39 protein-coding genes and 2 pseudogenes are annotated in these 40,703 nt (G+C 68.7%); 16 read left to right on the forward strand and 25 right to left on the reverse strand.

Translation table 11 applies throughout. From position 1 onward, the window contains the following. Nucleotides 1-2 precede the first annotated feature (2 nt). The 3 genes from BQ8420_RS05350 to BQ8420_RS05360 are packed head-to-tail and all read right to left on the reverse strand — an operon-like array spanning nucleotide 3 to nucleotide 3,336. Nucleotides 3-842: a PmoA family protein gene (locus tag BQ8420_RS05350; protein ID WP_087096692.1), complete on the reverse strand. Its 840-nt coding sequence runs from the start codon at nucleotides 840-842 to the stop codon at nucleotides 3-5. After that, nucleotides 839-2,026: a Gfo/Idh/MocA family protein gene (locus tag BQ8420_RS05355; RefSeq protein ID WP_087096693.1), complete on the reverse strand. Its 1,188-nt coding sequence runs from the start codon at nucleotides 2,024-2,026 to the stop codon at nucleotides 839-841. Before BQ8420_RS05355 ends, BQ8420_RS05350 begins: the two co-directional genes overlap by 4 nt. Further along, nucleotides 2,023-3,336, reverse strand: coding sequence for a Gfo/Idh/MocA family protein (locus BQ8420_RS05360; protein WP_087096694.1), 1,314 nt, complete (start codon nucleotides 3,334-3,336; stop codon nucleotides 2,023-2,025). Before BQ8420_RS05360 ends, BQ8420_RS05355 begins: the two co-directional genes overlap by 4 nt. A 416-nt stretch (nucleotides 3,337-3,752) precedes the next feature. On the opposite strand from BQ8420_RS05360, the gene BQ8420_RS05365 reads away from it, so the two are divergent. The 6 genes and pseudogenes from BQ8420_RS05365 to BQ8420_RS05390 all read left to right on the forward strand — a co-directional run bounded on the left by BQ8420_RS05365 (nucleotide 3,753) and on the right by BQ8420_RS05390 (nucleotide 10,180). Beyond that, a complete protein-coding gene (locus tag BQ8420_RS05365; protein WP_087096695.1) occupies nucleotides 3,753-4,718 on the forward strand; it encodes a carbohydrate ABC transporter permease in 966 nt (321 codons plus the stop codon). After that, a complete protein-coding gene (locus BQ8420_RS05370) occupies nucleotides 4,708-5,583 on the forward strand; it encodes a carbohydrate ABC transporter permease (RefSeq protein ID WP_087096696.1) in 876 nt (291 codons plus the stop codon). Before BQ8420_RS05365 ends, BQ8420_RS05370 begins: the two co-directional genes overlap by 11 nt. A 73-nt stretch (nucleotides 5,584-5,656) precedes the next feature. Next, the gene (locus BQ8420_RS05375) at nucleotides 5,657-6,922 is read left to right on the forward strand and encodes an ABC transporter substrate-binding protein (RefSeq protein ID WP_087096697.1); all 1,266 of its coding nucleotides are present in this window, start codon (nucleotides 5,657-5,659) and stop codon (nucleotides 6,920-6,922) included. 74 nt (nucleotides 6,923-6,996) lie between these two features. Continuing rightward, entirely contained in the window at nucleotides 6,997-8,310 is a 1,314-nt protein-coding gene (locus tag BQ8420_RS05380) for an ABC transporter substrate-binding protein (RefSeq protein ID WP_087096698.1), read from the forward strand. Nucleotides 8,311-8,693: 383 nt separating this feature from the next. Beyond that, nucleotides 8,694-8,861 (forward strand): annotated as a pseudogene (locus BQ8420_RS05385) (transposase); the annotation flags it as partial. A gap of 62 nt (nucleotides 8,862-8,923) precedes the next feature. Continuing rightward, nucleotides 8,924-10,180 (forward strand): RNA-guided endonuclease TnpB family protein, encoded by a 1,257-nt coding sequence (locus BQ8420_RS05390; RefSeq protein ID WP_087096700.1) that lies wholly within the window; start codon nucleotides 8,924-8,926, stop codon nucleotides 10,178-10,180. On the opposite strand, the gene BQ8420_RS05395 is transcribed toward BQ8420_RS05390, so the two are convergent. From BQ8420_RS05395 to BQ8420_RS05410, 4 genes are all read right to left on the reverse strand, one after another. Further along, nucleotides 10,151-10,471 carry a hypothetical protein gene (locus BQ8420_RS05395; RefSeq protein WP_087096701.1) on the reverse strand — a complete coding sequence of 107 codons (321 nt, stop codon included), beginning with the start codon at nucleotides 10,469-10,471 and terminating at the stop codon, nucleotides 10,151-10,153. The genes BQ8420_RS05390 and BQ8420_RS05395 overlap by 30 nt on opposite strands. Then, nucleotides 10,468-11,394, reverse strand: a complete 927-nt coding sequence (locus BQ8420_RS05400) for an ABC transporter ATP-binding protein (RefSeq protein ID WP_087096702.1) — start codon at nucleotides 11,392-11,394, stop codon at nucleotides 10,468-10,470. Before BQ8420_RS05400 ends, BQ8420_RS05395 begins: the two co-directional genes overlap by 4 nt. A gap of 182 nt (nucleotides 11,395-11,576) precedes the next feature. Next, entirely contained in the window at nucleotides 11,577-12,707 is a 1,131-nt protein-coding gene (locus BQ8420_RS05405; RefSeq protein ID WP_087096727.1) for a hypothetical protein, read from the reverse strand. 161 nt (nucleotides 12,708-12,868) lie between these two features. Next, the gene (locus BQ8420_RS05410) at nucleotides 12,869-14,158 is read right to left on the reverse strand and encodes an MFS transporter (protein WP_087096703.1); all 1,290 of its coding nucleotides are present in this window, start codon (nucleotides 14,156-14,158) and stop codon (nucleotides 12,869-12,871) included. A gap of 187 nt (nucleotides 14,159-14,345) precedes the next feature. On the opposite strand from BQ8420_RS05410, the gene BQ8420_RS05415 reads away from it, so the two are divergent. Further along, nucleotides 14,346-15,218 carry a helix-turn-helix domain-containing protein gene (locus BQ8420_RS05415; RefSeq protein ID WP_087096704.1) on the forward strand — a complete coding sequence of 291 codons (873 nt, stop codon included), beginning with the start codon at nucleotides 14,346-14,348 and terminating at the stop codon, nucleotides 15,216-15,218. Between the two features lie 79 nt (nucleotides 15,219-15,297). On the opposite strand, the gene BQ8420_RS05420 is transcribed toward BQ8420_RS05415, so the two are convergent. The 4 genes from BQ8420_RS05420 to BQ8420_RS05435 form a co-directional block, all read right to left on the reverse strand. Continuing rightward, nucleotides 15,298-16,161 carry an alpha/beta fold hydrolase gene (locus BQ8420_RS05420; RefSeq protein ID WP_087096705.1) on the reverse strand — a complete coding sequence of 288 codons (864 nt, stop codon included), beginning with the start codon at nucleotides 16,159-16,161 and terminating at the stop codon, nucleotides 15,298-15,300. Nucleotides 16,162-16,429: 268 nt separating this feature from the next. After that, nucleotides 16,430-17,608, reverse strand: a complete 1,179-nt coding sequence (locus BQ8420_RS05425; protein WP_087096706.1) for an MFS transporter — start codon at nucleotides 17,606-17,608, stop codon at nucleotides 16,430-16,432. A gap of 190 nt (nucleotides 17,609-17,798) precedes the next feature. Further along, entirely contained in the window at nucleotides 17,799-18,437 is a 639-nt protein-coding gene (locus BQ8420_RS05430) for a TetR/AcrR family transcriptional regulator (protein ID WP_087096728.1), read from the reverse strand. Between the two features lie 15 nt (nucleotides 18,438-18,452). Continuing rightward, complete coding sequence (locus BQ8420_RS05435) at nucleotides 18,453-18,737, reverse strand: hypothetical protein (protein ID WP_087096707.1); 285 nt, start codon at nucleotides 18,735-18,737, stop codon at nucleotides 18,453-18,455. A 179-nt stretch (nucleotides 18,738-18,916) separates the two neighbouring features. On the opposite strand from BQ8420_RS05435, the gene BQ8420_RS05440 reads away from it, so the two are divergent. Further along, nucleotides 18,917-20,521, forward strand: a complete 1,605-nt coding sequence (locus BQ8420_RS05440; protein ID WP_087096708.1) for an alkaline phosphatase — start codon at nucleotides 18,917-18,919, stop codon at nucleotides 20,519-20,521. A 104-nt stretch (nucleotides 20,522-20,625) separates the two neighbouring features. On the opposite strand, the gene BQ8420_RS05445 is transcribed toward BQ8420_RS05440, so the two are convergent. From BQ8420_RS05445 to BQ8420_RS05460, 4 genes are all read right to left on the reverse strand, one after another. Further along, complete coding sequence (locus BQ8420_RS05445; RefSeq protein ID WP_087096709.1) at nucleotides 20,626-21,426, reverse strand: class I SAM-dependent methyltransferase; 801 nt, start codon at nucleotides 21,424-21,426, stop codon at nucleotides 20,626-20,628. Nucleotides 21,427-21,581: 155 nt separating this feature from the next. After that, the gene (locus tag BQ8420_RS05450; RefSeq protein WP_087096710.1) at nucleotides 21,582-22,277 is read right to left on the reverse strand and encodes a metal-dependent transcriptional regulator; all 696 of its coding nucleotides are present in this window, start codon (nucleotides 22,275-22,277) and stop codon (nucleotides 21,582-21,584) included. Between the two features lie 76 nt (nucleotides 22,278-22,353). Continuing rightward, entirely contained in the window at nucleotides 22,354-22,560 is a 207-nt protein-coding gene (locus BQ8420_RS05455) for a hypothetical protein (RefSeq protein WP_087096711.1), read from the reverse strand. 451 nt (nucleotides 22,561-23,011) lie between these two features. Further along, nucleotides 23,012-23,425, reverse strand: coding sequence for a DUF4440 domain-containing protein (locus BQ8420_RS05460; RefSeq protein WP_087096712.1), 414 nt, complete (start codon nucleotides 23,423-23,425; stop codon nucleotides 23,012-23,014). Between the two features lie 266 nt (nucleotides 23,426-23,691). Here BQ8420_RS05460 and BQ8420_RS05465 point away from each other — a divergent pair, with 266 nt between their 5' ends. Next, complete coding sequence (locus tag BQ8420_RS05465) at nucleotides 23,692-24,633, forward strand: bacteriocin fulvocin C-related protein (RefSeq protein ID WP_087096713.1); 942 nt, start codon at nucleotides 23,692-23,694, stop codon at nucleotides 24,631-24,633. 142 nt (nucleotides 24,634-24,775) lie between these two features. Here BQ8420_RS05465 and BQ8420_RS05470 read toward each other — a convergent pair whose 3' ends face one another. Further along, nucleotides 24,776-25,471, reverse strand: a complete 696-nt coding sequence (locus BQ8420_RS05470; protein WP_087096714.1) for a type 1 glutamine amidotransferase domain-containing protein — start codon at nucleotides 25,469-25,471, stop codon at nucleotides 24,776-24,778. A gap of 158 nt (nucleotides 25,472-25,629) precedes the next feature. On the opposite strand from BQ8420_RS05470, the gene BQ8420_RS05475 reads away from it, so the two are divergent. After that, the gene (locus tag BQ8420_RS05475; protein ID WP_087096715.1) at nucleotides 25,630-26,592 is read left to right on the forward strand and encodes an NADP-dependent oxidoreductase; all 963 of its coding nucleotides are present in this window, start codon (nucleotides 25,630-25,632) and stop codon (nucleotides 26,590-26,592) included. Between the two features lie 126 nt (nucleotides 26,593-26,718). Here the strand turns inward: BQ8420_RS05475 and pabB are convergent, their stop codons facing one another. Continuing rightward, entirely contained in the window at nucleotides 26,719-28,755 is a 2,037-nt protein-coding gene (gene pabB, locus BQ8420_RS05480) for an aminodeoxychorismate synthase component I (RefSeq protein ID WP_087096716.1), read from the reverse strand. Between the two features lie 186 nt (nucleotides 28,756-28,941). Here pabB and BQ8420_RS05485 point away from each other — a divergent pair, with 186 nt between their 5' ends. Both BQ8420_RS05485 and BQ8420_RS05490 read left to right on the forward strand, forming a co-directional pair. Beyond that, nucleotides 28,942-29,190: an SHOCT domain-containing protein gene (locus BQ8420_RS05485; RefSeq protein ID WP_087096717.1), complete on the forward strand. Its 249-nt coding sequence runs from the start codon at nucleotides 28,942-28,944 to the stop codon at nucleotides 29,188-29,190. Nucleotides 29,191-29,464: 274 nt separating this feature from the next. Further along, the gene (locus BQ8420_RS05490) at nucleotides 29,465-31,132 is read left to right on the forward strand and encodes an ABC-F family ATP-binding cassette domain-containing protein (RefSeq protein WP_087096718.1); all 1,668 of its coding nucleotides are present in this window, start codon (nucleotides 29,465-29,467) and stop codon (nucleotides 31,130-31,132) included. 195 nt (nucleotides 31,133-31,327) lie between these two features. Here BQ8420_RS05490 and BQ8420_RS05495 read toward each other — a convergent pair. Further along, nucleotides 31,328-32,067 (reverse strand): annotated as a pseudogene (locus tag BQ8420_RS05495) (nitroreductase). Nucleotides 32,068-32,168: 101 nt separating this feature from the next. Here BQ8420_RS05495 and BQ8420_RS05500 point away from each other — a divergent pair. Continuing rightward, nucleotides 32,169-32,528 (forward strand): MerR family transcriptional regulator, encoded by a 360-nt coding sequence (locus BQ8420_RS05500; protein WP_087096719.1) that lies wholly within the window; start codon nucleotides 32,169-32,171, stop codon nucleotides 32,526-32,528. Nucleotides 32,529-32,615: 87 nt separating this feature from the next. Here the strand turns inward: BQ8420_RS05500 and BQ8420_RS05505 are convergent, their stop codons facing one another. The 6 genes from BQ8420_RS05505 to BQ8420_RS05530 all read right to left on the reverse strand — a co-directional run bounded on the left by BQ8420_RS05505 (nucleotide 32,616) and on the right by BQ8420_RS05530 (nucleotide 37,733). Beyond that, on the reverse strand, nucleotides 32,616-33,014 hold the full coding sequence (locus BQ8420_RS05505) for a VOC family protein (RefSeq protein ID WP_087096720.1): 399 nt from the start codon (nucleotides 33,012-33,014) through the stop codon (nucleotides 32,616-32,618). 5 nt (nucleotides 33,015-33,019) lie between these two features. Beyond that, nucleotides 33,020-33,886, reverse strand: coding sequence for a helix-turn-helix domain-containing protein (locus BQ8420_RS05510; protein ID WP_235005945.1), 867 nt, complete (start codon nucleotides 33,884-33,886; stop codon nucleotides 33,020-33,022). A gap of 105 nt (nucleotides 33,887-33,991) precedes the next feature. After that, nucleotides 33,992-35,410 (reverse strand): sugar porter family MFS transporter, encoded by a 1,419-nt coding sequence (locus BQ8420_RS05515; RefSeq protein ID WP_087096721.1) that lies wholly within the window; start codon nucleotides 35,408-35,410, stop codon nucleotides 33,992-33,994. A 236-nt stretch (nucleotides 35,411-35,646) separates the two neighbouring features. Next, nucleotides 35,647-36,132, reverse strand: a complete 486-nt coding sequence (locus BQ8420_RS05520; RefSeq protein WP_087096722.1) for a hypothetical protein — start codon at nucleotides 36,130-36,132, stop codon at nucleotides 35,647-35,649. Between the two features lie 125 nt (nucleotides 36,133-36,257). Next, on the reverse strand, nucleotides 36,258-36,545 hold the full coding sequence (locus BQ8420_RS05525) for a YiaA/YiaB family inner membrane protein (RefSeq protein WP_087096723.1): 288 nt from the start codon (nucleotides 36,543-36,545) through the stop codon (nucleotides 36,258-36,260). Between the two features lie 69 nt (nucleotides 36,546-36,614). After that, entirely contained in the window at nucleotides 36,615-37,733 is a 1,119-nt protein-coding gene (locus BQ8420_RS05530) for an FAD-binding oxidoreductase (protein WP_087096730.1), read from the reverse strand. Between the two features lie 146 nt (nucleotides 37,734-37,879). Between BQ8420_RS05530 and ddaH the strand changes: the two genes are divergently transcribed. Continuing rightward, nucleotides 37,880-38,674, forward strand: coding sequence for a dimethylargininase (gene ddaH / locus BQ8420_RS05535; RefSeq protein WP_087096724.1), 795 nt, complete (start codon nucleotides 37,880-37,882; stop codon nucleotides 38,672-38,674). On the opposite strand, the gene BQ8420_RS05540 is transcribed toward ddaH, so the two are convergent. Continuing rightward, the gene (locus BQ8420_RS05540) at nucleotides 38,671-39,213 is read right to left on the reverse strand and encodes a CGNR zinc finger domain-containing protein (protein ID WP_200815812.1); all 543 of its coding nucleotides are present in this window, start codon (nucleotides 39,211-39,213) and stop codon (nucleotides 38,671-38,673) included. The genes ddaH and BQ8420_RS05540 overlap by 4 nt on opposite strands. A 59-nt stretch (nucleotides 39,214-39,272) precedes the next feature. On the opposite strand from BQ8420_RS05540, the gene BQ8420_RS05545 reads away from it, so the two are divergent. Further along, on the forward strand, nucleotides 39,273-39,992 hold the full coding sequence (locus tag BQ8420_RS05545; RefSeq protein ID WP_143847120.1) for a hypothetical protein: 720 nt from the start codon (nucleotides 39,273-39,275) through the stop codon (nucleotides 39,990-39,992). A gap of 47 nt (nucleotides 39,993-40,039) precedes the next feature. Continuing rightward, nucleotides 40,040-40,703: YafY family protein (locus BQ8420_RS05550; RefSeq protein ID WP_087096726.1), on the forward strand; the 664-nt coding region annotated here is incomplete at its 3' end.

The following is a 40,703-nucleotide window of genomic DNA, read 5'->3' on the forward strand; positions in this document are numbered from 1 at the left end:
GGTCAGGGCGGGTCGGCGACGGCCTCGGCCAGGGCGGGAAGGTCGTCTCGGTGGCCGTCGCCGACGGCCACCCGAAGGCCGCGTTCCAGGGTGTGGCCGGCCGGAAGGGGAAGGCGTTCCTCCCAGGCCAGGGCCGGTCCCGTTCCGGGATATTCGTCCGCGCGCAGGAACCACGGTTCCACGAGTGGGCCGTCCTGGTGCAGGAGCAGGGTCCATCGGTCGCCTTGGCCGGTGGTGCCGGCCAGGGCGAGCCAGGGCACGCGTGCCCCGTGCAGGTCCATTTGGCCGGCCAGGCCGTCGGGGCCGGTGACGGCCGGTGGGCGCGGGCCCAGGGGCGCACGCCAGAACAGGCCGCCGTAGCCGGCGCCGGGGCGGCCGTTGGTGGCGGGGCTGCCGATGCTCAGGTCCCGCCCGGAGGTGTTGCGCAGTACCGTGCGCACTCGCAGTACCCAGGTGTGTTCGTCCAGGGGTAGTGCGCGCAGGGTGCGTTCCTCGCAGATCAGCTCCCGCCCCCCGGGGTCGGTCCAGGAGAGCAGCGCGGTGTGGTGGTCGGATGCCAGGTCCAGGGTGCGCACGTGCCGTTGGCGCCCGTGGTTGTCCAGTAGTACCGAACCGCGGTCGGGGGTGAAGGTGCGTCCACCCCAGAAGCTGGTACCGGACACGTCGGGTACGGCCGAGCCGAATCCCAGGTGGTGGCGGTGGTCCTCGGGCTCCATTTCGGTGACGGTGGTGCCGGCCAGGGTGGTCACCGGGTGCAGGAACGGGCGTGGCGAGAGCACCGGGTCCACGTCGGAGCCGTCGCGGTGCACGGCCACGGTGGTGCCGTTCAAGGACAGGTTCACGGTCGAACCTCCAACGGGTGCGCGGTGGGCTCGGGTGCGGCCCAGTCGGCACCGAGTTCGGTGAAGCCGCTCATGTGGCGGGCGCTTCGGTGGATCAGGGCGTCGATGCCGTGGATGGTGCGGTGGGTGGCGCCCGCCTCACGCCACACGTCCTGGTACCGGGTGGAGATGGGGCGGGGGTCGGGCGCGGTGCGCACCGCCTCCAGCACGTGGGTGAACCCCAGGGTGGCGGTGGGGGGAACCAGGAGCGGCGTCCCCTCGCGCAGATGGGCGATGAGGTTCTCCAACAGGCCGGTGCGCGGGTGGGTGCTGGTGTGCGGGTCCTGCCCGGGGCGGTGCACCGTGACCCGGTCCAGGGTGTACTCGAAGGTGATGCGACCGTGCTCGCCGTGCAGGTGGAGCGTGGGCGGCAGGCTGCGTGGCGAGCACAGGGTCACGGCCAGGCACACCGGTGTGCCCTGAGGGGTGCGAAGGCGCAGGCAGGAGGTGTCGTCGGCCTCGATGGGGTGGGCGTGGAAGAGCTCCGGGACGATCTCGTGGGGGGCGTGAGCGCCGCCGTCGGCCAGTGCCAGGGCGGTGGCCACCATGTGCGCGAAGGGGTTGGTCAGCGCCCCGTCGACCACGTCGCGCCCGGCCATGCGGCGACGTCCGGCCCAGGGGGCTCGATCGTAGTAGGCCGAGGTGCGTTTCCAGGTGCCCGCGCCGCCGATGCCGCGCAGTGCGCCCACGGCGCCTTGGTCCAGCAGCCCTCGGACGTGGTCGATGGCGGTCGATCCCAGACTCTGGAAACCCACCTGGCAGACCAGGCCCGAACCCGTGACGGCGTCGGTGAGTTCGTGGAGTTCGGCCAGGGTCGCGGTGGTGGGTTTTTCCAGCAGCAGGTGAGAACCGTGGGCGAGCACGGTGCGGGCCAGCGTCAGGTGGGTGTGGATGGGGGTGACCAGGACGGTGATCCGGGCACCGGTCTCCTCCAAGGCTCGGGTCAGGTCCTCGAAGTGGGGTAGGGGGCCGTGCCCCTCCAGGTCGTCGTCGGGGTCCGGGGGGCGAGGATCGCACACCCCGACCAGGCGCACCAGCCCTTGTTCGACCAGGGGCCTCAGGGCGCGCAGGTGGGAGCGCCCGTGCCCGTGCAGGCCCACCAAGAGCACGGGCACGGGCCCCTCGGGTAGAGGGCGGGCGCTCACCGGCCTTCCTCCCCCAGCAGGTCGGCCACCCGTACCGGGCGTCCGGAGGCGATGGAGGCGTTGGCGCACAGTCCGGTGATCAGGGCGTTGCCGCCGTCGGCGTGGTCGGGGCGCACACCGTCGTCGAGCCGGCCGAACAGGGCGGTGAGCATGGCGACGTCGCCGCCGCCGTGTCCGCCGCCGCCCACGTTCACGGGGATCTCCTCGGGCTCTTGCCAGTGGCGGCGCAGCCACAGTCGGGCGGCGGTGTTCTCCTTGGGGGCGGGCATGCCGCGTACGGGGTGCTGTTCGTCCTGGTCCGGTGAGGTGTGCGCGAACTCGGTCATGTCCAGCTCCAATCGGCCCTTGCTGCCGGTGATGGAGATCCGGTAGCCCTCCCAGGGCGCGTAGGCCACCAGGTGGTAACTGAGCCGTACCCCGCTGTCGTAGCGCACCAGCACCGACATGTCGTCCTCGATGGTGATGCCCTCACCGAAGACGTTGAGGTCGCGCCGGTAGCCGTCCTCGTGTTCGGCCTCCAGGTACAGGGCGGTCAGGTCGGGGCTGTCGGCCATGTGCAAAGCGAAGGGGTCCTGGTCGGCCCCGGGTGAGTCGTGCCCGCGCGGGTAGTCGCCGGCCACACCGTGGCGGTGGCCGTTCTGGGCCCCGTAGAAGAACAACCGGCCCGAGGCGTAGACCTCTTCGGGGCGAGCGCCGATCCACCAGTTCACCAGGTCGAAGTGGTGACTGGCCTTGTGCACCAGCAGACCGCCGGAGTTGGCCTTGTCGCGGTGCCAGCGGCGGAAGTAGTCGGCGCCGTGGCGCAGGTCGAGCAGCCACTCGAAGTGCACCGATCCGACCTCGCCGATGGCGCCGGAGGCGATGAGCTCGCGCAGCTTGAGGTGTACAGGGTTGTAGCGGTAGTTGAACCCGACGGTGACGTGCCCGCCGGTGCGGGCCTGTGCCGCGTTGATGCGCTTGAGCCCGTCCAGGTCGGCGGTGAGCGGCTTTTCGGTGATGGCGTCGACGCCGGCCTCCAGGGCGGCCACGACGTAGTCGGCGTGGGTGTGGTCGACCGTGCACACGATGACCTCGTCCACCTTCTGCTCGTGGAGCATGCGGGCGAAGGCCTCGGCCGGATAGGTGGGGACGGGGTCCAGCCCCGCCTCGGTGACGATCCGGTTGTGCACGGCCATGCGAGTGGCGTTGGTGTCGCACAGGGCCACCAGGAGGCCCAGGTCCCGATGGGTGTCGGTGAGGGCGCGGGTGTACATCCGTGCCCTGGACCCGGTGCCGACGATGGCGAATCTGCGTGGAGAGGTGTCGTTCACGCGCTCAGGGTAAACGCTTTCCTCGGTGGATCTCAATGATCACTCAGGGATTTTCCCTGGGATCGGAGGTGGGGAAAGCGGCTCGGACCGGCCAGAACGCGGGTTCCGGAGTTGATTTTTCGGCTCTGCGACACCGTCGGGGCCGGAGATAACGATCCGGAGAGGGGTTTCCAGCGGCGCGATCGCCTGTTGACACCCCATCTGACCCGGTGCTAGAAACTGAACATCTTAAACTATGGATAGCGCTTACCAGGCCATAACCTGCGAGTTCGCCGAGTGTTCTCGGCCACGTCAGTGGAGGCGACCCCACATCCTCCGCATTCGCCCTGACCAGATAGGTGATCCCCGATCATGAGCCCCCACAGTCGCCGCCCGTGCCCGGCACGGTGCCAGGCACGCCCCGGGAGTGGTGCGCCGTGAGCGCACTCCTCCAACGAAGCCCCAAGAAGACCGAACCCGCGTCGCCCAAGGCCCGCACGGCCAAAGGATCCGGTCGCGGCACCGGTCGGCGCCGCCAGGAGAACCTGGCCGCCTACGGCTTCCTGGCCCCCTGGTTCCTGGGCCTGATCGTCATCACCGCGGGACCGCTGATGGCCTCGTTGTACTTCTCCTTCACCGACTACAACCTCATCGGTGACCACCAGTGGGTGGGGATGGAGAACTATGAGCGCATGCTGAGCGATGACCGTCTGCACAGCGCGCTGCGGGTCACCTTCGTGTACGTGTTCGTCTCGGTCCCGCTGCAATTGGCCTTGGCGCTGGCGCTGGCGATGGTCCTGGACCGAGGGGTGCGCGGTCTGCCCCTGTACCGATCGGTGTACTACCTGCCCTCCCTGTTGGGCGGCAGCGTGGCCATCGCCATCCTGTGGCGGCAGATCTTCGGCGCCGAGGGGCTGGTCAACCAGATCCTGGCGTTCTTCGGGGTGCAGGGGCCGGGCTGGGTGTCCCACCCCGACTACGCCCTGGGCACCCTCATCGTGCTCAACGTGTGGACCTTCGGCGCACCGATGGTCATCTTCCTGGCCGGGCTGCGACAGGTCCCCCGGATGTACTACGAGGCGGCCGCCGTGGACGGGGCCGGTCCCCTGCACCGGTTCTGGAACATCACCGTTCCGATGCTCACGCCCATCATCTTCTTCAACCTGGTGCTGCAGATCATCAACGCCTTCCAGACCTTCACCCAGGCGTTCATCGTCAGCGGCGGCACCGGTGGTCCCTCGGACTCCACCCTCTTCTACACGCTCTACCTGTACCAACGCGGTTTCGGGTCGTTCGACATGGGCTACGCCTCGGCGATGGCCTGGCTGCTCCTGATGATCATCGGGGGGTTCACCGCAGTGAACTTCCTCGCCTCCAAGTACTGGGTTTTCTATGGCGACTGAGACCAAGGCACCGGCCTCCACCCCCACTCGGACCCGGTCCCAACGAAAGCGACGACTCCTCACCCACATCGGGCTGATCGGCTTCGGCCTGATCATGCTCTACCCGCTGCTGTGGATGCTCTCCAGTTCCTTCAAACCCACCGCGGAGATCTTCCGCGAACCCGGACTCATCCCCTGGGGCTTCACACCGAGCAACTACACCGAGGGTTGGGGGGCCCTGCAGTTCCCCTTCCACCACTACCTGCTCAACTCCGCGATCGTGGTGGCCGGCGCCATCATCGGCAACCTCATCGGGTGCTCCCTGGCGGCCTACGCCTTCGCCCGCCTGGAGTTCCGTGGCAAGCGTCTGTTCTTCGCGATCATGCTGGCCACGATCATGCTGCCCATCCACGTGATCATCGTGCCGCAGTACATCCTGTTCGCCCAGCTGGACTGGATCAACACCTTCTATCCGCTGATCGTCCCCAAGCTGTTGGCCACCGACGCCTTCTTCATCTTCTTGATGGTCCAGTTCATCCGCGGGTTGCCCCGTGACCTGGACGAGGCGGCGCGCATCGATGGATGCGGGCACCTGCGCATCTTCTTCCAGATCATCCTGCCGCTGTCGATGCCGGCCCTGGCCACCACCGCGATCTTCACCTTCATCTGGACCTGGAACGACTTCTTCAGCCAGTTGATCTTCCTGACCAGCCCCGATATGTACACCGTCCCGGTGGCGCTGCGCACCTTCGTCGACTCCAGTTCCCAAACCTCTTGGGGGCCGTTGTTCGCGATGTCGGTGGTGGCGCTGGGGCCGGTGTTCGGGTTCTTCCTCGCCGGTCAGCGCTATCTCGTCAAGGGCATCGCCACCACCGGGATCAAGTAGCCCCCTACCGAAGGGACCCACCGTGCCACCCCCCACGCGCACCCGCTCCACACGATCGCGCTCACGTCCGGCCATGGTCGTCGCGGCCACCGGAGCGTTGGTCTTGGCCCTGACCTCCTGTTCCGGCTCCGGTGACTCAGGGGACGTGGTGGAGCTGCGTTTCTCCTGGTGGGGGTCGGACGAGAGGCACGCCAACCTACAGGAGGTCATCGAGGTCTTCGAGGCTGAGAACCCCGGCATCCGGGTCAGCCCCGACTACACCGACTGGGATGCCTATTGGGACCGGTTGGCCACCGGCGTCGCCGCCGATGACGCCCCCGACGTGATCATGCAGGACGAGTCCTACCTGACCGAGTACGCGGATCGGGGGGCCCTGGCCGATCTGAGCACCTTGGAGGGGCTGGACCTGTCGTCCTTGGATCCGTTGGTGGCCGAGAGCGGGATGGTGGACGGGGCGCTCTATGGTGCTCCCACCGGCGTCAACGCCTCGGCGATGCTCGCCGACCCGGAGGCCTTCGCCGAGGCCGGGGTCCAGATGCCCGACGACACCACGTGGACCTGGGACGACTACGTGGAGATCTCCATCGAGATCAGTGAGGCCACCGACGGCGAGATCGTGGGAACCCAGGGTCTGACCAACGAGAACGCCTTCCACATCTTCGTCCGCCAGCATGGGGAGAACCTCTTCGACGAGGACGGTGAGATCGCCTTCACCGAGCAGACCCTGCAGGCCTGGTACGAGCTCACCGATCGGCTCTTGGAGGGCGGCGGACAGCCCGATGCCTCCCAGAGCGTGGAAATCGCCGCCGGTGGCCCCGATCAGTCGGTGTTGGCCACCAACACCGGGGCCACCGCGCACTTTTGGAGCAACCAGCTGGGCGCCGTGGCCCAGGCCTCCGGGCGTGACATCGAGCTGTTGCGTTTTCCCGGTGAGACCGAGAACGAGCGCACCGGCACCTACTTCAAGCCCGCCATGTACTACTCGGTCTCGGCCGGTACCGATCACCCGCAGGAGGCGGCCGGGTTCGTCGACTTCCTGCTCAACAGTGGTGAGGTGGGCGAGATCGTACTGGCCGACCTGGGGTTGCCGGCCAACACCCAGGTGCGCGAGCAGATCATGTCGGACCTGCCCGAGGCCGAGACCCGGGGCGCCGACTTCCTCGCCGACATCGAGGGCGAGATCGTCGACGGCAACCCGCCTCCGCCCGTGGGCTCGGGCGAGATCGTCGACATCAACCGGCGTGCCTACCAGGAATTCAGCTTCGGCAACCTCACCGCACGTGAGGCGGCCGAGCAGTTCGTCTCCGAACTGCGCACCGCGGTCGATTCGGGTACCTGACCCGATCGACCCCACGGCGTGGCCCCGCCCGCGCACCCTTGCACACCCGAACACGAGACCTTGAGGACCCCCCGATGAACATCCCCTCCGGCGGCGTACGCACACGCCGCACGGCCGCTCCCCTGGCTCTGGCCGCCGCCTTCACACTGCTCGCCTCCGCTTGCGGGGGCGGCTCCTCCGCCGAGGACGGTGTGGTGGAACTGCGCTTCTCCTGGTGGGGAGCGGACGACCGGCACTCCAACATGCAGCAGGTCATCGAGATCTTCGAGGCGGACAACCCCGATATCCAGATCGCCGGGGACTACACCGACTGGGGCTCGTATTGGGACCGGTTGGCCACCAGCACCGCCGCCGACGACTCCCCCGACATCATGATGCAGGAGGAGCGGTACCTGCGTGAGTACGGTGACCGGGGCGCGCTGGCCGACCTCACCGAGTTCTCCGACGAATTGGACCTGTCCAAGATCGACCCGCTGATCGCCGACAGCGGTGACCTGGACGATCAGACCTACGGTGTGGCCTCCGGTGTGAACGTCTACGCCATCCTCGCCGACCCGGAGGCCTTCGCCGAGGCCGGGGTGGAGATGCCCGACGACACCACCTGGACCTGGGACGACTACGTCGAGATCTCCGGTCAGATCAGCGACGCCACCGACGGCGAGGTCGTGGGCACCCAGAGCATGTCCTACAACGAGAGCGGGTTCCAGATCTTCGCCCGCCAGCACGGGGAGAACCTCTACGGCGAGGACGGTGAGCTCGCGTTCTCAGCCGAGACCCTGACCAAGTGGTTCCAGGTCACCCAGGACCTGCTGGAGGGTGGCGGGCAGCCCGGCGCCTCGCAGAGCGTGGAGATCGAGGCGGGCGGCCCCGACCAGTCGGTGCTGGCCACCAACACCGGCGCGATGGCGCACTTTTGGAGCAACCAGTTGGGCGGGCTGACCGCCTCCTCCGACCGTGACCTGGAGCTGTTGCGCTACCCGGGTGAGAGTGAGAGCGAGCGCACCGGCATGTACTTCAAGCCGGCGATGTTCTATTCGGTCTCGGCCGGTACCGACCACCCCGAGGAGGCGGCCCGGTTCGTCGACTTCATGCTCAACGACAACCAGGCGGCGGAGCTGATCCTGGCCGACCTGGGGTTGCCCGCCAACATCGACGTGCGGGCGCACATCCTGAGTTCCCTGCCCGAGGCGGACGAGCGCAGCGCGATCTTCCTGTCGGACGTGGAGGGCGACGTGGTCGATGGCAACCCGCCGCCGCCGATCGGTGCCGGTGAGGTCGTGGAGATCACCAAGCGGGTGTCCGATGAGTTGGCCTTCGGCAACCTCACGCCCGAGGAGGCGGCCGAGCAGTTCATGACCGAGGTCGAGGCGGCCACCGGTTCCCAGTAGGAAACCGGACGCGGCACGTGGTCGAGGTCGGGCCCCGCTGGGAGTGCTCCCAGCGGGGCCCGACCTCTGTTCTCCCTGCGCGGCAGAGGTTCTCAAGTGCTCAGAAAACGCAGCACCGCCAGAACCCGGCGACTGTACTCGGGGGTGTGCGCCAGGCCGAACTTGTCGAAGATGGCGTTGATCGATGTCTTCCGTGCGGCGCAGACCCCGGGCTTCAGCCCTGGAGATAGCCGCCTCTCCGCGAACGGGACCATGAGACAGCCCTTTTCCCTACAATGAGTTACGCATATCTCACCCTGAGCTCAAGAGCGAGTATCACGTTCCCATGCGCCTTCCGCATGGTCTGGTCCCCAAGCACCGACGCGGCGCACTCGGGAACCGTTCTGCTCGTGGATGTCGACCCCCAATTCGGGATGCACCGGCTGGTCAAAGCCATCAAGGGGCGTTCCTCTCGGCTGTTGCGTGAGGAGTTTTCACACCTGAAGTCGCGGCTGCCGACCTTGTGGACCAACAGCTACTTCGTGGCCACCGTCGGCGGTGCCCCGCTTTAGCAGGTCAAGCGTTACGTCCAGGACCAGAAGAGCCGCTGAGGAAGGAGAGGGGGTGTTCCACGATGTTGTCGGGTCGCCGATACCGGCTTGCTCTGACCCAAGAGCAAGCCGCGATGTGCGCCGAGTTCGGTGACATCTGCCGCGCGGTGTGGAACACCGCCCTGGACCAACGCCGCCAATACGTCGACCGGTACACCCGGGGGCGGAAAGGGCCGTTCTGCGGGTACCACCTCCAAGCCGGACAGCTTGCCGAAGCCAAATCCGAAGAGACCTGGCTCAAGGCCGCCCCCTCACACGTGCTCCAGCAGACCTTGAAGGACCTCGACCGGGCCTGTCGGGACAAGGGCACCTTCAACGTGCGGTGGCGGGCCAAAGGCCGGTGGATGCCCTCGTTCCGCTTCCCTGCCGGGAACCTCATCACGGTGGAGAAGCTGAACCGCAAATGGTCGCGGGCCAAGCTGCCCAAGCTCGGCTGGGTGCGGCTGCGCTCCTCCCGCCCGATCGGCGGAACCATCCGCTCGGCCACGGTGTCCCGCAAGGGCGGGCACTGGTTCGTGTCCTTCCTCGTCGAAGACGGACAGCTCACCCCCGAGCACCACCCGGGCACCCCGGTAGGGGTGGACCGGGGAGTGGCCGTGGCGGCGACCCTGTCCACGGGACAGTTCCACGACCGCCCGTTCGCCACCGATGGCGAGAAGACCCGGCACCTGCGCCTTCAACGCAAGCTCGCTCGGCAGAAGAAAGGCAGCGCGAACCGGGGCAAAACGTTGAAGGCCATGGGTGCCATCACCACCCGGGCCGTGGAGCGGCGCGGCGACTTTTGCGCGCAGCTCGCCCACACACTCACCACCCGGCACAACATGGTCGTGCTAGAGGCGTTGCGTACCACCAACATGACCGCGTCCGCCAAGGGAACTCTGGAAGCGCCTGGAAAAAAGGTGCGCCAAAAGGCCGGGCTTAACCGAGCTATCCGGGACAAAGGGTGGCACCGGCTCGAACTCGCCTTGCGCAACGCCGCACGCAAGACCGGCACCCGCATCGCGCTGGTCAACCCCGCCTACACCTCGCAGACGTGTCACCGGTGCAAAGTGGTGGACGCCCACTCGCGCAAGAGCCAAGCCGAGTTCGCGTGCACCTCCTGCGAACACACCGACCACGCCGATGTGAACGCGGCCAAGAACATCCTTTACGCCGCAGGGCATGCGGTGTCAGCCTGCGGAGACCTCGGGGTTACCCGGTCCGTGAAGCAGGAACCAGCGCCCCCGCGAGGGCAGGCGCACCAACCGGCGTTATCGCTGGTGGGAATCCCCCGGCTTTAGCCGTGGGGAGGAAGTCAAGAAGGTCAGTGCGATGCCGATCAGTACGAACTGGACCACCCACACCGCGCCGTAGATCGCCATTTCCGAGGCGGGCACACCCGCTGCCGAGATCTTGCCGGTGGTGGCGTCCACCGCTCCACTGGTCGCGACCAGTGCCATCAGGACGAGAGCGGTGGCCAGCCCCCACCAGGTGGAGCGCACCGAGACGAACTTGACCCACTCGGCGGCGATCGCTCCCAGAAGGGGTCGGTAGCGGACGGTGGCGGGCGGTGTGGCGTGGGCGGTGCTCATGCCGGGCTTCCGTTCGTGGCTTGTGTGGACTGGTACTGGAGGCTGTCGGAGGTGAGCTCGTGGTAGGCCTGTTCGAGGGAGGCGTCACGGGTGCTGAGCTCGGACAAGGCCACTCCGGTCCGGTGGGCCAGCTCGCCCACGCGTTCGACGTCCACTCCGGTGATGAGGAGTTCGCTGGCGGTGGGGCGTTCGACCTGGGCGCCTTCGGCGGTCAGGGCGTCGATCAGGTCCTCGGGGTGCGCGGCGCGCACCTTCACGGCCGTCCAGGCCTTGTCGTCCAGTACCTCGCTCAGGGGCGCGTCGGTGATGAGCCTGCCGCGTCCGATCACCACCAGGTGGTCGGCGGTCAGTTGCATCTCGCTCATCAGGTGGCTGGAGACGAAGACGGTGCGGCCCTCCTCGGCCAGGGACCGCATCAGGTCGCGGATCCACCGCACTCCGTCGGGGTCCAGGCCGTTGACGGGTTCGTCGAGGATGAGTACTTCGGGGTCACCGAGCAGGGCCGAGGCGATGCCCAGGCGCTGGCTCATGCCCAGGGAGAAGCCGCCTGCTCGGCGGCGGGCCACCTCGGTCAGGCCCACCGTTTCCAGGACCTCCTCCACCCTCCGGGCGGGGATGTGGTGGGTGCGGGCCAGGGCCAGCAGGTGGGAGCGGGCGCTGCGGCCCGGATGGACGGCCTTGGCGTCCAGGACCGCGCCCACGGTGTGCAGGGGGCTGCGCAGTTCACGGTAGGGGCGACCGTTGATCAGGGCCTGGCCCGCGGTGGGTCGGTCCAGGCCCAGCACCATCCGCAGGGTGGTGGTTTTCCCGGCGCCGTTGGGTCCTAGGAAGCCGGTGACCCGGCCGGGGTGGATCCGCAGGTCCAGGTCGTCGACCGCGAGGGTCTTTCCGTAGCGTTTGGTCAGTCCGCGCAGGGTGATCATCGAGGTCCTGTCCGGTCGGCGCGAGTACTGTCTCAACGCTAGGATCCGGGCCCTTGACCGGACCATGAGGTGGACCGTCGGGTGGGGGTGGGGTTGACCGCAGGGTCGAGTCCGCCACGCGCACATGAAGGTGCCCCGCTCCCCCACGGATGGGAGCGGGGCACCGGTTCATCCGGCGGCGACTACTTGGGGAAACGCAGGGTGGCCCCGGCCTCGCCGCTGGGTTCGCCCTCCTCTAGCAGTTCGCTGAACCGGGCGTCCCCCATCACGGCCGAACGCAGCATCAGGGCGCTGGCCGGTGCCTGGAATCCGGAGTCGGGGTCGTCCAGCCCTCGGGCTGAGGTGTGCACCAGGACCGGGGAGGTGGCGGAACCCCACAGTTGCGGTTCGTCCTGCCGGTTCGCGCCCAACAACAGGGTGTCCACCCGACCCTCCGAGAGCATCGGCAGGGTGGGCCTGGTGCCGCGCACCGCCTGGTCGTGGGCGAGTTTGCGGTGGTACTCGTCGATGGCCTGTTCCTGTTCCTGCTGGACCAGCTCGCGCAGGCACTCTTCGGCGCTCTCCTGCAAGCGCTCCTCCGCGTCGGTTCCTCCGCGTCCGCCCGCCACCACCTTGATGGGGATGCTGAGTCGGCGCGGGCCGAGGTTGTCGCGCAGGTAGGCGATGGCCTCGTCGTCTCCGCCCACGATGATGGCCTGGGCGCGGACCTTGGCCACGGCGTCGCGGACCAGTTCGGCGACGCCGACGGCGTTCTCACGCCACATGTCCTGGGCGGTGCCGGTGTCGGCCCGGCGTCCGCCCGCGTCCCCGCGCTGACCGGGGAAGATCCGAGTGGCCCCGTCGAGGTTCTGCATGTTCTCGCCGACGTTCTCGGATTCGAGGACGGGTCCTTCGGTGGGATGGCCAGCGTAGGCGTACACCTTGGCCTTGACCCGGTCCAGGGCCACCAGGACGTAGGGCCGTTGCCGGCCGCGGTCGATGGCCAACGGAAGGGCGTCGGGGACCGGAAGGAACGAGGCGCGGTCCTGTGCGGGTGGCGAGGTCAGCGTGTACTCGCCCAAGAGTCGTCCTTGGGAGGCGTAGGCCGCTTGGCCGTGGTCGCCGTAGGCGCGGGAGTTGCCTTCCCCGATGGCCTCTTCCAGGACGTCGAGGGTGGCCTCGTCGGTGCCCAGTGCCGCCAGTTCCTCGCGTAGGTGGCGCCAGCGCAGATCGATCTTCTTGTCGGCGTCGGTGGTGTCCCGGCTGGTGTCCAGGTGCACCGATGCCACGGGGCCGTCGCTCTCGTACAGAGGTCGCAGAAAACCAAGATCCATCAAGTTCGCGGGGCGCGTGTACCCCCGCCCCGCCCACCTCCTTCTCGGGGTCGGCCTGTCGACGATCCTGAAGGGCCCATGGTGGTTTCCGGAAGGGCGCCACGTCGAATCAGACACGGAAGTTGCCCGAAGATTTCCAGTATTTTCCTATTCGTCCTGGGTCAGGTCGGTTCGGCTTCGTTCAGTGCCCGGTCGATCACTTGCCGTGTGAGCGTCAGGGCGACGACCGCGGCCAGGACCAGACCGATCGTTCCCGCGGTCAGGAAGGGGACGGCCAAGGCCCACTCCCGTCCCAACACCCCCTCCAGGGTGGAGGCGAGGGTGCCACCCAGGGCCATACCCACCGAGAGCATTCCCCACGACAGGGTCCGGTGGGCGCTGAAGGCCCGCGAACGCAGCCGGTCGGGGGTCAGACGCTGGAAGAGGGTGATCATCGTGATGTTCCACCAGGTGGAGGCGAAACCGGTGAACAGGTAGCAGAGCACGAACATCGGAACGGCGCGTGTCAGACCCACGGTCAGAGCGGTCGTGCCCAGAATCGCCAGGACCACGGTCAGGGCGGTGGCCGGGTGTACCCGGTGGGAGAAGGAGGGCACCACCAGCGCGCCCAGGACGGCGCCCGCCGCGGTCACGGTCATCAACAACCCGTAGCCCTGGGGTCCCACCCCCAGCACGTCCTGGGCGAAGAGCACCAGGACCGCCGCCATCATCGCCGCGGCCAGGTTGGAGGCCCCACTGACCAGGGCGGTCAAGCGCAGCACCGGGTGGTGCCACAACCACGACAGTCCCTCGCGCAGCATGAGGCGAATGCCGGGGCGCCGCTGTCCGGCCGTCGCCGGGTGGTGATCACCGCGCAGACTCAGCAGACAGACCAAGGCCAAGAAGACGAGCGCGGCCTGCGCGCCGAAGGCCCAGGCGGTGGAGGCCGCCAGCAGCATCCCGGCCAGGGGGGCGCCCAAGAACTTGTTGAGTACCCGTTCCACCCCTTGCAGGTAGCCGTTGGCCCGTTCCAGCCGTTGGCGGGGTACCAGGGCGGGCACCATCGCCTGTGCGGTGTTGTCGAAGAACACCTCGCAGGTTCCCACCAGTAGGGCGATGCCCACCAGCAACGGGATCGAGCCCGCGCCCAGGGCGACCGTGGTGGTCAGGGCCACCAGCAGTACCGCCTTGACGCCCGCCGCGGCCATCATCAACCGGCGCCGGTCGACTCGATCGCCCACCACCCCGGCGAGCAGGGCGAACAACAGCCAGGGCAGGCGGGTGGCGGCGCCCACCAGCGCCACCTGGAAGGGGTCGTCGGTGAGTGTGGCGGCGTACCAGGGCAGCGCCACCACCGCGATTCCATCACTCAGGTTGCCCAGGCCCATGGCGCCCAAGAGGGTGCCGAAGCGGCGGCCCAAGGGCTGCCGAGGGGAGCTTTCCGCGCCGGTTCGGGTCGGTTTCTCGGCCATGAGGTCCTTCGGTGAGGAGGTTTGCCGATCACACTGGCACAGGGCCGGTGGGCCGGACAGGCCCTTTTCCCGTGGGCAGAAACGGCGATGCGGGCGCGCGGGGACCCGACCGAAGCCGTACCGCAACGGTCGGGTCGGAGCGGGTGGACCGTCCGTAACTTGGTCGATGTGAGCAAGGGAGGAACCGATGCTGGACCGATTGAACGAGGCGCTGGAGCAGGTCGAAAGGGACCTGGGCGAGCCCGTGGACGTGGCCGCGATGGCGCGCTCGGTATTCGTCTCCGAGCACCACTTCCGACGGATGTTCTCGGCGCTGTCCGGGATGCCGATCTCGGAGTACGTGCGTCGTCGGCGCATGACCCTGGCCGGGGCCGAGGTGATCGAGGGCAGGGACACCCTGCTCGACGTCGCGGTGCGGTACGGCTACGGGTCGGCCGAGGCGTTCGGTCGGGCGTTCCGGTCCGTGCACGGGATCGGACCGGGTGAGGCACGCCGCGTCGGTGCCGCGCTCAGCTCACAGTCGCGACTGACCTTCCACCTGACCATCGAAGGGAACACCGTCATGTGCTATCGGATCGTCGACAAGGAAGCGTTCGCCGTCACCGGCCCCAAGGCCCGTGTACCGCTGGTCTGCGAGGGCCCCAACGAGGCCATGATCGAGTTCGTCAAGGGCATCGACGAGGCCACCCACGAGAGGATCGAGGAACTGTCCGACCAGGAACCGCGTGGGACGCTGGGTGTGACCCACACCCTGGAGCCGGGGTGTGGGGAGGGAAGCGACGTCGACTACTACCAGGGGGCCGCCACCTCCTCCGCCGAGGTTCCCGAGGGGATGGAGTCGCTGCGGGTGCCGGCGGGCACCTGGGTGGTCTTCCCCTTCGAGCGGTACACCTTCCCCGAGCAGATCCAGCGGATCTGGCTGTACGCCTTCTCCGAGTGGTTCCCCTCCAACCCGGCCTACCAGCACGGGCAAGGACCGGACATGCTGAAGGTGGACTACGACGAGCGGGAGGAGGACTTGGCCTCCGGAGAGCTGTGGATGCCGGTGGAGAAGACCTGAACCCGTCGCGGGACACGCATATGGGGCGTGTTCGCACCTGGGGAGGGGGTGGTCTCGGCCCGGGCGGTCGGGGCCGCCCTCACCCGATCCCGAAGGCGTGGGAACGCAGCCGGGTCCGTTCGAGGAACCGCCGCAGTACCTCGTTGAAGCGTTCGGGGCGCTCCAGGTTGGGCAAGTGGCCAGCCCCCTCGATGATCTCCATGACCGAGTCCGGGACGCGCACGTGCATGAGTTCGGCGCCCTCGGGTGGGGTGAATCCGTCGTGTTGGCCCACCACGAGCAGAGTGGGGGCGGAGATGCGCTTGAGCAATGGGGTGTGGTCGGGGCGTTTGGCCCGACCCAGTTGGGCGGCGGCCGCGCCCTCGGGCGGAGCGGCGTACATCATGGCGCGCACGTGGTCGGCGATCGCGGGCAGGTCACGGACGTTGTCGGCGGTCATCATGCCCACGAGCATGTCGTCGGCGTATCCGCGCATGCCCTCCTCGCGCAGTCGGGAGGCCAATCGCTTACGGGACAGGCACCCCTGTTCGGTCTCGGGTAGGGGGTTGGTGGCCACCAGGGTCAGGGAATCGACCCGGTCGGGGAAGAGACGGCACATCTCCAAGGCCACCTGGCCGCCCATGGACAGACCCACCACGTTGACCACGTCCAGTTCCAGGTGGTCCAGTAGCGCGGCCAGGTCGCGCGCGAAGACCTCCAATGGGGTCACCCCGGGCACGACCGTGGAGCTGCCGTAACCGCGCAGGTCCGGCACGATCGTTCGGTAACCGCGTCCGGCCAGCGCTCGGATCTGGGGTTCCCACATCGTCCGGTCGAAGGGATGACCGTGAAGGAACAGGACGGGACACCCCGCCCCACGATCCGTGTAACCGACGCTGATCCCGCGCACGGAAGCGATGTCAAGGCCGTCGTGGTTCGCGGGGTTCGTCGTCTGGTGAGTCACAACAAACGATGCTATTCAACGGGTCAAGGGGATCAATAGGATGCACCGTAAAAAATGGACGGGCCGCAGGTGGTCCCTCGACACCTACGGCCCGTGCGCCGTGACCCGCCGTCCTCGGGCACGGTGCTGCACGGTGGGCCTTGCCCCTCGTACCCGTGTCGGAACGCGAACGCCCCGACACTGGGAGAGACGCTCACCAGAGCGTTCGGGTTCGGACGGAACCTCCAAGGAACAGGAAAATTTCGACAGAGGTTCGTAGGTTCGGGTTTCAGTCTCCTCGTCGGGCCAGGAGCAGGTGGGGGGCGGCGAACAGTGCGAAGGTCGCGCCATGGCCCAAGGCGGCGAACACCCCCGCGTACACCAGGAACGTGGCGATGCCGGGTGTCTCGGTGCCCAGGTCGGCCAACGAGGTGACCGTGGCCCGGCTCGAACCGGTGATGGTCTCCTGAAGACGGGCGTCGGCCACCACCATCATCGCCTGGCACGCACCGAACCCGAGCCCCAACAGCGCCCAGCCCCAGGGGCCGGTGAGCAGGGCGCCCGCGGCGATGGCGACCGCAGCCAGGGTCATCAGCGCGGCCAGGGCCCGGCCCGGGAGCCGAGAGGCGGGGCCGGCCGACAGGCCTCCCAGGGTCACCCCGGTCCACACCACCAGCACCACCAACGGCACCGACTGCGCGGAGACCCCCGAGTCACGGGCCAGCAGCGGCACGTACTCCTCCAACGATCCCCAGAAGGCGCTGACCAGCACCACCAACAGCAGTGCCGGGCGCACCTTCCGGTTGTGGCGGACCTCGGCCAGACCCCGGCGCAGGGTCTGCCGGTAGCCGGGTCCCTCGTCGGAGCCTCGCTCACCCGGGGCTCGGTGTTCGGGCAGGGTCAGGGCGCAGATCGCGCACAGCAGGCAGGCGGCCACACTGGCCAGGCCGATGACCAAGTAGCCGCCGTGGGCCATGACGGGAACGGCCGCTACGGTGGCCACACCCACCGCGGCCACACCCAGGGCACGGGTCAGGCCCATCACCCCGGCGTAGCCGGCGGTGGCCCCGCGGTGGTCCATCTCGGTGTACACCAGCGCCTCGAAGGCACCGGAGGAGAGGGCCCCGGCCGCGCCCCAGAGCACGAACCCCAGGGCGAAGACCCAAGGGGAGGGCAGGAGCAGCCACAGAGCGAACGCGGACCCGGTCAACAGCGGGGCCGTCGCGAGCAGGTAGCGGCGCGGTATCAGGTCGGCCAGGGCGCCGGCCGGCACGGTCGACAACACCGAGGTCAGGGACCACAGCACGAACAGGGCGCTGATGTGGGTGACCGTCAGGCCGTGCTCGGTGAACAGCAGGGCGTAGAGCGGATAGAGGAGGATGAACTCCTCGAAGAAGGCGTAGCCGTAGACCGGCCCGGTCAGCCGGAGGAGTCGCGTGTGGGACACGCGTGGGTTCACGGTGGTCATGGAGGTCTTTTCCGTCGAACGGTTCAAGGACACCGAGTGCGTTCAGTGCATCCGGTGGCCCCCGGGCGTTCGTCGCGGATCGACCTCGGGCTGGGACTTAATGTCGCTTGCGCATGGCACCAGGGTAGGACAGCGGGGCGGGGTGGCGCGAGAGGAAATCCTGGACCTGTGGACAAGGTCCTTCGCGGTGTCAGTGGCGGGAGGGCAGGTCCGGGTGCGGTCCCAGTCGCGGCACCGGTGGCAGGGGCGCCCGCTCGGGTCGGGCCTCGAAGGCCTGGATCAGGTAGGCGCTCAGCCGACGGGAGGTGGCCAGGGCCTCGGCCTCCGTGGCGGCGGTGATGCCCCTGTTGGCCATCATCACCAGGGTGAGGTCGTCCCGAACGAAGTCGGGGCGCAGCCGCCCGACATCCTTGGCCCGGCGTGCGAGTTCGGCGAAACCGTTCTCGGCGCGGATCCGCTCGGTCTCGAAGAGAACAGGGTCCGGCAGGGCCTCCAGGAACACCGCGCCGAGGCCGCGGTCCTTGGCCTGCATGGCGCAGATCTTCTCGATCACGGTGGTGAAGCCCCGCCAGGGGTCGGGGTCGTCCAAGGCGTCGTCGATCACCGACACGCACTCCGCGACCTGGTCGCGGGAGACCTCGGCGAGCAGGTCGGACTTGGTGGGGAAATGCCGGTAGAGCGTGGCGACGCCGACCCCGGCCCGGCGGGCGATGGAGGTCATGGAGGCTTCCAGGCCCTGCTCGGCGAAGATCGTGTGCGCGCTGTCCAGGACGCGGCGGCGGTTGTGCAGCGCGTCCGTGCGGGGTTTGCGAGAGGATCCGATCGCCATGTCCGCCACTTTAGCTCAACCGGAGCGCCCCTTCCGGTTCGCGCGCCACTCTCGACGATGGCGGTGTGGGGTGCCCGCCGTGCGAGGAGACGGGAGCGGAACCTTGGAGCGGACGCGCGCGGCCGGCCATCCGGGCAACAGGTGGAACTCGCGGAAGGGCCCATCGTCGTGCAGCGCGTCGGTCAGGGGAACCAGGGCCAACCCCTGCGATAGTCCGACGTGACGGGCTCGGGGAAGATCGGCCAACGTGGCGCGCACCAGCGCGGCATCGGCGATGACGGCTTCGAGTCCGTATCCCAAAGAAGGGCTCCCGTGGTGACGAGGGGCGCTGAGGATCCTACACGCCAAAATAGTGACTCTAGGTAGTTGACTGAATACTGAAGGTCGCGAAGGATGTATTTCTCGGTGGTCGGAACGTACTCGGCCCCGTGGCGAGATGGTCAACGGTCCTTTCCACCCACACCCCATGGAGACCCCGTATGCCCGACACCTCCCGGCCCCCCGTTCCTTCCGTTTCCTCCCCCGCCGCAGGGACGAACGCCACCCGACGTCAGGCGCTCATGGGCGGCGCCGTCGCCTTGGGAGCCGCGGCGCTGGGTACGACCTTGGGTGCGTCATCCGCGTCAGCGGCCACCTCGACCCCCCGAGGCCCCATGATCTCCGACCCCTTCACCCTGGGCGTCGCCTCCGGCGATCCCTTCCACGACAGTGTCGTCCTGTGGACCCGGCTGGCCCCCGAACCCTTGGCCGAGGACGGCCTGGGCGGCATGCCCGACCGCACCGTCGAGGTCGAATGGCAGATCGCCGAGAACGAACGCTTCTCCCGCCCGGTCGCTTCCGGAACCGTGGTGACCGGGCCCGACCGGGCCCACTCCGTGCACATCGAGGCTCAGGGGTTGCGTCCCCGCGCCGACTACTTCTACCGGTTCCGCGTCGCCGGTCGGATCAGCCCCGTCGGACGCACCCGCACCGCCCCGGTCCCCGGCGCCCGTCTGGACCGGTTCGCGTTCGCCATGGCCAGTTGTCAGAGCTACACGCACGGCCTCTACACGGCCCAGGCCCACCTGGCCGAGGAGGACCTGGACCTGGTGGCCTTCCTGGGCGACTACATCTACGAGACCGCGGACCAGGGCGAGATCGGCCGCGGCCACGTGCCCCCGGTCGAGGTGCGTTCCCTGGCCGAGTACCGGATGCGCCACGCCCAGTACAAGACCGACCACGACCTCCAAGCCGCACACGCCGCCTTTCCCTGGGCGGTGGTCTTCGACGACCACGAACTCGAGAACAACTGGGCCGACGACACCTCCTATGAAGAGGACATCCCGCCCGAGGAGTTCCTGCAGCGCAGGGAGAACGCTCTGAAGGCCTACTACGAGCACATGCCACTGCGCGCCGCCCAACGCCCCGCCGGGCCCGACCTGCACCTGTACCGCAGACTCGTATTCGGGAACCTGGTCGACATGCACCTGCTGGACACCCGCCAGTACCGGGACGCGCAGGTGGAGGACGACGAGCGTGGGGACCCCGACCGCACCATGTTGGGCGCCGATCAGCGACGCTGGCTCTCCCGAGGACTGAGCGAATCCAACGCCACCTGGAACGTGCTGGCCCAGCAGGTGTTCTTCTCCCAGCGCGACTTCACCGAGGGCGAGCCCACCTACTTCAGTGATGACGCCTGGGACAACTACAAGGTCGAACGCGACGCCGTGCGCGATGAGCTGGCCCGGGTGGGGAACGCCGTGGTGCTCACCGGGGACGTGCACGCCAACTACGTGGTCGACGTCAAGGCCGACTTCGACGACCCCGGTTCGGCGACGGTCGCCACCGAGTTGGCTGGAACGTCCTTCACCAGCGGCCGTGACGGCGTGGAGCAGCATCCCGGTGACGCGATCCAGCTACAGGAGAACCCCCACATCCAGTTCATCAACCGCAACCGCGGGTACGTGCGCAACACCCTCACCCCCACCGAGTGGACGGCCGACTACCGGGTGGTGGACCAGGTGAGCCGGCCGGGGGCCGCCATCCGCGACCGGGCACGGTTCGTCATCGAGTCCGGTGAGCCCGGCGCCCGCCCCCTGGTCTAGGCCTCGCCCGAACCGGGTCCGGGTGGGACCTCCCGCCCGGACCCGCGCTCTCCGACGGTCTCGGCCAAGGGCTCACGAGCCGATTCCCGGGCGCGGTCGACCGTTCAGAACCTGTACCGGGACACCCGCATCGACGAACGGGTCGGCTCCCAGGTGTTGAACGCCCGATACATGGTCCGGTAGCCCCACTCGGGGACGTCGGCGTATTCGGCCATGAGCGGACGTTCCTGTACCAGGCGCAGCTTGGGGTTCCATCTTTCAGGCGTGCGGGGGTCGTCCATACCGAACATGGGCACGCCATGGGCACGAGCCGCCACGCTCACCCATCCGGGGACCGTGTCGAAGACGATCTCGCCGCCCTGGGGGAAGCGCTCCACCAGCCGGTCCAGCAACAGTCGTGTCCGATCCGGTGACAGGTACTCGATCAGCCCCTCGGCGATGATCAGCACGGGGGCGTCGGAGGGGATTTCACCCAGCCAGTCCGGTTCGGTGACCGACCCGGCCAGCAGGCGGTAGCCCTCGGGTTCGGGCAGCAGGCCCTGGCGGAGTTCGACCACGTTGGGCAGGTCCAGGTCGAACCAACGGCCCTCCCGTGGTCTCCCCAGGCGGAGGGCGCGTGAGTCCAGACCACAGGCCAGGTGCAGCACCGTGCCCGCGGGGTTCTCGGCGATCCACCGGCGCGCCCAGTCGTCGATGCGCCGGGCCCGCAGGAGAACGAGATTGCGGTCCCCGCCCACACCCCGCAGCACGCGCCGATCGAACTTCAACCGGTCGAGGGTGTCCACCGCCCAGGCGTCGCCCAGTAACGGTGGATCATTCCGAAAGTCCAAGACCTTGATGTAGACGGTCCACAGCAGTGTCTTCTCGACCGTGCCCAGCCGGACCCCGCGTGCCTCACCGCTCATGTCCTTCCCTCCACTCGTTCGGGAGGGGTCCTACCCTGGCGGTCGCCCACCGATCGGGACCTCGGCCCCGTGGAGTGTCGTCGAGGGCGGTCGCACGGTGGCGTCGAGGATCGATGGACGGTATCGGCACGATGTCGCGGCCGGATCGTCGGGACTCAGTCCTCGGGGCTGATCCACAGGGCCTCGGCCGCGAGCAGGCCCAAGGCCTGTTCGCGTTCCTCGCCGCCCTTCTCCGGACGCACCGAGATCTGGATCGCCCCGGCGAAGGGCAGACGTTCCACCACGGTGACCCGCATGCCGATGCCGATGTCGATGTCGGCCAGGTAGCGCAGCAGTTCGGGGTCGATGTCGTTGACCCGCACGACCGCCCCGTGGGTGCCGGCCTCGGCCTCCGACAGCAGTACCGACTCAAGCTGGACGATGTTGCCCTCGCGGGTGGGGATGGGGTCGCCGTGCGGGTCCACCACCGGATCTCCCAGGTGGGAGGCGATGCGGTCGACGAATTTATCCGAGACCACGTGTTCGAGGATCTCGGCCTCGTCGTGCACCTCGTCCCAGGAATAGCCCAGCTCGGCCACCAGATAGGTCTCCAACAGCCGGTGCCGGCGCAGTACCGCCAGGGCGGCCTTGGTCCCGGTCTCGGTCAGGCTCACGTTGCCGTAGCGCTGATGTTCGACGAACCCGAGCTCGTTGAGCTTGCGCAGCATCCCCGACACGGAGGAGTTGGACACCGTCAACCGCTCGGCCATTCCGGAGATGGTCACCGGTCCGGTGCCGCGTTCCTGGAGGTCGTAGATGACCTTCACGTAGTCCTCGGCCGATGTGGACGGCCGTGCCGGTGTGTGCCCCATGCCCGTAACCGTACCGTGGACGGCTTCGGCGCCACGATCCCCGCGCCGGCGCCCGTGGACGACGCCGGCGCGCCGGTCAGGCGGCGCGGGACGGGTTCTGCGGGGTGTGCGCGGGGCGTCCCCGGGTGAGGATCCGGGTGCCGGCCACGCCGATCTCGCGAACCTGGGTCGACCCGCAGGCACAGCGGGACCACACGGTCAGGCCGGCTCCGGTGCGGTGCCGGGAGAGTACTTGGAAGGGCTGGGCGCCGGGCCAACCGCAGTGCGGGCAGACAGTGGTCAATCGAGCACCTCGTCGTGTTCGGTCTTCTCCGTCCGGGCCTTACCGCCCGGGGCCTTCGCGAGCCGGTCGAGTCACCGCCGCCACGGAGGCGGTGCGCCTCACCCCCCCCCGGGGCGGTAGCACCGCGGATCCGCCGGTTCGCCGTTGAACCGGACGTGATCCGTCGAAAACCCCAGGGGTGCGGGGTGCGGCTGACAGCGGCCGCGCGAAGTCTGTTGGAGCACGCCGACTCGGTCCGGGGCCCGAAAGGGAGCGGGCCGATATCGAGGTGTGTGGGACGGGTGTGGGATCGGTCGGGTCGCTGCGTGTGTCGGGGATTCCCGTCGCGCTGATCCGACCCTTGTTCCCTTGGTCGTCGCTCCATTTTCAGAGTACCCGCGGTCGGACGTTCGGGTCGGGGAATCCGGGTTCGAAAAGGGCTCGGAACTGCTTTTTCACGGTGATTTCGGCCTCACCGCAACCGGGATTCCCGGGAAGGAGGAGAACCGGTGTCCGTCGACGTGCTCAAGGGGGCCGGAGTGCCCTGGTGGTAATACAGGCGCCACTTCCCATGGTCGTCGCGTCGCCATAGTGAGCCGCGCAGGGCGCGCGCTCCCCCGGATCCGGTGGTGTAGGTCAGGTGGACCACGCCCGGGGCGATCAGTTCCCCTCGCATGTCCAACGCCTCGATCGGGGCGGTGGGGGTCATCGAGGGCAGTTCCGTGAGCATGGACTCCCGATCCCACCTTCGTCCCGACTGGCCCACCTCGACGAACCCGGGGTCCAACAACTCCCGTGACAGTTCCGGTGAGGTGCGCACCCGGGGTGAGAGCAGGGCGCGTTCGGCCGCCATGGCCTCGTCCACTTCGCTGATTCCTAGGTCCATCGTGGCCCCTTCGAGTTCGGGTGGAAACAGCCTGCCCCGGCTCGTGTCCCGGCGCCACCGGGTTTCGCGCTGTGCCGGTCGGGACTCCAAGGGCTGACCGGAACTCGAAGAATCGTTCGCCGAACAATAGAACGGGCGCGAATTGGTCCGAGTTCGCGCCGTTTTGCTCTTGAGGCGTTGTCAATTGACGAACTCAAGTTCCGAAAACCCGCACCAAGCACTCTCTTGGGCCACAAGACTGTGGGGTGGTGCTAGGAAGGGAGCAGATGGACAACGTTCGGGTTCGGTACGTGTTGGCGTTCGATTCCTCGTGTGAGCGGTGCGCGAGTATCTCCACCGCGGTGGCGAGGGCCTCCGCGGGCAGGTTGGAGACCCTGCCGCTCACCCACGGTGACGTGCGGGCCTGGCGGGCCCGGCAGTGGGGACCGACGGCCCCGTGGGTGCCGACACTGATCCGCAGGTACGGGCGGCGGGTGCACTGTTGGCGCGGGGCGGCGATGATCGCGCCGCTGGTACGCGGCCTGGGAGTACGGGCCAGCCTGCGAGTCGTGGAGGTCCTGGGCGAACTCGGCCGCAGCCGGCAGGCCCCCCGAGGGGACCATCACCGGTGGGGGCTGGTGATCTCCGGCCTGCGCGCGGTGTGGGATCTGACCCTGGCCCGGCGCACTCCGGACCTGGCCCGCTCGGACCAGGCTCTGGCCCGCGAGTGGGTGGAGGAGAACCGCTCGCGTCTTCCCACCGACTTCGACGAGTTCGCCGCGCACCCCCTGGTGCGACGCAGGTTGATCTTCGCCGAGCTCTCCCCCGAACAGCGTCGTGACCTGTGGGCCGAACACCTGCGCCGTTTCGACCTGGCCAACCCGGACCTGACCCGGGACCAGCGTGCCGCCCTGGACCTGGCGATGGTGACCTTCTCCGAGGAACAGGTCTTCCGTGACGGGCTGGGCCCGGCCCTGGAACAACGGTTGCGCGACCGTGCGGTGGCCGCCTTCGGGCACTATCGGGCGCACGCGATGCTGGCGACCCTGGGCCCGGCCGAGATCGAACCCGAATGTGCGGCCTCCCAGCCCTTGGCCCCACGGCGCCGCCGTTCCTGGGCGCCCTGCCTGTCCAAAGGGTGTGTGGAGATGCCCTTCACCTGCGGGGTGGCCTGGGTGTCCACGCACGATCGCAGTACCTCTCGGGCCACCACGCGGGCCCATCCCTGACCCTTCCCCTGGCCGGGCCCCTCCGCCCACGTCGATCGGCGCTTCGTGGGCGGAGAGGTCGGGCCGATGCCCTGGCCACCGGGCGCGCGGGTGCGCCAGGGCATTCCCTTCTTCCCGCACGCCTTGGGTGCGAGCGGGTCCTTCAGCCCAGGCGTTGGAGCAGCTTCTCGGCGAGGGGCGCCGAGGAGGCCGGGTTCTGCCCGGTGATCAGGGTGCGGTCGACCACGACGTTGGGCGCCCACGGTTCACCTTCGACGAGGTGGACGCCGGCCTCGGCGAGGCGGTCGTGCAGCAGCCATCGGGCCTTGTCCGCGAGTCCGGTCTGGGTCTCCTCGGCGTTGGTGAAGGCCGCCGCCCGATATCCGGCGAAGGTGTTGGTGCCGTCGGAGCGTTCGGCGGCCAGGAACGCGGCCGGCGCGTGACAGACCACACCCAGTGGTTTGCCCGCGTCCAGGGCGGCGGTGAGCAGGTCGCCGGAGACCGAGCTGACCGCCAGGTCCTCCATGGGCCCGTGCCCGCCCGGGTAGAAGACGGCGTCGTAGTCGTCCAGGTCGACCTCCTCCAACCGGATCGGTGAGCCCAACTCGGACATGGAGGCCAGGGCGGAGGAGACGCGCTCGGCGCCCTCGGGTCCGCCGTTGGCGTCCGGGGCCAGGCTGGCCTCGTCGACGGTGGGTTCGACCCCTCCGGGGGTGGCCACGACGACCTGGTGTCCGGCCTCGGTGAGGATCTCGTAGGGGGCCACGGCCTCCTCGGCCCAGAAACCGGTGGGGTGTCGGGTCCCGTCGGCCAGGGTCCAGTGGTCGACGCCGGTCATGACGAACAGGATCTTGGACATGGTGCTCGCACTCTTCCGAACGTGTGGTCTGGTGTGTCGCCTCGGCGGTTGTGCCGCAGGCTCTCGAAGGTAGTGGTGCGGACCCACCGATGACCAATGGGATCGCCGGTGAGTAAGGGCATGGTGTTCGCCGGGGTGTGTTCGGGCAGTCTGGAAACATGAGCGACGACACCACGGCGACCATGTTCGCCAACAGACAGAGCACCTACGGCGGCCCCGAGGTCTTGGAGTGGACCAGGGTGCCCCGGCCCGAACCCGGTCCCGGGCAGATCCTGGTCGCGGTCCGTGCCGCCGGGGTCAACCCCACCGACTGGAAGCATCGCGCCCAGGGCGTGTTCTTGAACCGGCTCCCCCTGGTCCTGGGTTGGGACGTCTCCGGTGTGGTCGAACAGGTGGGCTACGGCGTCACCTTGTTCAAGCCCGGTGAGGAGGTCTTGGGCATGCTGCCCTATCCGCACGGGGTGGGTTCGCACGCCGAGTTCGCGCTGGGCCCGGCGCGTGCCTTCACCCACAAACCCTCCGAGGTCGACCACGTCCAGGCCGGGGCGCTGCCGTTGGCCGCCCTGACCGCTCATCAGGCCCTGGTCGACACCGCCCGCGTGAGTTCTGGGCAGCGGGTGCTGGTGCACGCGGCCGCCGGTGGGGTCGGTCACCTGGGTGTACAGATCGCCAAGGCGCACGGCGCCCACGTCATCGGTACCGCGAGCGCGCCCAAACACGATTTCCTGCGTCAACTGGGCGCGGACGAGGTGGTCGACTACCGCGACGTCGACTTCGCCCAGGTGGTCGAGGAGGTGGACGTGGTCCTGGACCCGGTGTCGGGCGATACCCGGGCCCGTTCCCTGAACCTGTTGCGCCCGGGCGGTGTCCTGGTCTCGCTCCTGCCCGGCCAGGACCCCGACGAGGCGGCCAAGGTCGAGAAACTGGGTGTGCGGGCGGAGACGCTCCTGGTGGAGGCCGACCACGAGGGGATGCGCTCCATCGCCGAACTGGTGGAGCGGGGTGCCCTGCGCGCCCACGTGGAGGCGACCTTCCCGATGGACCAGGCGGCCAAGGCGCACGCCTTGGGCGAGAAGGGGCACACCACCGGCAAGATCGTCCTGGTCGCCGAGAACACCTGATCGCCCCATCGCCCCGGGAACAGGCCGGTTCCTTTCCCGGACACTTCCGGACCTTCCTCGCGTGGGGAAGTGGTCGTGGCCGTGACCGGGGCGGTGGGCACGACCCGCGGTCGGGGCCGTGCGATCTCAGCGACCCCGGGCGGGGACACGGGCCTTCAAGAGCATCTCCTCGTACTCCTCCTCGGGGTCCGAGTCCAAGACGATGGCCCCGCCCGCCCCGATGGTCAGCTCCCCGCCGGCGCGTACGGCCGTGCGGATGACGATGCTCAGGTCCGCCTCGCCGGAGTGCGACACGTACCCGAGCGCCCCCGAGTACACCCCGCGCGCCGAGGACTCCAACCGGTCGATGATCTCCATGGTGCGCAGCTTGGGCGCACCGGTCATCGAACCACCGGGGAAGCACGCGCGCACCGCCGCCATCGTCGACACCTCGGGGCGCAACCGACCTCGGATCGTGGAGACGAGCTGGTGCACACTGGCGTGGGACTCGGTGTACATGAAGGCCGGCACCCGCACCGAACCCACCTCGCACACCCGCCCCAGGTCGTTGCGGAGCAGGTCCACGATCATGAGGTTCTCGGCCCGGGTCTTGGTTCCGGTGCGCAGCTCCTCGGCCTCGCGCGCGTCGAGGACCGGGTCCTCGTGGCGCGGCGCGGTGCCCTTGATGGGTCGGCTCTCGGCCACGCGTTCGGGGTCCACGCGCAGGAAACGCTCGGGTGAGGCGCTGAGCACGGTCACCTCCCCCAGACGCAGGAACGCCGCGTAGGGGGCGGGGTTGGCCGCGCGGAGTCTTCGGTAGAAGTCCAGGTCCTCACCCTGGTCGGGCAGGCGGACCCGGTTGGTCAGGCAGATCTCGTAGCTCTCGCCCTGGGTGAGGTGGGCCAGGCACGTCTTGACGTCGTCGACGTATCCGGCGCGAGGGCGTTCCAACAGCGCGGGCAGGTCCACGGGGGCGGCGGCCGGGGCGGGTTCGGTCAGGTGGGGAAGGTCGAACAGCGCCGCGCGGGTCTCCTCCACCCAGGAACGGGCGTCGGGTGCCCCGTCGGCGCACACCACGTAGCTGCGTCCTCGATGGTGGTCGACGGCCACGAAACGATCGCAGCGCATCCACACCGCGTCCGGGGTGGTGGAGGTGCGCACGCGCTCTCCCCCGGTGTCGGCCTTGAGTTCGTAGCCCAGGTAGCCCACGTAGCCGCCGGTGAAATCGAAGGGAAGCCCGTGCGGGAACGGGGCGGCGCCGGTGCGTCGCTCCAAGGCGTCGAACACGGTGCCCGGCTCGGTGCGCACCCCTGCGGCGTCGCGTACCCGTACACCCTCCTGGCCCACGTCGTAGGTGAGCACCTCGGCGGTGGGGCCCTGGGCCGCGCCCAGGAAGGAGAACCGGGCCGGACCCTCGGGTCGGGAGCTGTCCAACCAGAACGCGTACTCGGCGTCGGCGTACAGGTGGGCGAAGGCGTGCTCGGTGTCGACCGCGTGGTCGAGTTCGGCCACCACGGGTTCGGGGACCGGCGTCGGCCCTCGCGCTCCGCGTGCGGGCTCCGCTCGCGGTGCGACAGGGGCGCGCAGGCGTGTGTGCGGACGCAGGTGCGGGCGGGCCAGGTCCAGGAAGTTGGCCATCAGCTCCGCGCCGTGTTCACCGGCCACCGACTCGGGGTGGAACTGCACCCCCCACCGCGGCAGTTCGCGGTGTTCCAACCCCATGACCACGCCGTCCTCGGCCCGGGCGGTGACCCTCAACGTGTTCGGCAGGGGCTCGGGCACGACCAAGGAGTGGTAGCGCACCGCGGTGAAGTCCTGCGGGATGCCGGCGAAGAGCCGGTCGCCGGTGTGCCGGACCCGACTGAGGTGACCGTGACGGGGTTGGGGGGCCGAGACCACCGAAGCCCCCGCCAGGTGGGCGATGGCCTGGTGCCCCAGACACACCCCCAACACCGGTAGATGGGTACGTGTCAGCAGTTCGGGGACCCGTCCCAGGTCACGGGAGGTCTGGGGGCGCCCGGGGCCGGGTGAGACGACCACCGCGTCCACCGAGTCCGGGTCGAAATCCGCCCAGGCGGGATCGTCGTTGGTCAACACCAACGGCTCCTCGCCCAGAACACGGGCCAGGAGCTGGAAGACGTTGAAGGTGTAGGAGTCATGGTTATCCACGAGGAGGACGCGCATCCCGCCCTTTCGTTCTCGGCCGGCACGGCCAGGTTGCGACATTCCAGGTTACGGCGGCCCGTGTCCACCCGTGCGCGCCGGTTGTCCACAGATCCGGACCGACCCCTGGTGCGTCGGCCTTGGCCGGGGTAGACAGAAGGAAGAGGATGAGGGGCGTCGTCCCTCGTGCGGACAAGGGAGTGGCATATGGCCGTCTTCACCGCGATGATCATGATCCTGATCGTCCTGCCGCTGGCATTCTTCTTCGTGCTCACCATCGGAGAGGTCGGGCGGGGCACTGAACAACAGCGCACCCGGCGGGCCGCACAGGCGCGTCCGGGCCCGCCCGCGCCACCACCCTTGGACGGCGCCGAACGGGAACTACGGTTGCGCTACGCCAGAGGCGAGATCGACCGGGAGGAGTTCTTGCAGCGCAAGATCGACCTGGAGCGATGAGGACCGACCCACCGCGAAAACGATTGACACTCGCCGGAGGGTGGGTAGGGTACAACCGTCCTGTCGTCGACGAATGAGGTGGACGTTGCGCATCTGAGGTTCGCGATCATCACGCGGTACGGCCCTTGGCCGCACTCTTGGCGTGGTTGCAACCTCGGTGCATGTGCCGTCCCCTGCTCCACAGGACCACTTTCACCTTCTGCCCGGCCGTAGGCCGCGTGGTGCTCGCATACGAAGCCCTTTTCCACAACGCTTCCGACTGCGAGAAAACACCATGTCTCAACCCGTCACCTCCGACGTCTCGGTGGCCTGCTCCGATCTGACCTTCGGCTGGCCGGAGGGCACGACCGTCTTCGACGGGCTGTCCCTGTCCACGGGCCGAGGACGCATCGGCCTGGTCGGCGCCAACGGTTCGGGCAAGTCCACCCTGCTCAAGCTCCTGGCCGGGCAGCTGCGCCCGGCCCGTGGTTCGGTGACCGTCCACGGACGCTTGGCCTACCTACCGCAGAACATCACGCTCGACACCGAACCGACCGTCGATCACGCCCTGGGCATCGCCGACAAACGCACCGCCCTCCAAGCCATCGAGTCCGGTGACGCCTCCGAGATCAACTTCGAGGTCATCGGCGACGACTGGGACGTGGAGGAACGCGCACTGGCGACCCTGGGAACGCTGGGGCTGGACGGTATCGGCCTGGACCGCACCGTGGGCGAACTCTCCGGTGGGGAGACCGTCCTGCTGCGTCTGGCCGCACTGCTCATGCAGCGCCCCGACGTGCTGCTGCTGGACGAGCCCACCAACAACCTCGACCTGTTCGCCCGCCGACGCCTGTACGAGGCCGTGGACTCCTGGCGCTCGGGCACCCTGATCGTGGTCAGCCACGACCTGGATCTACTGGACCGCGTGGACCGCACCGCCGAACTGCGCAAGGGCGAGATCACCTGGTACGGCGGCGGCTGGTCGGCCTACCAGGAAGCTCTGGGCATCCAGCAGGAGGCCGCCGAACGGACCCTGCGCGCCGCCGAGTCCGACGTGCGCAAACAGAAGAAGGAACTGGCCCAGACCCAGATCAAGCTGGCCCGACGTCAACGCACCGCGAAGAAGGCCGCCGCGGAGAAGGGAATCCCCAAGATCGTCCAAGGCGCACTGAAGCGGTCCGCTCAGGAATCGGCGGGAAAACTCAAGGGATTGCACGAGGACCGGCTCCACGAGGCGCGCGAACGCAAAGAGGAGGCCGCCGACGCGGTACGCGATGACGCCGAGATCAAGGTGGAGCTGCCGCACACCGCCGTGCCCAACGGGCGAGACGTGGCCCGGGTCAGCGGACTGCGCCCCCGCCACGGCCGGTTGAGCGGAGCGAACCTGCTGGTGAGCGGCCCCGAGCGGATCGCCCTGGTGGGCCGCAACGGTGCGGGCAAGACCTCGTTGTTGCGCACCCTGGCCGGGGAACTCGAACCGGTCGAGGGCGAGGCGAAGGTGCTGGTGCCGCTGCGGTTCCTGCCCCAGCGCCTGGATCTGCTGGACGAGGAACGGTCGGTGGCCGACAACGTCGCCGACGCCGCACCGGGTGTGTCCCGACAGCACGTGCGCGCCCAGTTGGCCAAGTTCCTCTTCCGGGGGGCGCGTGCCGCGCAGCCGGCCGGCACGCTCTCGGGTGGGGAGCGCTTCCGGGCGAGCCTGGCCATGACCATGTTGGCCGCCCCGGCCCCGCAGCTGTTGATGTTGGACGAGCCCACCAACAACCTGGACGTGTCCAGTGTTCGGCAGCTGACCGGTGCCCTGTCCGCCTACGAGGGTGCTCTGTTGGTGGCCTCGCACGACCTGCCGTTCCTGGATGCGGTCGGAATCACCCGCTGGTTGTTCCTGGACGAGGAACTGCGCGAGACCACCGCCGAGCAGGTCCATGACCTGTTGGAGGGCAGGAAGAGCGAACGGGGCTGACCCCCCGGACCCGCGCTCACGCACCCTGCTCAGCATCCCGCTGACCGCCTACGGCCCCCTACCCGAGGGGCTGTTGGAGGGGCGGACCATGTTGGACATCGGCATCCGGGTGCAGGTGTCCGAGCGCACTTTCTGAGAGCGCACGAGGAAGGAGGCCTTCGCCGCTTCGGTGCGGCGAAGGCCTCCTCGTCTTTCCTATCGGGCCTGTTCGAGGATGCCGGGGGTGTCGTGCGCCACGACGCTCTCGGCCAGCGGCACCCGACCCATCCGGTATTCGCTGGAGGGCCCCTTCGGGTCGGCCGATCCGAAGGAGATACCGAACAGCAGTTTCATCTCCTCCTTGACGCCCAGGGAATCGCGCACGGTGTCGGCGTAAAAGCCCAGCATCGTCTGCGGGATACCCGCCAGTCCACGCGCCTCCAACGCGAGCAGGAAGGTCTGTGCGTACATGCCCACGTCAGAGGCCACACGCACCCCATCACCGAACTGTGGCAGGAACAACAGCGCCACGTGAGGAGCGCCGAAGAACTCCAGGTTGCGCAACGAGGCTTCGCGGCGCCCTTCGGTGTCGGAACGCTCCACTCTCAGGGACCCGTAGTAGGCCGCGCCCTGCTCCCGGGCGCGCTGGAGATAAGAACCATCGCCGAAGTCGGCGTAGTCGAAGCTGAAGTCGGGAGAGGTACGACCGGCCCGATCGGCTTCCAGTAGTTCGGCGCTCAGGGCCTGGCGGCGCTCCCCGGAGACGATGTGCACCTGCCAGGGCTGGGTGTTGCAGTTGGAGGGGCCCTTTGGGCGTCTTGGAGCACCGCACGGATATCGGCCGCCGGCACCGGGTCGGGGAGGAAACCCCGGACCGAGCGCCGTGAGCGCACGATGTCGGTGAAGGAGCGGGGACTGTCGGGCACAACGGTTCCTCTCAAGCGGGGTCGTCTCACGCACCCACCACGCAACGCCGAGCCAAGTGGTTCGTGGTGGGTGCGCGGCTACACTAGGACCTGACACCGGTGTCAGGGGCAAATCGGGATGGAGGCCGCTCGTGCGGATCGGAGAGCTGGCCGAGAGGACCGGAGCCAGCGTGCGCTCCCTGCGCTACTACGAGAAGCAGGGCATGCTCTCCAGTCGGCGCAGCGCGAGCGAACAGCGTCACTACGACGAGGCGGCCGTGGACCGTGTACTGCTGATCCGCCAGCTCTTCGCCGTCGGCATGAACAGCAAGACCATCGCCGAACTGCTGCCCCACATCGTGCCCTCCGGGCGGAGCTGCCCGCCCCAGGTACTGCGCCGACTCACCGCCGAACTCGACCGCATCGACGCCCAGGCCGACGCTCTCGCCCGCACACGCCAGACCCTGAACAGCATGGTCGAGGCCACCCGGGAAGCCATGCGCGGCGTCTGAACACCGAGGGGAGGGGAGCCCCGACAGGATCTGGTGCTCTCCCCTCCCCGGAAGCCATGGCATCGGAACACACCGTGCGGACTCGGCTCAGGGCGCGGGTTCTCCCGGGTAGGTGCCGAAGGACCACAGGTTGCCCTCCGGGTCGCTGACCGTGAACTCGCGGGACCCGTAATCGGTCTCGGCCAACGGCCGCACCACCTCGGCGCCCCGTGCGGTCACCCGTGCGTACAGGGCGTCGGGGTCGGTGGTGACGACGTAGGCGCCCATGGTCCCGGGCTCGCGTGTGTACTCACTGCCCGGCCGGTGGCTGCCCAGCATCAGGCCGCCCCTGCCCTCGGGCCAGTTGAGCTGTGCGTGGTGGACGGTCTCGCCTTCGCCGTACCGTGCGGCGACGACGAGACCGAAGGTCTCGACGTAGAAATCGATCAGTTTCGGTGCGTCGGTGGCCTGCAGGGTCACCCAGACGGTGGGATTGGTGTCGTTCATGGCACTCACTCTGCTCCAGGCGTGTGGGCTCCGTCTTGGATGTTTCGGAACTCCCCGGCCGACCAGGCGCCCGGGGACAACCCGGTGAAGCGTACGAACTCCCTGTTCAGGTGGGCCTGGTCGCTGAATCCAGCCTGGGCGGCCACCTGCGCGAACCCGGCCCGTCCGTTTTTTCTGATGCCTTCGGTGATCCTGGCCCGGGCGTGTTCGAAGCGCATCAGTCTGGCCACCGTCTTCGGTGAACGTCCGCACTCGTTGTGGAAGAGGGAGCCCAGGTGGCGTGCGCTGACCCCGACCTGGGGGGCGAGCGCCCCGATCGGGAGACGTCCTCGGGACTGTTCCAACAACGTCCAGGCATGCACGAGTGCGGCGGGTGGAGCGGACGCCTCCAGGTCGCGGTAGCGCCGAACCAGGTGGTGGCGCACCAGTGAGAAAGCCTCGTCCCAGCCTCGGCTCCGTGACAGCCGGTCCAGGACCCGGGCCCCTTGAGGGCCGAGGAACTCCGCCCCGTCGAAGTCGCTCACGTCCAGCCACGCGCTGGGGACACCGAACAGTGCCCGGCAGGCCAACGGGTGCACCGCGAGCTGGACTCCGGCTTGGCCTGGACGCTGTCGAACACGGCTGGCCGCCACGTGCAGTCCGCCGAGGATCACCGGGTTGGGTCGGGCAGCGGACAAAGCGTCCAGGGTGTCCGCGGCCTCCACGCCCTCGTCCAGGCTCAGTATGAACGTCAGCGACGCCGAGGGAAGACCGAGGTGGACCGCGTCGGGCACGTCGAGCCCTCGGTAGCCGACCATCGAGGCGACCCCCGGAGCGCTGTGCGGCGCGGCCATGGCGAAGTCCCAGGCCACAGGCCGTTCTGTGCTGCCCACGACACCCACGCTAACAGTCCGGGGCCCGCTGTTTCGAGCAACGATTCGGGGGTGACCGGTCGCCGGTCACCCCCGAATCGCGCATCTCAGACCAGGCCGCGCGGGTCAGCCCTGCATCTCCTCCAGAGTTTTTCCCTTGGTCTCTTTAACGAATTTGAGCACCAGGAAGAACGAGACCAGTGCGAACCCCGCGTACATCAGGTACGCCCCCGACAGGTTCCAGTCGCGTAGCGATGGGAAGCTGACGGTGACGAGCCAGTTGGCCAGCCACTGGGTGGCGGTGGCCACGCCCATGGCGGCCGCACGGATGCGCAGCGGGAACATCTCCCCCAGCAGCACCCACACCACCACACCCCAGGACAGGGCGAAGAAGAGCACGAACGAGCTCGCCGCGACCAGTGCCATCGCCGCCCACTCGAAGGCGAGGGTGACCTCGTCGCCCTCCACCCGGGCGTTGCTGAAGGCGAAGGCCGCGCTGGCCAGCGCGATGGTCATGCCCGCCGAACCCACCAGCAGCAAGGGTTTACGGCCGATCTTGTCCACCAGCATGATCGCGATCACGGTGCCCACGATGTTGACGATCGAGGTGAACAGGCTCAGCAGAAGGGAGTCGGACTCGGCCACGCCCACCGACTGCCACAGCGAGCTGGAGTAGTAGAAGATGACGTTGATGCCCACCAGCTGTTGGAAGGCGGAGACGGCCATACCGATCCACACGATGGGCAACAGGCCGTAGCGTCCGGTCAGGTCGCGCAGTTTGGGCCGCACCTCCGATCCCAGCGCCTCGCGGATCTCGGTGATGCGCTGGTCGACACGAGCACCACCCTCGACCTCGGCCAGGATCTTGCGAGCCTGGTCGGTCTTGCCGACCCGCACCAGGTATCTGGGCGATTCGGGGATGACCAGGCTCAACCCCAGATAGATCAGGGCGGGCAGTACCTCCACGGCCAGCATCCACTGCCAGGCCTGGATCGGGCCGATCGGGTTGTGGGCGCTGCCGCCCGCCCCGGCGGCGATGGCGTAGTTGATCAGCTGGGAGGAGGCGATGCCCAGCACGATGGCGAGCTGCTGCAGGGAGGCCAGACGTCCACGGTAGGCCGCCGGAGAGACCTCGGCGATGTAGGTGGGCGCGATCACCGAGGCCATGCCGATGGCCACACCGCCCACGATCCGCCACGCGGTCAGGTCCCACACGCTGAAGGGCAGCGCCGAACCGATGGCGCTGATCGCGAAGAGGACACCGGCGATCTGCATGACGCGGATACGGCCGAGGCGGTCGGCGACGTTGCCGGCGACGGCGGCACCCACCACACACCCCAACAACGCGGAGGCGATGGTGAACCCCAGGACCCCCGGACCCACCTGGAAACGGTCCTGGATGGCGTCGACGGCGCCGTTGATGACGGCGCTGTCGTAACCGAACAGGAAACCGCCCATCGCGGCGGCCGCCGCGATCATGGTCACGTGGGCGAGGTTGGCGCCACCGTCCTGGTGGCCGACCCCGCCCGTGCTGGCATGGCTCACTTTGGAGCTCCTTCCCCTGGGCACGCCTGAGAGCCCGTTGGACACCACGTTGCCCAACGGGATCGGGACATGCGAGAGCGCAACGCTGACGTGGCCGAACACGCTCCGATGTTTGGCCTTCAGCAGACTGCGGGGACCTTACTACGCATCCTTGCCATAACTACGCAGAGGGGCGTCTTAACTCACCTAATGGTGATCCCATACGCTGTGTCTCCAAGTGGTGACGGCGTACTGATTCAGAGAAGCCCGTTGACGACCGGCTGCCCGCCCTCTTCGCTGATCAGCAGGACCATGCGGGGCACCGCCAAGACCCGGAAGGGCCCCTTGTCCCCGTAGCGGAGCAGTTCGCCGCGGTCGACGCGCTCGATCTTCGACCCGTCCCAGGGCAGGATCCGAACGGCGTCCCCGTCCACGATGCGCCCACCCGAACGCACCACCACCTCCAACTCCTGCCCGGGCCAGGCGTAGGACCAGGTGGGGACCCCACCCCGAGGGTCCAGGCCCTGAAGACGATCCCCGAAGTGGATCACCGCCCCATGAGCGGTGGGATGGACACCGTGCACAGGGGGATCGACCACGCCGTACCAGGCCAGACGCCGCACCGTGTCCGGGACCGCGGGTACCTCCCCCGCCTCGACCGAGTGGTGCTGTTGGGGCAGGGACCACGCCATGGCGGCCCCCACGACCAGGGCCGAGGAGAACGAAAGGGGAAGGTCTCGCATGAGCGATCACCCTAGGCCGGACCGCGCTCCCTGCTTTCTCGATGGCCGAGTTCGGCCACTACCGGTGTCCTCCCGGACACGCGTGTGGGCGCCGCGCTCTTGCACGGCGCCCACGACCGGGCTTCTCAACCGCGCTGCTGGGCGGGGTCGCCCTGCCAGATCGGCATCTGCTGGTACAGCTGCGCCTGCTCGGCCGCGAGCACGTCGTCCTGGCGGTCGCGCACGCACTTGGCCAGGGTGAACGCGGAGGTGATCACGAAGAGCACGCTCATGCCCAGGAAGGCCCGCATCCACAGGTCGACGGGGAGAAAGATGATTCCGGCGCCGACACCGACGGTGGAGATCGCGAAGGCCAGGATCGACTGGAGGTAGAACTGTGCGGTGGACCGGGGCTGAGGGATCGGTGTGTTCATGTGTCCATGGTGTGCGAACACCCGGCGAGGGGCTTGAGTACACCTACTCAAAACCCGGGCCTCGATCACTCAGCTCGGCTGCTGTGTCCGGTCCGGGACGAAGGCCGACAGGTCCAGGCCCGGGTCCTCCCCCATCGCCAGCCGGGCGGCGACCGTCCCTTGGAACGGACCGAAGGTGAGTCCCTGTGACCCCAGGCCGGTGGCCACCAGCACCCCGGGCAGCCGTTCGGTCGGCCCCAACAGCTGCGCGCCGTCATGGGTGCCCGGACGGAACCCCACCCGGGTCTCGACCACAGTGGACTCCGCCAGATCCGGCAGGACCTCCAGCGCCGTGGACAGATTGCCCAGCAGCCCCGAGGCCGTCACCCGATGGTCGAACCCGGCCTCGGGTTCCCAGGTGCCGCCGGTGACCACCCGATCCGAGGCGGTGGCGCTCACGAAGTAGTCGCGTTCTCCGAACCGCACCACCGGCCAGGCGCGGGTGGTGCGACCGGGAAGGGCGAAGTGCGTCGACTGTCCGCGCACGGGACGCACGCCCACCTCGACCCCGGCCACCGCCAACAGGTCCGCCGACCAGGCCCCGGCCGCGACGATCACCGTGGTCGCCGTCAACTCCTCGGAGCCCACGCGCACGCCCCTCACCCGCTCGCCGTTCCACAGCAGGCGCGCGTCGCCCTTGTAGTAGCGCAGGCCCCGCTCCTCGGCGGCGTGGAACAGGGACGTCCTCGCGGCGTGCCCGTTCACCCGGGCCATGCCTTCGACGTGGACCCCGCCGTATTCGGCCGGCACCAGCGGGAAACGTTCGCGTGGCTCCCCCGGAGCCAGACGTTCCACCCGCCCCATGGTGGCGAACTCCGGGCGCCGCGAGAGGGTGCTGAGCAGCTCGAACCCGGCGTCATCGCCCTCTCGGTCCACCGACAGGCCACCGACCACCTCGAAACCGGGGTCATGGCCGTCCTGGACCAGCTCGGCCATCAACCGTGGGTAGTGCGCGGCCGCTGCGGTCTTGAACCCCTGATCGGCGGGCGAGTCCCAGGGGAAGGGCCAAGGGTGGACGATGCCCGTCCCCGCCGCGGTGGCCTGCCCCGGATGGGAGGCGTCCACCAGTGCCGTGGACACGCCCTTCTTGGTCAGGTGGAACGCCGCACTGGTACCCACGATGCCGCCGCCGACCACGATCACGTCCATGGTCTCCACCCTGCCCCGGCCCCGGGGCCGGCACAAGTCGTTGGACCCGCGTGCCGGTCACCGGATCCGGGTAGGGGCGCGCGATAGGCTGCGGCTCCTCCCAGGAAGCCCGGCCCCCTCGCCCATTTCCTTCGCCGGAGGTCGAATTGGACGGATACACCTACCACGGAGTCGCGCTGACACGGCGTCCCGGACCGCGACTGGCAGACGGGATCGTCACCCACGTCGCCCGTTCGGCGGTGGACCCGGTGCTGGCCGCGCGTCAGTACACGATCTATCAGGAGACGCTGGCCTCGGCGGGCTGGCGGGTCGTCGAGGTGGACACGACACTCGAACATCCGGACTCGGTGTTCGTGGAGGACACCCTGGTGGTGTGCGAGGACCTGGCGGTGGTGACCCGGCCCGGCGCGCTGGAGCGTCGTGGTGAGGTCGAGGGCGCCGAGAAGGCCGCCTGCTCCCTGGGATTGCGGGTGGCCCGGATCGAGGAACCCGCGACCTTGGAGGGCGGGGACGTCCTACAGGTGGGGTCCACCGTCTACGTGGGGGTGGGCGGGCGCACCAATGTCGAGGGCGCCGAGCAGCTCGAACGGCTGCTGGCCCCCTTGGGTCGCAAGGTGTCTCAGGTGTCCTTGGGTCGGGTGCTGCACCTGAAGTCCGCGATGACCGCGCTGCCCGACGGTTCCCTGGTGGGACTGCCCGATCTGGTGGAGACCGCGGGCCTGCCACCGATCCGCCGCGCCCCCGAGGAACCAGGAGCCCACGTGGTGCCCTTGGGTGGGAAGGATGTGCTGGTCAGCGCCGCCGCAGGTGAGACCGTTCGGCTGCTGGCCGCCGACCATTGGCGGGTGCTGCCGGTGGACATCTCCGAGTTCGAGAAGTTGGAGGGCTGCGTGACCTGCCTGAGCGTCCTGGTCCCCGACCGCCCCGAAGGTGCCTCCTAGGCGCGGTCACGGCGGTGGGCGGCGACCCGGGCGCGGGTGGCGCATCGGCGGGAGCAGAACCGTCGTGTGCCACCGTGCGCGGTGTCGACGAACACCCGATCGCACGCGTGCGCGGCGCACACCCCGCCGGGTCGGCGTCGGCGTTCGCTGATCAGACGGACCAGGAACAGGCTGGTGGAGGCCACGAACCACTCGTCCCAGGGTGCCTCGTCGTCACTGTCCACGTGCAGGTGCCAGGGGTGGGTGCCGCCGTGGTCGGAGAGCCGGAGCGGGTGGGTCTCCCTGGCGAGGAGGGCGTTGACGCGTTGGGCGGCCTGGTCCAGGGTCGGGGCGGCCAGGACGTGGCGCAGTTCGACGGCGACCTCGCGCAGGGCACCGACGTCCTCCGAGGTCAGGTCCGGGTCGGTCTCGCCGTGTTCGGCGAACAGGGCGGCGATCCGCCGCACGTCCACGTCCTCCTCGGCCAGGGCGTTGAGCAGGTCGGTGGTGCGTTCGGCCATCGCGCGTGTGGAACCCACCGGGTGCGGTGCTGTGGTCATGCCTCCAAGGTAACGCCCATGATGCGGCCGGCAGTTACTTTGTGCCGTCCTGTGCATGGGTGACCGTTACGCTCTGGTGCGTCGCCGGTGCGGTGCGGCCGTCGCCCGCACCGTCGACGAGGCCGGCGTCGGCCGGTCTGGTCCTACGTGATCTGGCCCAGTACACCGCCGATCACCCGCCCGAAGTGCGCGCGGAGTTCGACGCCTCGCCCTTCGCCGCTCCCGAACAGTTGGCCGCCTACGCCATGAATCCCGGTCTGGCTCTGGCCGGCCAGGCCCTGTTCATGGCCGGGGCGCTCCTGTTGATTCCCGCCTTCGTCGCCCTGGCCCACAAATGCGTGGAACGCTCGCCCCGGCTCGCCATCACGGGTGCCCTCATGCTCCTGATCTGCCTGGTAGCGCGCCTGTACTACGGAGGGGTCGACCAGACCGCTTTTCAGCTGGTCGACGCCATGGGGCTGGAAGCGGCCACCGAGCACGTCCTGGCGGTCTACCAACCCCTCTCCTACGGGCCTTGGCGGGTGCCGGTGATCGCTTCTTCGTTGCAGTATCCGGGCGGTCTCCTGTTGGCCTTGGCCGCCTACCGTGCGGGGGTGTTCGGAACCGGGCGCGCCCTGCTGTTGATACTCTGGGCGACGATCTGGGCCGGGGCGCTCAAGGAGACCGACACCTTCTACGGGCTCACGACCGCGCTGGCGTTGTGCGTGGCCTTCGTTCCGCTGGGGCGCGGATCCTGCTGGACCGCGTGCCCGAACCTCGCGAGCGTCGCCGGTTCCTGAGTTGGTAGAGGACCGTTCCTGACCGCCACTGCCGGCACACTCGTTTCATGAAGTCGACCTCGGCCCGACTGCTCCGACTCCTGTCCCTGCTCCAGACCCGCAAGGACTGGCCCGGCAACGACCTGGCCCAACGTCTGGAGGTGAGTCCACGTACGGTGCGCCGCGACGTGGACCGCCTGCGCGAACTGGGCTACCCCATCCACGCCGCCATGGGCACCGGTGGCGGCTACCAACTCGGTGCCGGGGCCTCCCTGCCCCCGCTGTTGCTGGACGACGACGAGGCCGTCGCGGTCACGGTGGGACTGCGCACCGCCGCCCAGGGCGGGCTGTCGGGGATCGAGGAGACCTCGGTGCGCGCCCTGGCCAAACTGTTGCAGGTGCTTCCCTCCCGGCTGCGCCGCCGGGTGGACGCGCTGGGGGCCTTCACCGTGCCGATGCCCTCCGAGGGACCCACCGTGGACGCCGACGTCCTGGCCCTGGTGGCGGCCACCTGCCGCGACAGCGAACGGTTGCGGTTCGACTACGAGAGCCACCAAGGCGCCCTGAGTCGACGGAACGTGGAGCCGCACCGTCTGGTCTCCCATGGACGACGCTGGTACCTGGTGGCCTGGGACATCACGCGCGAGAACTGGCGCACCTTCCGGGTCGATCGGATGCGCCCCCTGACCCCCACCGGCCCTGTCTCTAATACACATCAGACGCTGCCGACGA

Origin of the sequence: Nocardiopsis sp. JB363, from assembly GCF_900143625.1 — a bacterium.
Taxonomy (GTDB): domain Bacteria; phylum Actinomycetota; class Actinomycetes; order Streptosporangiales; family Streptosporangiaceae; genus Nocardiopsis.

Coding starts and splice junctions, on each gene's coding strand:
- BQ8420_RS05430 (WP_087096728.1), bottom strand. CDS start 18,437: ATGGCGATCGGATCCTCTCGCAAACCCCGCACGGACGCGCTGCACAAC.
- BQ8420_RS05395 (WP_087096701.1), bottom strand. CDS start 10,471: ATGAGCACCGCCCACGCCACACCGCCCGCCACCGTCCGCTACCGACCC.
- BQ8420_RS05520 (WP_087096722.1), bottom strand. CDS start 36,132: ATGCGAGACCTTCCCCTTTCGTTCTCCTCGGCCCTGGTCGTGGGGGCC.
- BQ8420_RS05460 (WP_087096712.1), bottom strand. CDS start 23,425: ATGGACCTAGGAATCAGCGAAGTGGACGAGGCCATGGCGGCCGAACGC.
- BQ8420_RS05505 (WP_087096720.1), bottom strand. CDS start 33,014: ATGAACGACACCAATCCCACCGTCTGGGTGACCCTGCAGGCCACCGAC.
- BQ8420_RS05400 (WP_087096702.1), bottom strand. CDS start 11,394: ATGATCACCCTGCGCGGACTGACCAAACGCTACGGAAAGACCCTCGCG.
- BQ8420_RS05410 (WP_087096703.1), bottom strand. CDS start 14,158: ATGGCCGAGAAACCGACCCGAACCGGCGCGGAAAGCTCCCCTCGGCAG.
- BQ8420_RS05470 (WP_087096714.1), bottom strand. CDS start 25,471: ATGTCCAAGATCCTGTTCGTCATGACCGGCGTCGACCACTGGACCCTG.
- BQ8420_RS05465 (WP_087096713.1), top strand. CDS start 23,692: ATGGACAACGTTCGGGTTCGGTACGTGTTGGCGTTCGATTCCTCGTGT.
- BQ8420_RS05415 (WP_087096704.1), top strand. CDS start 14,346: ATGCTGGACCGATTGAACGAGGCGCTGGAGCAGGTCGAAAGGGACCTG.
- BQ8420_RS05485 (WP_087096717.1), top strand. CDS start 28,942: ATGGCCGTCTTCACCGCGATGATCATGATCCTGATCGTCCTGCCGCTG.
- BQ8420_RS05450 (WP_087096710.1), bottom strand. CDS start 22,277: ATGGGGCACACACCGGCACGGCCGTCCACATCGGCCGAGGACTACGTG.
- BQ8420_RS05390 (WP_087096700.1), top strand. CDS start 8,924: ATGTTGTCGGGTCGCCGATACCGGCTTGCTCTGACCCAAGAGCAAGCC.
- BQ8420_RS05425 (WP_087096706.1), bottom strand. CDS start 17,608: ATGACCACCGTGAACCCACGCGTGTCCCACACGCGACTCCTCCGGCTG.
- BQ8420_RS05445 (WP_087096709.1), bottom strand. CDS start 21,426: ATGAGCGGTGAGGCACGCGGGGTCCGGCTGGGCACGGTCGAGAAGACA.
- BQ8420_RS05370 (WP_087096696.1), top strand. CDS start 4,708: ATGGCGACTGAGACCAAGGCACCGGCCTCCACCCCCACTCGGACCCGG.
- BQ8420_RS05490 (WP_087096718.1), top strand. CDS start 29,465: ATGTCTCAACCCGTCACCTCCGACGTCTCGGTGGCCTGCTCCGATCTG.
- BQ8420_RS05380 (WP_087096698.1), top strand. CDS start 6,997: ATGAACATCCCCTCCGGCGGCGTACGCACACGCCGCACGGCCGCTCCC.
- BQ8420_RS05440 (WP_087096708.1), top strand. CDS start 18,917: ATGCCCGACACCTCCCGGCCCCCCGTTCCTTCCGTTTCCTCCCCCGCC.
- BQ8420_RS05475 (WP_087096715.1), top strand. CDS start 25,630: ATGAGCGACGACACCACGGCGACCATGTTCGCCAACAGACAGAGCACC.
- BQ8420_RS05530 (WP_087096730.1), bottom strand. CDS start 37,733: ATGGACGTGATCGTGGTCGGCGGCGGCATCGTGGGTACCAGTGCGGCG.
- BQ8420_RS05375 (WP_087096697.1), top strand. CDS start 5,657: ATGGTCGTCGCGGCCACCGGAGCGTTGGTCTTGGCCCTGACCTCCTGT.
- BQ8420_RS05405 (WP_087096727.1), bottom strand. CDS start 12,707: ATGGATCTTGGTTTTCTGCGACCTCTGTACGAGAGCGACGGCCCCGTG.
- BQ8420_RS05540 (WP_200815812.1), bottom strand. CDS start 39,213: ATGACCACAGCACCGCACCCGGTGGGTTCCACACGCGCGATGGCCGAA.
- BQ8420_RS05525 (WP_087096723.1), bottom strand. CDS start 36,545: ATGAACACACCGATCCCTCAGCCCCGGTCCACCGCACAGTTCTACCTC.
- pabB (WP_087096716.1), bottom strand. CDS start 28,755: ATGCGCGTCCTCCTCGTGGATAACCATGACTCCTACACCTTCAACGTC.